The 42,052-nt window shown below is 48.9% G+C and carries 29 protein-coding genes, 18 tRNA genes and 1 pseudogene (1 of these 48 cut by a window edge); 6 read left to right on the top strand and 42 right to left on the bottom strand.

Annotated features, from left to right (window positions below; all coding sequences use genetic code 11):
- From TCA2_RS15380 to TCA2_RS15435, 13 genes and pseudogenes are all read right to left on the bottom strand, one after another.
- Window positions 1–266: the start of a DUF2087 domain-containing protein gene (locus tag TCA2_RS15380; RefSeq protein ID WP_047912487.1), read on the bottom strand. The gene continues 871 nt to the left of window position 1, outside the view; only the first 266 of its 1,137 coding nucleotides appear in the window; the start codon lies at window positions 264–266; the stop codon falls past the left edge of the window.
- A 222-nt stretch (window positions 267–488) separates the two neighbouring features.
- Window positions 489–1,673 (bottom strand): annotated as a pseudogene (locus TCA2_RS15385) (anhydro-N-acetylmuramic acid kinase).
- Window positions 1,670–3,346 carry a beta-N-acetylhexosaminidase gene (nagZ, locus tag TCA2_RS15390; protein ID WP_047912539.1) on the bottom strand — a complete coding sequence of 559 codons (1,677 nt, stop codon included), beginning with the start codon at window positions 3,344–3,346 and terminating at the stop codon, window positions 1,670–1,672. The pseudogene TCA2_RS15385 and the gene nagZ overlap by 4 nt, the downstream one beginning before the upstream one ends.
- A 4-nt stretch (window positions 3,347–3,350) precedes the next feature.
- The gene (locus tag TCA2_RS15395; protein ID WP_047912488.1) at window positions 3,351–4,523 is read right to left on the bottom strand and encodes an exo-beta-N-acetylmuramidase NamZ domain-containing protein; all 1,173 of its coding nucleotides are present in this window, start codon (window positions 4,521–4,523) and stop codon (window positions 3,351–3,353) included.
- Between the two features lie 57 nt (window positions 4,524–4,580).
- Window positions 4,581–10,469, bottom strand: a complete 5,889-nt coding sequence (locus TCA2_RS15400; RefSeq protein WP_052512050.1) for an S-layer homology domain-containing protein — start codon at window positions 10,467–10,469, stop codon at window positions 4,581–4,583.
- A gap of 134 nt (window positions 10,470–10,603) precedes the next feature.
- A complete protein-coding gene (locus tag TCA2_RS15405) occupies window positions 10,604–11,302 on the bottom strand; it encodes a hypothetical protein (protein WP_047912489.1) in 699 nt (232 codons plus the stop codon).
- Between the two features lie 25 nt (window positions 11,303–11,327).
- On the bottom strand, window positions 11,328–12,440 hold the full coding sequence (locus TCA2_RS15410; RefSeq protein WP_047912490.1) for an ABC transporter ATP-binding protein: 1,113 nt from the start codon (window positions 12,438–12,440) through the stop codon (window positions 11,328–11,330).
- 21 nt (window positions 12,441–12,461) lie between these two features.
- Window positions 12,462–13,295 carry a carbohydrate ABC transporter permease gene (locus TCA2_RS15415; protein WP_047912541.1) on the bottom strand — a complete coding sequence of 278 codons (834 nt, stop codon included), beginning with the start codon at window positions 13,293–13,295 and terminating at the stop codon, window positions 12,462–12,464.
- A gap of 32 nt (window positions 13,296–13,327) precedes the next feature.
- The gene (locus TCA2_RS15420; protein WP_047912491.1) at window positions 13,328–14,248 is read right to left on the bottom strand and encodes a carbohydrate ABC transporter permease; all 921 of its coding nucleotides are present in this window, start codon (window positions 14,246–14,248) and stop codon (window positions 13,328–13,330) included.
- 106 nt (window positions 14,249–14,354) lie between these two features.
- Complete coding sequence (locus tag TCA2_RS27625; protein ID WP_238546411.1) at window positions 14,355–14,672, bottom strand: hypothetical protein; 318 nt, start codon at window positions 14,670–14,672, stop codon at window positions 14,355–14,357.
- Complete coding sequence (locus TCA2_RS15425) at window positions 14,669–15,709, bottom strand: ABC transporter substrate-binding protein (RefSeq protein ID WP_238546412.1); 1,041 nt, start codon at window positions 15,707–15,709, stop codon at window positions 14,669–14,671. Before TCA2_RS15425 ends, TCA2_RS27625 begins: the two co-directional genes overlap by 4 nt.
- A gap of 36 nt (window positions 15,710–15,745) precedes the next feature.
- Window positions 15,746–17,092: an ABC transporter substrate-binding protein gene (locus tag TCA2_RS15430; RefSeq protein WP_047912492.1), complete on the bottom strand. Its 1,347-nt coding sequence runs from the start codon at window positions 17,090–17,092 to the stop codon at window positions 15,746–15,748.
- A 51-nt stretch (window positions 17,093–17,143) separates the two neighbouring features.
- Window positions 17,144–17,980, bottom strand: a complete 837-nt coding sequence (locus tag TCA2_RS15435; protein ID WP_047912493.1) for a MurR/RpiR family transcriptional regulator — start codon at window positions 17,978–17,980, stop codon at window positions 17,144–17,146.
- 214 nt (window positions 17,981–18,194) lie between these two features.
- On the opposite strand from TCA2_RS15435, the gene TCA2_RS15440 reads away from it, so the two are divergent.
- Both TCA2_RS15440 and murQ read left to right on the top strand, forming a co-directional pair.
- Entirely contained in the window at window positions 18,195–19,157 is a 963-nt protein-coding gene (locus tag TCA2_RS15440) for an N-acetylglucosamine kinase (RefSeq protein ID WP_047912494.1), read from the top strand.
- Window positions 19,158–19,318: 161 nt separating this feature from the next.
- Window positions 19,319–20,239 (top strand): N-acetylmuramic acid 6-phosphate etherase, encoded by a 921-nt coding sequence (gene murQ, locus TCA2_RS15445; protein ID WP_047912495.1) that lies wholly within the window; start codon window positions 19,319–19,321, stop codon window positions 20,237–20,239.
- Window positions 20,240–20,299: 60 nt separating this feature from the next.
- Here murQ and TCA2_RS15450 read toward each other — a convergent pair whose 3' ends face one another.
- From TCA2_RS15450 to TCA2_RS15490, 9 genes are all read right to left on the bottom strand, one after another.
- The gene (locus TCA2_RS15450; protein ID WP_047912496.1) at window positions 20,300–22,375 is read right to left on the bottom strand and encodes a methyl-accepting chemotaxis protein; all 2,076 of its coding nucleotides are present in this window, start codon (window positions 22,373–22,375) and stop codon (window positions 20,300–20,302) included.
- 154 nt (window positions 22,376–22,529) lie between these two features.
- Window positions 22,530–23,183, bottom strand: a complete 654-nt coding sequence (locus TCA2_RS15455; RefSeq protein WP_047912497.1) for an amino acid ABC transporter permease — start codon at window positions 23,181–23,183, stop codon at window positions 22,530–22,532.
- A 91-nt stretch (window positions 23,184–23,274) separates the two neighbouring features.
- Window positions 23,275–24,117, bottom strand: a complete 843-nt coding sequence (locus TCA2_RS15460; protein WP_047912498.1) for a transporter substrate-binding domain-containing protein — start codon at window positions 24,115–24,117, stop codon at window positions 23,275–23,277.
- A gap of 298 nt (window positions 24,118–24,415) precedes the next feature.
- Complete coding sequence (locus TCA2_RS15465) at window positions 24,416–25,441, bottom strand: aromatic ring-hydroxylating dioxygenase subunit alpha (protein WP_047912499.1); 1,026 nt, start codon at window positions 25,439–25,441, stop codon at window positions 24,416–24,418.
- Window positions 25,442–25,489: 48 nt separating this feature from the next.
- Entirely contained in the window at window positions 25,490–26,527 is a 1,038-nt protein-coding gene (locus TCA2_RS15470) for a BMP family protein (RefSeq protein WP_047912500.1), read from the bottom strand.
- A 24-nt stretch (window positions 26,528–26,551) separates the two neighbouring features.
- Entirely contained in the window at window positions 26,552–28,132 is a 1,581-nt protein-coding gene (locus TCA2_RS15475; RefSeq protein WP_081872544.1) for an ABC transporter ATP-binding protein, read from the bottom strand.
- Window positions 28,133–28,175: 43 nt separating this feature from the next.
- A complete protein-coding gene (locus tag TCA2_RS15480) occupies window positions 28,176–29,114 on the bottom strand; it encodes an ABC transporter permease (protein WP_047912501.1) in 939 nt (312 codons plus the stop codon).
- Complete coding sequence (locus tag TCA2_RS15485) at window positions 29,107–30,252, bottom strand: ABC transporter permease (protein ID WP_152557761.1); 1,146 nt, start codon at window positions 30,250–30,252, stop codon at window positions 29,107–29,109. The genes TCA2_RS15480 and TCA2_RS15485 overlap by 8 nt, the downstream gene beginning before the upstream one ends.
- A gap of 30 nt (window positions 30,253–30,282) precedes the next feature.
- Entirely contained in the window at window positions 30,283–31,677 is a 1,395-nt protein-coding gene (locus TCA2_RS15490; protein ID WP_238546413.1) for an amidohydrolase family protein, read from the bottom strand.
- A 298-nt stretch (window positions 31,678–31,975) separates the two neighbouring features.
- On the opposite strand from TCA2_RS15490, the gene TCA2_RS15495 reads away from it, so the two are divergent.
- The 3 genes from TCA2_RS15495 to TCA2_RS15505 all read left to right on the top strand — a co-directional run bounded on the left by TCA2_RS15495 (window position 31,976) and on the right by TCA2_RS15505 (window position 36,427).
- Window positions 31,976–33,661, top strand: a complete 1,686-nt coding sequence (locus TCA2_RS15495) for a PucR family transcriptional regulator (RefSeq protein WP_047912502.1) — start codon at window positions 31,976–31,978, stop codon at window positions 33,659–33,661.
- Window positions 33,662–33,769: 108 nt separating this feature from the next.
- Entirely contained in the window at window positions 33,770–35,209 is a 1,440-nt protein-coding gene (locus tag TCA2_RS15500; protein ID WP_047912503.1) for a serine hydrolase, read from the top strand.
- Window positions 35,210–35,251: 42 nt separating this feature from the next.
- Window positions 35,252–36,427, top strand: coding sequence for an acyl-CoA dehydrogenase family protein (locus TCA2_RS15505; protein WP_238546414.1), 1,176 nt, complete (start codon window positions 35,252–35,254; stop codon window positions 36,425–36,427).
- 76 nt (window positions 36,428–36,503) lie between these two features.
- On the opposite strand, the gene TCA2_RS15510 is transcribed toward TCA2_RS15505, so the two are convergent.
- Together TCA2_RS15510 and TCA2_RS15515 are read right to left on the bottom strand one after the other, a co-directional pair.
- Entirely contained in the window at window positions 36,504–38,066 is a 1,563-nt protein-coding gene (locus TCA2_RS15510; protein WP_238546415.1) for a uracil/xanthine transporter, read from the bottom strand.
- 82 nt (window positions 38,067–38,148) lie between these two features.
- On the bottom strand, window positions 38,149–38,979 hold the full coding sequence (locus tag TCA2_RS15515) for an ankyrin repeat domain-containing protein (protein ID WP_338000040.1): 831 nt from the start codon (window positions 38,977–38,979) through the stop codon (window positions 38,149–38,151).
- 120 nt (window positions 38,980–39,099) lie between these two features.
- Here TCA2_RS15515 and TCA2_RS15520 point away from each other — a divergent pair, with 120 nt between their 5' ends.
- Window positions 39,100–39,993: a LysR family transcriptional regulator gene (locus TCA2_RS15520; RefSeq protein WP_047912505.1), complete on the top strand. Its 894-nt coding sequence runs from the start codon at window positions 39,100–39,102 to the stop codon at window positions 39,991–39,993.
- A 281-nt stretch (window positions 39,994–40,274) separates the two neighbouring features.
- On the opposite strand, the gene TCA2_RS15525 is transcribed toward TCA2_RS15520, so the two are convergent.
- From TCA2_RS15525 to TCA2_RS15610, 18 genes are all read right to left on the bottom strand, one after another.
- Window positions 40,275–40,345: transfer RNA gene (locus tag TCA2_RS15525), tRNA-Gly, on the bottom strand.
- A 13-nt stretch (window positions 40,346–40,358) separates the two neighbouring features.
- Window positions 40,359–40,432 (bottom strand) — tRNA-Pro (locus TCA2_RS15530).
- A 46-nt stretch (window positions 40,433–40,478) separates the two neighbouring features.
- Window positions 40,479–40,555, bottom strand: a tRNA-Arg gene (locus TCA2_RS15535).
- Between the two features lie 6 nt (window positions 40,556–40,561).
- Window positions 40,562–40,636, bottom strand: a tRNA-Gly gene (locus tag TCA2_RS15540).
- Window positions 40,637–40,644: 8 nt separating this feature from the next.
- Window positions 40,645–40,731 (bottom strand) — tRNA-Leu (locus tag TCA2_RS15545).
- 18 nt (window positions 40,732–40,749) lie between these two features.
- Window positions 40,750–40,822 (bottom strand) — tRNA-Lys (locus TCA2_RS15550).
- A 9-nt stretch (window positions 40,823–40,831) separates the two neighbouring features.
- Window positions 40,832–40,906 (bottom strand) — tRNA-Gln (locus TCA2_RS15555).
- A 21-nt stretch (window positions 40,907–40,927) separates the two neighbouring features.
- Window positions 40,928–41,003: transfer RNA gene (locus TCA2_RS15560), tRNA-His, on the bottom strand.
- A gap of 17 nt (window positions 41,004–41,020) precedes the next feature.
- Window positions 41,021–41,106 (bottom strand) — tRNA-Tyr (locus TCA2_RS15565).
- Window positions 41,107–41,117: 11 nt separating this feature from the next.
- A tRNA-Thr gene (locus TCA2_RS15570) sits at window positions 41,118–41,193 on the bottom strand.
- A gap of 47 nt (window positions 41,194–41,240) precedes the next feature.
- Window positions 41,241–41,317, bottom strand: a tRNA-Asp gene (locus TCA2_RS15575).
- Between the two features lie 11 nt (window positions 41,318–41,328).
- Window positions 41,329–41,402 (bottom strand) — tRNA-Met (locus TCA2_RS15580).
- Between the two features lie 10 nt (window positions 41,403–41,412).
- Window positions 41,413–41,485: transfer RNA gene (locus TCA2_RS15585), tRNA-Val, on the bottom strand.
- Window positions 41,486–41,508: 23 nt separating this feature from the next.
- Window positions 41,509–41,580, bottom strand: a tRNA-Glu gene (locus TCA2_RS15590).
- 33 nt (window positions 41,581–41,613) lie between these two features.
- Window positions 41,614–41,705: transfer RNA gene (locus TCA2_RS15595), tRNA-Ser, on the bottom strand.
- A gap of 48 nt (window positions 41,706–41,753) precedes the next feature.
- Window positions 41,754–41,826 (bottom strand) — tRNA-Asn (locus TCA2_RS15600).
- 4 nt (window positions 41,827–41,830) lie between these two features.
- A tRNA-Ala gene (locus TCA2_RS15605) sits at window positions 41,831–41,906 on the bottom strand.
- A gap of 24 nt (window positions 41,907–41,930) precedes the next feature.
- Window positions 41,931–42,007: transfer RNA gene (locus TCA2_RS15610), tRNA-Ile, on the bottom strand.
- Window positions 42,008–42,052: the final 45 nt, after the last annotated feature.

Here is a 42,052-nt window from a genome sequence, read left to right on the forward strand (position 1 = left end):
GCTAACAGCTTGCGCTGTATATCAGAGAGTCCACTCACACTTTTATCCAGAGATATCAAATATTCAAATACAGACCCGTGCTCCTGCTCAATATGGATCTGAACATATCTGAAGGCTTCATACAAGACACCATCAACCGGATAAATTACTCCCTTCTCAATCCGTTCGCCACAGCACACACAGATGAACTCGAGATCGTGCTCCATATATCCACGCTTGATATCCACAAGCCCCGCATCATCCATATAAGCTTTATTCACTTCCATATCATTCGCACTCTCCATTATATTTTATATAGACATAATATTATTATGTTTGTTAATTGTCAAACATATATAATAATTATCTAATTATTAATTGAAAATGATATGAATCGATATTAGAGCATCAGCTTGCTCTTCTTTCTTACAGTTACAATGATGTGAACAATTAAAAAAAGCAGGACCATGAAGGTGAACTCCCTTCATAATCCCGCTTATCCTACGGTTTCAGCCAAGCGCCAGCTTGCCCATTACAACCCGGCGGCCCGCTCCTGTAGCGGAAGGCACATTGTTTGGTATGCCGTGGATATATTCGTTACCGAGCAGTGCAAAGATCAGCGCTTCTTTTGCATCGTCATCCATCCCAAACGAACTTGCCCTGGCAACGGTCCGGCCAGGAAGCAGCTCACTCAGCATAGATAGAAGCGTCTCGTTATGTGCACCCCCGCCAGATACGATAATTTCGTCAATTGTATACTTAGAGAATACCCAGCGTTCATAGCTATCCGCGATAGACTTTGCTGTGAACCATGTTGCCGTAGCTACGATATCCGCCGAGGACAATCCACGCTCCCTCCCACCGGCTAAAAAGGCTGCCGCAAATGCCGCCCCAAACAGTTCACGACCGGTGGATTTAGGCGGCACTAGCGAGAAGTAAGGATGCTGTATCATCTCACTTATCCAAGCTTGGTCCGGTGTTCCCTCTGCTGCCCATTTCCCGTTCTCATCATAGGCAAGCTGTCCTCCGGACAATTCGAGCACAACTTGGTCGATAATCATGTTACCCGGACCCGTATCATAAGCCGTTACTTGATCAGCTGTGCAGGCCGCAGGAAGAATCGTACAATTCCCGATTCCTCCGATGTTTTGTAAGATCCTCCCGCGCTGTGGATCACCGAACAGAATCAGATCTCCATAAGGAACCAGCGGAGCACCCTGCCCACCGGCCGCCATATCGGCTGGCCTGAAATCACCCACAACCGGTCTTCCGGTTCGGGCTGCGATGACCGACAAATCCCCAAGCTGTAAGGTGGAGCGGGCAAGCGACCGTCCTGCATCTTCCTTCGGAATATGCCATACCGTCTGTCCGTGTGAGCTGATGAAGTCCACTTCATCCATAGCGATGCCTGCTTGATGGCATACAGCGTGAGCAGCAGCGGCAAATCTATCCGCAAGCAGAAAATTCATCGAACAGATGTCTTCTACATTAGAATGTTCAATCGTACACAGCTATTTGATCCGCTCTCTAAATTCCTCTTCATATGGGAGCTGTGTATAGGCAATCAGACTGGATGCTGTACTCAGTCCACTCCCTTTGATTCGAACCAGCGCTGCGTCCACACCATCGAGCGACGTGCCTGACATAAGCCCGATGACTAGACTCTCTGCTTGAAAGCCTGTAATGCGGATCATTGCGAGGAGATGCCTGCCGTCAACTCATCACTAAGGGTGACGGGCAGCTTGCCCTTGAACGGAATCGAACCAAGCAACGCTCTTGCCACGCTTCTCATCGTTAGCGGCCTGCTCTCATAAGCCGCAATGTATACTTTAATATCGGGAAATGCCATAAGGTCATAGGGATTGCGTGTAGCGACCACCGCAAGCGGCTTGCCCGTAGCCTGCAGCTGTTTCACCAGCTCTGCCTGCTCAGAATAGAAGTGTGCATTATAGGTAGCGATCACAATCTGCTCAATATCCGGGCTTGCTGCTGCGGTGATGACTGATCCGATCTGCTCAGCCACTTCTGCTGCCGCTATACTAAGGTCTTCTACATGAATTCCCTGCTCGATCAGCGCAGCACCAAGACTCAGCTGATCCTTGATCTTCTCATCGGCAATGGTCATCGCTGAGGATGCTACTGTCACAGCAAGCACCTTCTTCCCAGACAACGGAAGCATGCCTGCATCATCACGAACGAGCGTCATGCTGCGTTCACTGATTCGGCGAGCGATGTCCCCATGCTCTGCAAGCCCGACGCCCGCTGGCAAGCCGTTCGCGTCGATAACGGGTGCAGCCTGCACCTCCTGAGGGAAGCTGCCATCCTCCATCATGATGCCGCGCCGGATCTTCAGCGACAGCAAACGGCGGACTGACTCATCGATTCGCTCTTCAGTAAGCCTGCCTGATAGCACAGCCTGTTCAATCGCTTGATATGCTCCAGTGAGCAGCTCATGGGTATGACTGATCAGCACGAGATCGGCTCCTGCTTCGAGCGCCATTACCGAAGCCTCCACAGTGCCGTAGGTATCGACAATGGCATGCATCTCCATACAGTCGGTCATGATCACTCCCTCATAGCCCAGCTGATCTCTTAGCAGCCCTGTCAGTACAGAGGAAGACAGCGTCGCCGGCTTCTTCTCCGCTTCGAGTGCCGGGAAGTAGATGTGAGCAGACATAATAAAGTCCACTCCCTCTTCAATCGCCTTCACAAATGGCGACAGCTCCAGCCCTTTCATTCGCTCCAAGTCATGGGGAACGATCGGCAGATCCAGATGCGAGTCAGCAGCTGTATCACCATGTCCAGGGAAATGCTTCGCACAAGCAGACACACCGGCATCCTGATAGCCACGAACCGCCTGAGCACCATACTCGGCCACCATCTGTGCCGACTCACCGAAGGAGCGAACCCCAATCACCGGATTAAGCGGATTGTTGTTCACATCCAGAACCGGTGCAAAATTCAAATTAATGCCGAGCGCACTTAATTCCTTGCCACTGGCCAGGGCCGCTTCATAAGCATCATCACTTGCGCCTGCAGCTGCAATCGCCATATTACCAGGGAATAAGGTAATTCCATCCGCTATACGAGCCACCATCCCGCCCTCCTGATCAATGGATATCAGCAGCGGCAGCTGGCTGGCCTCCCTTGCAGTAGATTGCAGCTGATAAGTAAGCTGAGCTACCTGTCCGGGACCCTCTACGTTCCGGGCAAAATAAATAATGCCCCCGACAGGATGCGCCTTGATAAATTCTACGAGCGGCACTGTCAATTCTGGACCCGGGAGTCCGCACAGCAGCAATTGACCGATTTTTTCACGCAGACTTAAACGAGCAAGCAGTGCTTCTACATTGGAATTTGAATTCATGTTCTCAGCTCCCATAGATCAGATAAGATGCTCTTCTCTCACGCCATTTCTCTTCATCCTGATGCCAATTCGCCATGATCTGCCGAAGTCCTTCTTCGTCCCGAACCCGTTCTCTAATTTCCTTTCCTCCTGTGAGGAGATCTATAAAATAACGGTTGCCTTCTGGAGGAGGCGAAGTCCATTCGAAGTGCTGAGGGTGCGAGCGTGCAATTTCATGCAGCAGCATCAGCCCTGTCTCTACTGCTTTGAATTGGTCTCTATCCGTAATGAACAGCCGAACGCCCCCGCACAGTACGCCTTGATGCTTGGAATACACAGGTGCAGCATATACGGGATGAATATGGACACCGGGAAGCTGATGAGCTTCCATTTGCCGTGCAATTCGCTCACCCTCCATCCAAGGTGCGCCTATCCACTCAAAGGGTCTGGTCGTACCTCGTCCTTCAGACACATTCGTCCCTTCAAACAAACAAGTCCCTGCATAGACCTCAGCCGTTTCTGGTGAGGGAATATTGGGTGACGGCATCATCCAGGGCTGCCCCGTCTCGGCATAGGTCATGGATCGCCTCCAGCCTTCAAGCCTGACGACATCCAGCTCGCATCCGCTCCCCTCTTCCTTGTTCCGCATCATGGCAATCTCTCCGATCGTCATCCCATAGCGTATTGGCATATGCCAGGCACCCACGAAGGATTCATAGCCTTGCTGCAGGATGCCTCCTTCTACCTTCATTCCCCCCATTGGATTGATTCGATCAAGAACAAGCAGTGACTTTCCGCTGGCACCACAAGCATCCATTATATAGAAGAGAGTAGACAGATATGTATAGAAGCGTACTCCTGCATCCTGCATATCAAAAATAACTGTATCCACCTGTTCCAGCATTTCCGGCGTCGGTGTCTTCTGCTTGCCGTACAGGCTGAATACGGGAATTCCAAGCACAGGATGCATCTCATCCTCGAACGGAACTCCTGCCTGACGTTCACCGTACAGACCGTGTTCTCCCGCAAACAAGGCGGTCAGCCGGCTGCTCTTAAGCTGCGCACATATCTCGATCGTCGTCCTGAAATCAGCCGTTATACCTGTAGGGTTCGTAACCAGCCCTATTCGTTTGCCATCAAGAAATGGATGCGATAATTCGGATAACTGATCAGCTCCGGTAAGTACATTTGCCGTCATGCCATCCCCTCCCTTGGTTATAGAGAAGGCGCAGGACATCACCCTGCGCCTTCTTTGTTATTTTTGAAGCAAATTATATATAAGCTGTGCAGTTTCTGCTCTAGTCAGTGTGTCATGCGGATCGAAGCTGCCGTCCGTTCTTCCGCTGATAAGCCCTTCGCGCGTAGCGGCAAGTATTGCTTCCTGCGCCCAATCGCTAGCTGTGCTCATATCGGTGAACGAATGAGCGTTGTTCGGCGTGCCTTCCGTTATTTCCATATGCTCGAACAGTCTCATCAACACGACTACCGCTTCTTCCCTCGTCATCTGATCCAGAGGACGGAAGTGCCCCCCGCTTCCCTGCATAATGCCTAGCTGCTCAGCCGCAGCAACCGCATTTGCATAGTAGGCTTGATCTGCCACATCTTCAAACGAGGATGCATCTTCTGAACGATCAATTCCCAAGCTGCGCATGGCCATTACCGCAAAATCCGCGCGGCTCACGGATGCGTTCGGTTTGAAATTAAGTTCTGAAGTTCCTTTCACGATATGCCTCGCTGCCATTTTTTCTGTTATTTCCTTAGCCCAATGGTTCTGCATATCATGAAACATGATGTGATATTCCATTACTGCAATCAGCCCTGTTCCATCGGTCTCAAAAGTAACAACCCCATCTTTCCATTTGCCATAGATATATTTAGCTCCCGTGGCATGAACCCTATATATCCCTGCATATTCAGGATCAATATCCGAGGTGTTGATCTGCCAATTTACTTGAACTGGAGCGGCAAGAGCAGTAAGACTGCGGTCTCCTGAATACCAATGAATATCTGCAACAAGATTTGAAGGCTGCAGAGCAGGTGTCGTTTTTGCTGCTTCTATCCACCCACGACTCTCGTCATCAAGTACAAACTTGATGTGTAAAGTGAGCCATTCCTCCTCCATTGCCTCACCTTGCATAGCTGCATAGGGAACCACAATATTTAGGGAGCCTGTGTGAATATGAAGATCCTTCTGCTCTTCATGCAACAGTCTCAAGCCTTCCGTCTCTATTTGTAGCTGCGGTTGTCCAGACTCTCCTGGAATACCTTCCTGCCTGATCGTAATATATTCTTCCGTCTGAGTGAGAGCTTCAGAGATATCCTTCTGAGCTATCACGGCTTTACCATCGGATGTAACTTGAACTGAAATGATTCCCTTTTCAATGACCGGATTACGCTTCTGCTCCTCAGAGCTTCCGCCGCCAGCTTGATTACCCGTGTTTCCTGTACCCGGATTATCTGTCCCTGGATTACCACCGAATTTACCTGTTGAGAAATGCCATATATCCGATTTTGTAGAGCCACTGTGTTCATCTTCAGCTACGGCATACCATTGATACACCGAATTATTCGCAAGCCCTGACCAATTTACACTGGCCTCACTTCCGCTATCGATACCTGCTGCCTTATCAATCAGCTCATTCGTATACACCTTAATGCCTGCATAGTCTGTAGCTACTCTCTTCAGCTTGCCTTGCAAGTCCAGATCAAGTGAAAATTCGTCCTTCCCCGGATACTCGGTTGGATCATAATAGTTGTAATCATCTAAGAGAGGCGAGTATGTCTTCATGTGCAGCTTGTTGTTCTGCATATCAAATTGCATGAGCCGGATATAACCAAGTCCACCCGCTTCTGCTCCTTGGTAATCTGCCAGCATCTGATAGACACTGCGATCCGGTGTACCGTCTCCGTCATCATCGATCTCATCTACCTTCAACTCCGCATCATGATAATGCCCCGACAATGCGGCAATTACATTCTCATTCGGAAGGATGACCTCTTCGTAGACTTTGTCAGCAATTGGTGCACGGTTACCGGATACGAGCAGGTATTCATGGAAGGCTAGAATCGCCTTCCGCTCCGGATATTTAGCGAGCACCTCGTTCATCCAGTCAATCTCCGGCTGACCCAAGCCCCAGCCCATGTACACAATAATAAAATCGTTACCGTTTGATGAAATAAGGTCATAATGCCCCATATTATTTTTGTAGGACTCTCCGTAATGCGGTTGATCCTCAAAACGCCAAGCCCCAAAGTATTTCCAGTACTCGTCATAGGTACCAAACTGATTAGATACATCGTGATTTCCTGCAAGTACTCCATAAGGAATATTGGCTTCCTCGAGTACCTTCATGTTCTTATCCGCCTCTATCCATTGATACTCCTTGTCGGATTCATCAACAATATCCCCGGTATGAATTACATATTTAATTTTTTGCTCTTCTTTCTGATTACCAATCCAGTTCGCAATCTTGCGGTAGGTTTCTGGATAGCTTTCTGAGTAGTACTGTGTATCGGACATCCATACGAATGAAAAATCATACGGATCTTCGCTCACAGGCAGCTCATCCTGCACCATCATCTGAATTTTACCGCCGCTCCGATAATTGCCCGCAGTAACCATCGCCTCAAGCTTAAAATCCTCATCTCCTGCAATTTGCTGGTCAAGCAGCTCCCACTTTTGCTGATCAGGACGGAACGCGTACAGGCTGACTTTACGTCCTTCAAGCGACTTCCCAACCCACTCCAGCAGTACTTGATCGGTATCTTTGACTGACGAATTCAGCTTAGCCTCAAATCGGTGATACGGAAATTGCTCCATGGAATCGTCTGTCAGATATTGACCATCAACATTTGCAATTTGAGTATAGTCTCCCTTAGTCATTGCCTTTTCTCCGGCAGGCACTTCTTCTTTAGGCGGCTCTACGTCTGCTGCATTACGGTATCCTTTGAAGGATTCCAACTGTTTAGCATCATGCAGATAACCTTTGTAAAAGGATACGTCCATCACATCGGAGGCAGGATCAGTAACCTTAATTTTGAGCTCTGCATTTAGCGCCACATCTTCTGCACCGTTCTTAGGAGATACCAGCTCAGGTTTCAGTGGATTTTCTTCCGGAACGATGAATCGGATTGCGACCTCGCTCATATTTCCTGCCTGATCCTCTGCTTGGATCTTCAGCTGGTGTTCGCCAGCCGATAGTTTGGAGGACGATGTCTCATAAGGCAGCGTTATCACTTCGCCGTCAAGCTCAGCATGGCTTTCCTTAACTCCTGCAAGCTCATCCGTGATATGAGCATCAATCGTAAATTCACCACGGTACTCTTTTCCCTCTTCAAGGTTCGGATTAATGTTAGGCGCCGTGTTATCAACAATGACGCTGGCACTGACCCTTTCCTCCCCCGCTTCTGCAGTGAGATCATGCTCGCCATCCTCTGCCTTTCTTGTGTCCCAGGCATATGCCGTTGATCTCAGCTCTTCAGCAGTCAGATTAAATGCAAAATCAATATACTCATAGCGACCTGAGCTGTCTCCCATTTTGATCTCTTCTTGGGGGTTAGAATAGCTCGGATCATATACTACGGTTCCATCTGCAAGGACGAGACGAATATTACGAATCTGAAAATCATCCTTATTCTCTTCTTCACGCTCATCAAAAGGCGACGACTTGGAGCCTGCGCGAATGGAAAGAACGTTATTCCCTTCACGGAATCGCTGCGCATCAATCGGCACTGTCAGCGTTTCATACTGATTAATCGGATCCTGAAAGGTGTGAAGGATTTCCTCTCCGCTGGTTACCGCATTTTTGAAATAATAATTAACGCCAATCACTTCAAATGCAAAATAAGCATCGTGCTCAAGGGCATCAAACGTTTCCTCAGCAGGAACGGCTTTGTCATCTATGAACAGCTCAATATCCTGCTCTCCTTCAACACCTTGTGTTCCTTTGATCATTGTATTACCGCTAATGATCTGATCTTCCTGTACATTCAAGCGCAGCTCATCTGACTGGACATTGCCAGTAATCTCCACGAATTTAGGTTCAGTCTGCCGCTCGTTCGTCCCATCGGACAGCTCCAGATAATACTCCAGCTGTTTGCTGCCTATAAGCTCAGGAGAATAGACCGTATAGTGATAATTAGAATCGTCATAGGATAAGTACAAGTATCTTTTTGTAAACTCGGAATCCTTATCCGTCTTATAAAATAAGACAACTGATTTGACAGAAGTATGGTCTGTTACCCCAAAGGCCATTTTTATGTTATTAAGCTGGTCCACAGTATCAGGTACATCAGCAAATTGCAGGACAGGTGCTTCAGGATCAGTCTCTAACTGCACAGGAACAGACGGAATCTGTACAGGATCAACCACACCTGGGGTTGCGTCCAGCAGACCTGCACTGTATTTCAGCATTTCTGTTCTTCCGCCAGTCGGATAACGATAGAAAATACCTTTGTCTGCTTGTGTCTCATCATCGTTATCATACGCTGCAGAGGCTATGTCTATATGAGTATTTGTGCCGATAACAGCAGCCCGCTTACCTCCGTTGGCCATACCGTCAGAGTAGACTCTATACAGATTGTCATTCTCAACTAAATTACTGCCATAGTTGGCATTGAAATCGGCCGCTGTTTTATCTCCATTCGCTGAATTAATGACCCAGAAGACGATCGTTTCCTGCGATGAGATCATCATTTCTTCATGATCTGTAGGCCATATAACGTCTGCTGACGGACCAGAGTCCGTATAGCGGTAGTACAGCTTATAATTCTTCAAATTAATGTCCTGATTAGTATTGTTATACACCTCAATAAACTCATATCCATCGGCCCCACCGACATTTGTTGAATCTGGGACAAGTTCGGTTACAAGCAAGGCTGGGACCTCATTGTAATCGACATCTGCCTGTTCGACGTTGACCGTATATTGTTCAGTTCGTGAGACTGCTCCATGAGCTTCAGCTTCTATATAATAGATCAGCTGCGGATCCGTCAAAGAAGTCTTTGGAATGGAGGCCGTGTAGTTCATGCCTTCCGCTTTACTCATATTCAGAACATGGAATTCTGTCTCCGACATACTCCGGTAATAAACGGCAGCTGTGACGGTTGCCTGCTGCTGTGCTGCCTCGATCTGAGCAGCTTCTTCCAGCATGTTCTGATCAGTGATCTGCTGCTCTGCTGCTGCTTCCATCTCAGGAATTGCAACTGAAGCCTCCACATCTTCTGCCTGTTGATCTGCTGTTTCTTCTTCCACAACGCCATCTGGTGCACCCGCTGCTTCGGCTTGTTGCTCTGCTTCATTCTCTCCAGCACTCTCATAAGTATCTTCTATCACAGTTGGATTCTCGTTTAAGCTCGAAGAAGCGGATTCATCTTGTTCATTCTTGTCTACAGCTTCAGCTGCAGACAAATCAGCTCCCTGTCCAGCTATGCTAATGTCCGCTTGGATCAAGACATCTTCATCTATACTGACCGAAGTAACCGGGATATGTAATATCACCGGAGCCTGCACTTCCTCCTGCGGCCTCAACTGCTCTGAAGCTACTGAACCCGGGGTAGCAGCACCTCTGCGCTCATAGATTGTCTGCTCACCACCAGATGTTGGAGGGTAATAGTGCGCACTTGTTCCTTCACTGACATCATCAGATAAATAGTTTGCATTGGCCAACGGTTTACCGCTGCTATCCTGTACAATAACTCCCCTTTTTCCTCCATTAGCAAATCCGTCAAATCCTGTTACTTGGATAATCTGAGATGAAGTCAGTCCTGTTCCAAAATGAATATTAAAATCATCCAAACCTACTCCCGTTTTGTTGTACCACATCACCATAGCTTGTCCAGATGGAATAACTACGTTATCTGGAACAACAAACGCCTTGTTCGATCCGGGATTATCTGTGTAGTTATAAATCAAAGAATAATTGCTCAAATTCAGATCTGATCCTGATGCATTGTACAACTCAAAAAATTCATAAGCTTCTGCTCCCAGATTATCCGGATGTATTTCGGTAACGAATAAATCTGATTTGGCAGCTGCCAGTTCAACACCCTCCTCTGCCCGCATGACACCGGCCGGAGCCCAGAGTCCTGCGAGCATTGATCCAAGACACAATAAAGATAATCTTTTCTGCCATTTTCTTAACAAACTGCTTCACTCCTGTATTTTGTAGTAGATAAAGCCATGATAGAATATAACTTCCTTTATCAGGCTAAATCGACTGTGTAAACAGAACACGAGGAGTATGTAAAAACAAACCATTAAACTGTAAAACATTACATTTATTTTACGCTCGGCGTCATTCCTTTCTCAGACCACTCATCTGCGGCAGGCTCTTCTTCCTCCTCAATCAAATTAGCCGTCACCTTGTACATATAAATGCCCATCATACCGTTAAACAGCACGAGGAAGCCGACTGCCGTCAGCGCGAGCAGCACCGTAAGACATACTGTCTGGAAGAAGGCCCCGACAGTGTACCCCGGATGCCTCAGGAGCAGCTTGACACTCTCTCCCATCGCCTTGAAGATCCCCATCTCCTTCTGCAGAACGAGCTGGAACGTATGGAATTGAGAGATGAACGCCATGATGACAAAATATGTCTGAAATACCGCAATAATCGTATAAAACATGCCTTCTTTGCCGCCGTAATACCACCAGGTGGACCAGAGAATGAACACGAGCAGCGATACGAACAGCCCCATGATTACCGCGGGAAAATACCCTCTTCTCATTCCAGCAAGTAAATCCTTTAATCCATTCCTTCTGCTCTTCCGCTCCATCTTGTGATGGAATACATTCAGTACACCCAAGAACAGCGGCATATAAATGAAGGGAATGATGATCAAGGCAGCGGTTATGGGCAGCAGCAGCACAGCAGGAATCAGAATTAATGAACTGATCACACTGTATAGGGCAACGGGAATGATCTCCCGATAAATCTCCGCTCCCGTCTTGACCAGCACCTCACTCAGCTTACGCATCACATTTCACCCCTTGTTCTTATTCTCACGAATTTAATATAATTCTTTGCTCGGTCTCTGGATCAAAATAATGGGCCTTATGCAAGTTGAGCAGGAAAGTCTTGGACAGTCCCGTATATGCCGTCGTTTCCGGATTAACCTTCGCTGTAATCAACCGACTCCCGATGTGAAAATAGATCAGGTTCTCCGATCCGAGATGCTCAACAACATCTATGTTTGCTTCAATTCTGTGATCACCCTCCAAGCTCGGAGCAATGTCTTCCCCGTAAATATGCTCAGGACGAATCCCCATCACGACCTTCTTGCCATGATAACCCGCAAGTCCGGCCGCTACCGCATCTGTGAGAGTCAGCTCTGCTCCTTCAATACGAATCTTGTTACCCTCAACGACGGCATCGATGAAGTTCATCGCAGGTGATCCGATAAAGCCGGCGACAAACATGTTCTGCGGATTGGCGTACAGCTCCGTTGGAGAGTCTATCTGCTGAATAATGCCATTATTCATTACAACGATGCGCTCCCCGAGCGTCATCGCTTCTACCTGATCATGCGTAACGTATACAATGGTTGCTCCAAGCCGCTTGTGAAGCTCACTCAGTTCTACCCTCATCTGGATACGAAGCTTGGCATCAAGGTTTGAGAGCGGCTCATCAAACAGGAACACCTGCGGGTCCCGAACGATCGCCCGCCCGACAGCCACACGCTGGCGTTGACCGCCGGACAACTCCCGCGGCTTCCGCTCCAGCATATGCGTCAGTCCCAAAATACCGGCTGCATTTTCCACCTGCTGATTAATGTACTCTTTATCCTTCTTCAAATTACGGAGTCCAAAGGACAGGTTCTCCCGTATCGTCATATGAGGGTATAGCGCATAATCCTGAAACACCATGGCAATGTCCCGGTCCTTCGGATGCAGGTCGTTTACGACCCTTTCGCCGATGAGGATATCGCCGCTCGTCTGCTTCTCGAGACCTGCAATCATGCGAAGCGACGTTGTTTTTCCACAGCCGGAGGGACCAACGAACACGACAAATTCTTGATCCTCAATAACGAAGTCGGAGCCCGCTACCGCGGTAAAGGCCCCTTTTTTGTCATCACTAAACTGCTTGCGCACTTGTCGAAACTCCACGCGTGCCATAGGTATTCCTCCTTTCTCGAATCAGCCCTTAACGGCTCCAATGGTAATGCCTTGCAGGAAGTAGCGCTGCAGGGAGAAGAACAGAATAATCATCGGCAGAGCACCCACCGTCGCTCCGGCCATCATGGCGGCAAAATCGGAGGCATCGCCGAACACGAACGAAGCAAGCCCGACCTGGATCGTCCGCATATCGCTTGAATTTGTAATGAGGAAGGGCCAGAAGAACTCATTCCAGGAAGCTACGAAGCTGAAGATCGCGAGGACAGCAAGACCCGGCTTCGCCATCGGCAGAATCACCTTCCAGAAGATCCCGAACTCACTGCAGGCATCAATCCGTGCTGCATGAATCAGCGAGGTCGGAAGGGAGGACATATACTGCTTCATAAGAAAAATATTTCCCACACTGACAGCTGTCGGCAGGATAATCGCTGTATACGTGTCCCCGATGTTAAATACATTGACCATGAGAATATACAGCGGAATCAGCGTAACCTGTGCAGGAATCATCATAGTACTGAGCAGAACCCAGAAGATGGCCTTATTACCCGGAAACTTAAGCTTGGCGAAGGCATAACCTGCAAGCGAGGCGAAGAACACATTCGTAAGCGTGGTGATGGCTGCGATAATAAACGAGTTCCATAGCCAGCGCCAGGCATCCGTTTTGCCAAAGAACCGCTCATACGGTGTCATCGAGATCACTTCAGGAATCATCTGCGGCCGGAAGGTAGCGGATACCTTCGTATCCTGAACAGAGCCAACCAGCATCCAATACAGCGGAATGATCGTGACAATCGCCCAGAGTAGAATAATAACGGCTGCCAGTATGAGCAGAACCGATTTTTTTTGTAATTTCATCGTCATACATCACACCCCCTCTATTGCTGCCTCTAATATTCAACATCGCTGGAGAAGTATTTAAATTGGATTATGGAGATGATCACGATGATGAGAGCCAGCACAAACGACTGTGCTGAAGCCAGACCAAATTCATAGAATACGAAGGCTGTCTGATAGATCAAATACGCAATGGTTGTCGTCGCAAAATTCGGACCCCCTTGGGTCATCAAATAAACCGAAATAAATACCTGAAACGACCCGATTACGCCTGTAACAAGCAGATACAGCGTCGTCGGTTTAAGCAGCGGCCATGTAATCTTCGTAAACTTGGTCCATGCACTGGCATGATCAATATCGGCTGCCTCATAGAGCGACTTCGGAATGCCGCCCAGAGCGGCCATGTAGAGAATGATCCCTGCCCCATGAGAGCCAAGCCAGCTCATTAGGATGAGCGAGAAGAGAGCTGTACTGGATTGTCCCAGCCAGATTACAGGATCAAGCCCGAACCAGCTGAGGAATCTGTTGAGAAGTCCGACCTCGGTCGGATCGAATATAGCCAGCCAGACCACGGAGATCGTAACGCCGGAGGCGACAGCCGGCAGGTATAGCGTTGCTTTGAAGAAGGTCTGCCACTTGCTCTTCATTTGAAAGATCAGCACAGACAAGACGAAGGTAATGATAATGTTGACCGGCACGGTTCCCAGTGTAAAAATAACGGTGTTTCGCATCGACTTCCAGAATGTAGCGTCCTGGAATAACCGACTGTAGTTATCCATCCCTACCCAGGTGGAATTCATAATGCCATACTCCTGAAAGCTCATAAAAAAAGCATGACCCACCGGATACAGTGTAAATACGAGGAACAGCAGAACCGGCGCTAAGATGAAGAGATAAGCCCAGCCATATTCCTTAATCGCTCGCATTGGGCTTTGGCGGGAAGGTGTCCTTTTTGGCGCAAGTGATGTCTGCATCGTTCTCTCACCCCTTGTGTTTGTCGTAGAATTGAACCATTCCTTCTAGCAAAAAGGCTCCTGAGGACTTTGTCCTCAGGACAGCCTCCTCTGCAGATGACGCTATTTATTTGAGCATTTGCTCTGCCTTTGCCTTGAAGTCCTCTGCAATTTGCTCAGGTGTCTTCTCGCCGGAGAACAGGGCTTGAATGTTGGGCTTGACGACTTGTTCCTTGAACTGCTTCTGCTGCGCAGATTTGTCAATGTCGAGTGAGAGGGTTACCGGAATTTCGATATGCTCTGCCATCATATTCGCGGCTTCTATGGTGTCCGGTGTGCCCAGACCCTTGCCTTCGAAGTATTCGGTTTGTGAATTTCGAACGAAAGGAAGCACAAGCTCGTTAGCCGAGTTCCCTGCTTTGGCGCCGCTCAGCGCCTCCATCACAAGAAACGTATTCTTGGCATGCTGCTCGCCCTTGTCAGTTTTTTTTGCTTGAAGGCAACGTAACCCTCTCCACCCATGGTTGATTTAGGCTCCGCTCCGTCATTATGGGGTACAGGAAGCAATACGAATTCGATTTTCTCGCCTTGGACGGTGCCTGCATCAATATCTTTGTTACGGTTCTGAATCATGACATCATAGTAGGGAAGTGCTTTGGAGATGATCGCCGCTTGCCCGGCATAGAACATATCCGTTCGTTTGGCGGGAGCAATGGCTGCGGTTTCTTTAGGCATATAGCCTTGATCAATGAGGTTGTCTATGAAGGTAAGTGTGTCTAATATACGTTGGTCATTCCACTGAAATTCGCCGCTGGCGTTAAGCACATCGGGCATTCCATTATTGCGTGTCAGCATTTCAATAAAATCCAGTGAGGTTCCGTCTGTGACGAGCGCATACTGCGTGGTGCCGTCAGGAGCCGTACCTGTAAGCTTGGCCGCCGCCTCGTTAAATTCATTCCAGGTCCAGCCCTCCTGCTGGATCTGCTTCCAGTCAATTCCCGCTTCCTCCAGGATGCGCTTATTTCCGCCCCAAGCCCACTGGAATTGATAGAGCGGCAGTCCATACTGTTTGCCTTGAATTTGGCCAAGCTCTAGTGTGCCAGGCACGTAGTCATTCTTGATCTCATCGGTCAGGTAAGCGTCCAATTCAAGCGCAAGCCCTGTCTTCACATAAGCGCCATCAACACTGTGAAAATACAGATCTGGCGGATTACCTGCATTCAGAGCGACGTCGAACTTCTTAGGCCCCTCTGCCCATGTAAGCATTTCGTACTCAACCGTAATATGGGGATGCTCCTGATTAAAATCAGCGATCAGCTCCTTCAGCTCATCTTCATATGTGCCATGAACAGGGTAAGTCCACACGGTTACTGTATCCTTGGCATCCGCATCTCCGGTCTCCGCTTCACTGCCTGAAGTGCCGCCGCAGGCTGTCACGATGAGCATCATCATAGCGATCATAAGCGTAAGCGGTTTTTTCATATACTCTTCCCCCTTTTTCGCATCGCATCTAAGGATCTACTTGAACATCTCTTCTCCCTTAGCCTTAAACTCGGCCGCTATCTCTTCGGCTGTCTTCTCGCCTGTAAATAACGCCTGAATGTTCGGCTTCATCACCTGCTCCTTGAACTGCTTCTGCTTCGCTGCCAGCGCTGAGTCAAGCGAGAGAACGACCGGCTGCTCCATATGCTCTGCCATGATAAGGGCTGCCTCCAGCGTTTCCGGCGTACCCAGACCCTTGCCTTCAAAATATTCAGCCTGTGACTTTCTAACAAACGGCAGCACGAGCTCATTGGCCGAATTCCCGGCTTTGGCGCCGCTCAGTGCTTCCATAACTAGGAACGTGTTCTTGGCATGCTGCTCGCCCTTATCATTCTTTTGCCTAAAAGCTACATAGCCCTCGCCGCCCATCGTTGATTTCTGCGGAGCATCCTTATGATGAGGGACCGGCAGCAATACAAAATCAACCTTGGCACCCTGCACCGTTCCTGCATCAATATCCGCATTCCGCTGCTTGATGAGCACATCGTAATACGGGATTGCCTTGGAGATAATGGCCGCCTGCTCGGCATAGAACATTTCTACACGTTTCGCAGGAGCAATGGCTGCCGTTTCTTTTGGCATATAACCTTCTGCACGAAGGGTCTCCAGGAATTTCAGCGTCTCTAGAATACGATCATCATTCCACTGGAATTCACCTTCCGCATTCAGCACATCCGGCATATTGTAATTGCGGGACAGCAGCTCCATAATCTCCATCGTCTGCCCTTCGGTCACAAAGGCATATTGTGGAGATCCGTCAGGAGCAGTCCCCATCAGCTTAGGCGCGATCTCAAGGAATTCACCCCAAGTCCACCCCTCCTGCTGGATCTTCTGCCAATCGACTCCAGCTTCCTCAAGAATACGTTGGTTGCCGCCCCAGCCCCATTGGTACTGGTAGATTGGAAGACCGTATTGCTTGCCTTGAATCTGCCCGAGCTCAAGCGTTCCCGGATAATAATCCTCCCTGATCTCAGGTGTCAGATAATCATCCAGCTGAATAGCCAATCCAGAGTCGACATAACTTCCATCTACACTGTGAAAATACAAATCCGGCGGATTGCCCGCATTCAGGGCGACATCAAATTTCTTTGGGCCTTCAGCCCAGGTGAGCATCTCTGTCTTGACGGTAATATTCGGGTGTTCCTTATTAAAATCAGCGAGGAGCTCCTTCAGGTCCTCTTCATACTTGTTATGAACAGGATACGTCCAGACCGTCACTGTATCCTTGGCATCCGCGCTTTGCTCGCTGCTACCTCCCCCGCCGCTGCAGGCTGTCACCGCAAACATTAGAATAGAGGTCAGCACAATCCATGTTTTACGCATTAGCACTTATCTCCCCTCATTCGTTCCTCGATAGGAACACCGTAGATTAGACTACCTTCTCAGCGCCCTCCTGCTCTCCTCCAGATACTTGACCGACTGCTCGTAATTCTTGCTGGCTACACAGAGATACAAAATATCAATCAGATTAAGCTGAGTCATCCGGGAACCCATAGCAGCGCTTCGAATTTCACTCTCTGTGGATGATGTGTATAGAGGTACGGTCGCCAGCTTGCTCAGCTTGGAATGACCGTACTTGGTCATGCTGATCACTTCTGCCCCCCGCTCCCGAACCAGCTCAGCAACACGAAGCACTTCTTCCGTTTCACCCGAATAGGAAATGCAGACAGCTACATCATCTTCTGTCATTGTGACCGCGGAAGTGAGCTGCTGATGCGGATCAGCGAAGGAGAAGCTCATCTTGTTAATTCTTAAAAATTTCTGCTGTGCATCCATGGCTATAAGGTTAGAAGCTCCCACGCCAAAAAAATAAATACGCCTTGCCTGATCCATTAAAGAAACGGCCCGCTCCACCATCGCCTCGTCCATAATCTTCAGCGTATCCCGGATGGACTGAATATTGTTGTTCGATACGCTTCGAATCATCGCAGATACACTGTCATTCGGTCTGATCTCCTGATAGCCTGCCTGCTCATCCGACTTCTGCAAGTCACCAGCCACTTTAATTTTCAGATCCTGATAGCCTTTGAAGCCGATCGTTTTGCATAGGCGGATGATCGCTGCCTGACTTGCACCGCTCTTCGCTGCCAGCTCGGCAACGGAGAGCTCGATGATCTCGCCAGGCTGCTGCAGAATATAGGCCGCGATCTTACGCTCCGAAGGATTCAGTGTTTCATAGGCTTCCTTGAGACGAACCAAACCACCATTCATGAGAGCAGTCCCACCTCCATTTTCAATATGATATGTACATATGTGTTAGATAAACTAACACAATTCGTTCCCTATCCTCCCAAATATGTTTGGATTGATAATATTATATGAGTTGTAAAATATAATTTCAATAATAATTTATTTACTTAAAATTTTATTTTACAATCTGGAAATTATGACCTATACTAAATAAAAAATGAGAAGGGGTGAAGCGGTGAATGTCTTTATTGGCGTAGATGGTGGCGGTTCCAAAACCGAAATAATAACCATGTTAGAAGATACATCTATTCTCGCTCAATTCCATGGCGGGCCAACGAACCCCTATACAACTTCACCTCTTGAAGCAGCCAACGAGCTGAACAGATTGCTAGAAACAACCCTCACTTTTATTAATGATCACTCACTTTTATGTAATGGTATTTGTCTTGGGATGTCAGGTATACACTTGGATGAAGAGAAGAATGCACTTATCAATCAGGTTACTCAATGCTTGGAGCGCAAATCCTCCTCCGCTCCAATTACGGTTTGTACAGAGGGGGAAATATCTCTCATGGCGGCATCAGGGGAGCATACAGGCGTGCTCGTGATCGCCGGAACAGGCTCTATTGTTTATGGATTCACAAGAGAGGGAAGCATTCACCGTACAGGAGGATGGGGACACCTCCTTGGAGATGAGGGCAGTGGTTATCAGATCGGCCTACAGACCCTTCAAGGGATTATGAGAAGTTATGATCGAGTCACCCCGCCTACGTTACTCACCTCCCTCGTTCAAGAAGACTGTCGATTAAACGAGATTACAGAGCTCCGCACCTTCATCTATCAACAACCCTTTAGTAAGAAGACCATCGCTTCTTATGCTGAGCTGTGCATCCGCGCCGCTGAGGAAGGAGATCCGCTTGCAGACAGCATACTTAGATCTCAGGCCGCAAGTCTGGCCGACACAACCACCGCTCTTCTACATTCTCATCCTGATCTCCAGCAAGAAGTGATCGCTATGACAGGCTCTATCTTCCTCCATTCCTCTATATATAGAGCACACTATGAGGCATCCTTATGTACGATCTTCCCCCACCTTCGTATGATCACAGGCTCGGCAGATAGACCGCCAGCCTATGGCGCAGCACTGATTGCACAACAGCGGTTCTACCCGGATCAAGGAGTCTATGGACTCGTATAGTATGGTGAAATACCGCGTGAGTCTGCCTTGCCGTTACTTACAAACGAAGGTTCATTAATATAGAAAAGCTTGCAATCAAGATGCCCCTTATATAAACGAATAACACCAATCATTTTCTAATCTAGAATTGGGGCCAGGAGCGAAGGAGGCCGTACCTTATTATGAATCATCTAAGCCATAAACTTAGTCAGTTGATTACTGAACAGCCCAATCCGAGAACAGACCATATTGATCAGCTGGATTCCATTGAAATCATGAAGCTCATTAACGATGAGGATCAGCTAATCGCTAGGGTAATCAGACCGCTTATACCGCATATCGCAAAGGTTGCCGATTGTATAGTAGAGACCTTTGAACATGGTGGACGTTTATTTTATGTCGGTGCCGGTACCAGCGGCAGAATCGGCATCCTTGATGCATCCGAGTGCCCTCCCACCTACGGTACCGATCCGTCACTCATTCAAGGGCTTATCGCAGGAGGCTTCGAGGCCGTACGAACACCTGTGGAAGGCGCTGAGGACAGCGAGCAAGGGGGCAGAGAAGATATGCAATCCCATCAGGTCGGCCCGCACGATGTTGTGATTGGCATTGCGGCAAGCGGCAGAACACCTTATGTGCTGGGTGCCATGAAGGAAGCCCGCACTCTGGGTGCTCTTGTAGTCGGACTCTGCAACAACCCCAATTCAGCCATGAAGCCGCTGGCAGATTATATGATTGAAGCTGTAACCGGACCCGAGGTCATTATGGGCTCCACCCGAATGAAGTCCGGGTCCGCACAGAAGCTTATACTCAATATGCTGACGACGACAGCCATGATCCGCTCCGGTAAAGTATACCGGAATTTGATGATTGATCTTAACCCTTCCAATGAGAAGCTGGTCGATCGTGCCAAACGCATCATCAAGCTGGCAACCGGAGCCTCCGAGGAGCAGATCAAGGATGCCTATATCGAATCAGATGGCCATGTCAAGACCGCCATTGTTATGATTATGACCGGTTCAGACGCATCCTCAGCGAGGAAGCTGCTCGCTTCATCCAAAGGCTATGTTCGTAAGGCGATTGACAGCACTCCCACTTCATAAGAAAAGAGCGCCCCTCTATCCTTAGCACTAAGGAATAGATAGGTGCTCTGTCATTTCAATCTATAATTTGAAACGCTGAATAATCTCCTGAAGCTCATCCGCTATATTCGATAAAGTTGCTGCAGAAGAAGCGACCTCCTGCATGGCTGCCAACTGCTCTTCCGAAGCAGCAGACCCTTCCTGTGCGCCAGCGGATATCTGATCCGAGATCGCTACAGCGACCTCAAATGATTCACCGACATGGACCATAGAGGCATCCATCTGCCTCGAGGCTGAGGATACTTCCTCCATCTGAGCGGCAACCTCTTTAATAGAGTGCAGAATCACTCTGAACCGCTCGCCTGCCTCCTGGACTGTAGCGATCCCTTTCGTAATTTCTTTAGATGCCGTGCCCATCGATGCTGTCGCAGCTCCTGTTCCCTGCTCCATTTCATGGGTCAATTTAGCAATTTGTGCTGCAGAAGCGGCCGATTGCGCTGCCAGCTCCTTCACTTCGTTCGCTACAACAGCGAATCCCCGCCCATGCTCACCTGCTCTTGACGCTTCAATTGAAGCATTCAGCGATAAAATATTCGTCTGTTTAGCGATATTCGTAATGACTTCAACAATCTTCCGTATCTCTAATGATTTATCTCCGAGCCCTTGAATCACCTCATTAAGGTCACCCGCTGAAGCACCGATCTGATCCATTTGATGCTTCGCTTGATCGATACTCGTCATACCGGCCTGGGACTCTTCAGATACCTGTTTGGCTGCCAGAGTCACTTCTCCAGCTTGGTTTGTAATAGCTCTTACACCGCGGGACATCTCTTCAACGAGCTGCTTGGCTTCGCCAAGGCTTTGATTGGAATGAATCGTTCCCGTTGCCGTCTCCTGCATAATAGTGGCCAGCTGTTCTGTTGCCCTTGTTGTCTGCTCGGAGCTTGCCGCAAGCTGCTGAGAGGACGCTGCAAGCTGATGCGACGTTTCACTTACTTCTCCGAGCACAGCACGAAGAGAACCGGTCATCCGATTAAAACCTTCCGCCAGAATGCCGTATTCGTCTCTGCGCTTCACGGATAGATCTATCGTCAAATCTCCATTTCCAATATCACGGGATGCTCTGACCATTGCCTGTATCGGGCGATGCAGGCTGCGGATCATTAGAATCATAAGCCCCAGACCCATAATGGCAGAAATGCCAAGCACGATAATCAGCGCGTTAAGAATCGGACGAGAAGCTTCATCCACTTCGGCATAATCCATTTCTGCGATGAGCTTCCATCCTGTACTCGCATGTGTATTAAAGAAGGCATATTTCTCTGCATTTCCTAAGGCATAACTCAGATCCCCATTATCCTGTGCGAGCGCAGAATCTGATAGTGTCTCCAGCGCACTTGTTCCTGCATTAAAACGGGAGTGCACCAGATAATTGCCGTCACCATCTACCAAATACACGATACCCGTTTCTCCAATATGTACATCATTCACTGTAGAAGTCAGTGCTGCCAGGCTGATCTGCATGCTTGCTACCCCTTGACCATCTGATAATGCTCTGGCCAACGTTACAACTACATTACCTGTCGAGCTCGATTTATAAGGCTTCGTTACGATAACCTCTTCACTGCTTTGAGCATCCTGATACCAGGGCTGATCTGTCACAGATTCATTCATTCCATACATCGGGGCTTTCATCTGCTGGTCTCCGCGAGACGATACGATGACGAGAGATTCAACCTGAGGGTTGGCATCCTTCAAATCATCCAACAGCCGCTGGGCCTGAGGACTTTGATTGGCAATTTGCGCCGCATTCGTCTGTCTTGCTAACAAATTGATATTTGCCTTCTGACTGTCAATCAAGGAGTCAATCTGCTTGCTGACAAGGGCGAGGGATTGCTCCATTGTCTCCTGATCCGACTTCCGAATCTCTGAATCAGCCGTATTATAAGAAACCCAGAAGATCGCTATACTAGGCAGGAACAGGAAGAGTAGGAATGCTGCAATCAACCTTACTCTAAAAGACAACAAGCTCTTCTTTTCTCTGCTACCCTTTTCCATTCTGTGCTTCTCATTACGGTTATCTTCCTTGTTCTTCTTTTCTTCACTTTTGTTCCCCAGCTTCACTTTTGCTAAGCTTTTTTTCAATAATTCCTTCAAAGAAAAAGCCCCCCTTTCTACGATATGTGTGGTTTATGCAGCTCGTTCATGCATCAATGAGGATGACGTCAACTGCATACTGTCTATAAAAAAAGACAGAACATTTTATCTATCGGCAATTGGAGGCTGAGATGTTATACATTTTCTGAAATTTTCATTTTAGTTTACATTCAATGTAAGATAACAGCTTGCTAAGCAGATATGTCAGTATAAAATAAATCAACGCAGCCGTTAAGTACGGCTCCCAGATCGCATAATATTGGCCTCTCATCGCGTTGCTCCAGAACATAATTTCCTGAACGGAAATGATCGCAAGCAGCGAGGAATCCTTGACCAGTACGATGAATTCATTCCCGAACGCCGGAATCATGCGCTTTATAGCCTGAGGCATGATGATATAACGCATCGTCTGGTAGCGGTTCATTCCGGAGGAGTAGGCTGCCTCAAACTGTCCTTGATCGACGGATTGAATTCCTGCTCGATAAATCTCTGCCATATACGCGGCAGAATTCAGCGTCATGGACAAGATTCCCGCTGTGATCGCATCCGTGCTCCCATAGAACATCGGCACAACACCAAAGTGAACAATCAGAATTTGAACATAAAAAGGCGTTCCACGAAAAAAGTTGATATAGAGACTCGCAGGCCAGTTCAAATACTTCGGCTTCGCCATTTTTCCGAAAGAAATAAACAATCCCAGGACAGCACCAAGCAGAATGGAAACGATAGAGAGTCCGATCGTCAGAAGCATACCTTTCAGGATTAATGGCAGATATTCCACGATAATATCAAATCTAAAATTATCCATGAGCTGCACTCCCTTATTTAATATGGGCAACAAGAAAAGCATGAGTCCGCACATACCGCTGACCCATGCTTCCTGGTTCCTGCCTGTGCGCTTACTCTGCTGCCTTATCCAATTCTTCCATCAATCGGGTTAAATCCGGTTCATCTCCAAACCACTTTTTATATACCTCGGCATATTTCCCATTATCAATGACCGCCTTGATCGCAGGATCCAGCTTTGCCTTCAGCTCCGAGCCTTTAGGATACAGAATGCCGTAGTATTCGGAATCAAAGTTCTCCGGATCGAGGATGCTCTCGAACGCTTTATCCGGATTGTTCTTCATGTACTCCTGCACGATCGCTACGTCCGCCACCGCAGCATCTACACCGCCGCTCTCAAGCTCCATGAAGGCAAGGACATTACTCTCAAATTTCTTAAGGCTGCTGTTGCCCTGGCCCATGATCTCCGTCATCAGTGTATCGGCCGTTGTAGCGCCCTGGACCGCAACCTTCATATCCTTCAGATCCATTGCACTCGTTATACCGGCTCCTTCTTTGAACAGAATCATGTTCGTCGATTCGAAGTAGGGCAGGGAATAATCATACGTTGCTTTACGCTCTTCCGTGATGGATACACTGGATATCCCAGCGGCAAATTCAGTCCCCTGCTGGACACTGGTCAGCATCGCATCCCAGCCTGTATTGCTAAGCTCATAATCAATGCCTGCTTCGGCCATCACTTCCTTAAGAAAATCAATATCAAATCCGGTAATCTCGCCCTTATCCATAAATTCCATTGGAGCATATGCCGCATCCGTCGCAATTTTGATAATCTCAGATGATTCCTCTGCCGCTCCAGCTCCTCCAGCTCCTGTCGTAGCGCTCTCTTCATTGCCACAGGCCGTCAAAACTATCACAAATAAAGCAATTAACATAACACCGATTCTCTTAATCATATGAACCCTCCCTATAGGAATCCAGTAATATAAACAGATTCTATCAACAGATCCATAGATTAACAACACATTTTATTGCATGCGTCAATAAACATAACATATAAGTATTGTTTTAATCGTGATTTAGCTCACAAAAAGCCTCGCTGAGGAGCCAGGAGGCTTTTGTTTCTCTCTATATTTTGAAGCTGGCATAGTGAACCTGTATCCTTCTGAATGGTGTTTCTGTTTATTCATCCGTATTAGTCTACTGAATCAATTTCATAGCACCATGAAATTGATTTACTGTTGTACTCATATCTCAAGTCGTTCCAATCCGCACACCCATCTGATTAATCCAGCGGCGGTAAGCCACCGATAACAGATCGGCTTTATGATTCAGCTCTGCCTGCAGATCCAGCGGCAATAACTCGGGCTTCTGGGTTTCAATAATCCACTTGTCCTGCTCGAATACAGTATCCTGAAAATCAATGAACTGCTGATCATCCACCTCATGCGCATAATTGCGAGATACCGGCATATACACGATGCACTCCTGCTCTGACACCGGCAGCACAGTCAGCATAATCCATAGCGTCTGCCCCGTCGCCTGATCTTTCTTGGATAAACGGGCTGCAAGCGGTCTAAACACCTCCTTTACATAGACATAAGTGGTTCCTTCACGATGCTCTGATCCGGAATGGGCAACCGGCTGGAAGATCGGCACATCTCCGGTATACACCCGGTCCGGTTCCTTAAACACCTCAAAGTCCGGCAGCTCCGAATAATCCGGGTGACCAAGCAGGCCGCCATGCACATACATCAGGTGGGCAAAGTCCGTAAAGTTCTCGATAACTCTCGTCCCTGCGGCCTTGACATGATACGGACCACATACGAGCGGCCGATATTCCGGATTCTCAAATTCCTCGAAGCTGGGCAAATCAGTCCTTGGCTCGCCGATACACACCCACACGATACCGAATTTCTCCTGGCAATGATACTTGGTCGCCTTTGCTCTCGGCGGAATACGGTCACTCTTTCCTTGAGCAGGGATACATACGCATTTGCCGTCCGAATTGTACTGCCATCCATGATAAGGACAGACCAGATTCTCATTCTTGTCTACCCAGCCTTTGGACAGCATCGCTCCGCGGTGAACACAGAGATCACGCAGTGCATGCACACCTTTGCTTGACCGGTAAACCGCGACGCGCTCCTCCAGCACGATAGCGGATACCGGCTTGTCAGCCAGCTCGTGTGATGCACATACCGGATGCCATTCGTTCTCAAGCACCGTATCTGACAGGGCGGATGAACCTAACGGTTTAAGCAGTTTTTGATCAATCATCGTTATCCTCTCCCGTTTCCATATTCTTTTCTGCCTGTTCCATCACCACTACTCGTTTTGGACCAAAATCTCACCGCTCTTCAAGGCGTCGATCGTAGCCTGAACCTGATCCTTGATTTCCGGCGTCATTTTCTCCTCAAACCCATGGTAGGGACTCATGTATACCGCGCCTTCTTTCACACCCAGTGACATCGGCTCTGCCTTCATCGTTCTCTCCATAATGGATTTGACCGCAGCCGTCATCGCTGTTGGATAATCTTGAATCACACTTGTAATGACGGTGTCCGGAGCAACGGGGTTTAAATCTTCATTGGACCCGATCGCGAGTACACCCTCCTGCTTGGCAGCATCAATACCGCCCATTCCCGCCTGATTTGCATTGGTCATGACGACGTCTGCTCCCTTTTCGATGAGGGAGATTGCGGTCTCCTTGGCTTTTGCAACATCATCACTGGACCCCGTCATGGTCGTCAGGACGTTAATATCAGGAACAGCTGCCTTCGCACCCTCTTCGAACCCTTTGACAGAGTTGGTAATGGGCGGAATCTCCTGCCCACCAATCGCCGCTACTGTCCCCGATTCAGACATCAAAGCCGCTACCGTTCCCATCAGATAACCCTGCTCCCGATTGTTGATACTGATGGAAGCGACATTCGGGCTTTGACTCACCGTAGCGCTGGTAACCAAAAACCAGGTATCTGGATACTCCCCGGCAACAGACATCATGGGTTCCGCGAATTCAAATCCATGACCGATGACGACGTCATATCCATCTGTCCCATACCCACGAATAAACTCCGCCATATCAGACTGGGCAACCTTCTCGGAATACTGCACTTCCGCACCAAGCTCGCTCTCCATCTGCTTGAGCCCTTTATACGCCGTGGCATTCCATCCGTTATCATTTACTGGACCCGGCGTGAGCAGAGCGACCTTAAGCGGCTGATTCGCTTCTGTAGCAGCGGTACTGGAGCCTGCCGCTGCCTCCTCGCTCTGCCCGCTTTCTGCAGCACCGCCGCACCCTGCGAGCAGAACAGCAACAGCTAGGATCAACGTACACAACAAGTGGAATCGTCTATTCAACATTTTTGTGAATCCCCCTTTAATTGATTAATCCATCATCCCGGCCATGCTACGGCCGATTCGTTCTCGCGTTGCCTCTTCCCTGCTCACCATGTCCACAATCCGGCCTTTGAACAGAACAGCGATCCGGTCTGAGAGTGACATCACCTCTTCAAGCTCTGTGGAGATGAGCAGAATGCCAACTCCCCGATCTCTCTCCGCCAGAAGCCGCTTATGTACATATTCCGCTGCTCCTACATCCATTCCGCGGGTCGGCTGCATCGCAATGAGCAGCTTCGGATTCAGCATCAGCTCTCTGGCCAGAATGACTTTTTGCTGATTGCCTCCTGACAGCTGACCGGCCGCACGCTCGCTTGAGGGGGTTCTGATATCAAACTCCTGCACGGCTTGCTCAGCGGTCTTCCTTATCGCTCCCTTGCGCAGCATGCCGAATTTGCTGAAGATGGATGACCTGTACTGCTTCGCAATTAGATTCTCCCCAATGCTCATGGGCAGCATGAGCCCTTCCTTGTGCCGATCCTCGGGAATGTAACCTACACCTTGCTCGGTCATGTATCGGGGATGCAGACGCTTTACAGGCCTGCCGTCAAGCTTGATCTCTCCACTTGACAGTTCCGTTAGACCCATGAGTGCCTCACTCAGCTCACGCTGGCCGTTGCCGTCTACACCAGCTATGCCGACAATCTCCCCTTCCCGTACAGTGAGTTTGATGTCAGATAACACGGGTACCTGGCTCCGCACCACCGAAAGATCCTGCACCTCAAGCAAGCAGCGCTGGCTACGGGTATAAGGACTATGCTTCAGTACTGTGACCTCTCTTCCAACCATGAGCTTTGCCAGCTCCGCAGGGGTCGTTTCCTTCATGGCCATAGAGCCTTCCATTTGTCCGGCACGCAGCACTGTCACCTGATCACAGACCGCCTCCACCTCCTGCAGCTTATGGCTTATAAAGACGATCGTTTTCCCTTGCTCCTTCAGTGACCTCAGAACAACGAACAAATCCTTGACCTCTGGTGGAGTAAGTACGGCAGTGGGTTCGTCCATAATGATGAATTCTGCGCCGCGGTATAACGTCTTCACAATTTCAACACGCTGCTGCTGACCGACAGATAATTCACTGACCCGCTTCGCGGGGTCTACATCAAGACCGTAGGCATCTGAGATCTTCTGAATCTCTGCACAAGCTCTGCGAAAATGAAACCAGGGACTCCGGCCTTCCTTAAGCCCAAGCACCACATTCTCTGCCACGGTCAATGCCGGTATCAGCATAAAATGCTGGTGGACCATACCGATTCCGATCTCCATCGCCTGCCTTGGTGAATCAAAATGGACTCGCTTACCTTTAAACAGAAGCTCTCCCTCATCGGGATGAAGAAGGCCTGACAGCATATTCATCAGCGTGCTCTTCCCTGCACCGTTCTCACCCAGAATGGCATGGATTTCGCCATACTTGATGCGGAGATCAAGACGATCATTGGCTGTGAACGATCCGAACCGCTTGGTGAGTCCTCTGGTTTCCAAAATATAATCATCACGCCCTCTGATGAGGGCTGAATATTTCGGTCCAGCCGAAGACGGTTCTATAGACTCAGAAGTGTATGACTGCATTAGTTCAGCTCCTCCTTCCGTGTATCAATCATCCGGGCACTGCTTATGCATGACGATTGGCTGCACTTTTATAAGGCTTGCCTGTCGCTGCCGGCTGTCTTGCCTTACCTGAGAACCAGGCCAGTGCAAGCATGGTCAGAAGATAAGGAAACATCAGCATGAACTGGTAAGGAATCTCAATGCCAAAGGACTGGACGCGAAGCTGAAGCGCATCAGCTCCTCCAAATAATAAGGAAGCTCCCATTGTCCCCGCGGGTGTCCAGCGGCCGAAGATGACAGCCGATAGTGCGATAAAGCCTCTGCCCGCTACCATATTCTCCGTGAATTGATTCAGAATGCCGAGTGACAGCGCACAGCCTGCAAGACCTGCGAGCATACCGCCAATGAGACAGCAGGTATAGCGAACCCGATGCACCCTGACCCCGAGCGTATCTGTCGCAAGCGGGTTCTCGCCTACAGCGCGGACCGTCAGTCCCCAGCGGGTTCGGTATAAGACAACACTTGTGATCGGAACCAGTAAAAATGCGAGGTAAGCCAGCAGATTTTGCTCAAATACAGCGGGGCCGATCCAGGGTATATTCTGCAGAAGTGGGATATGAGGCACGGGAACCGCTTCAACCTGAATTGTTTCTGTACCCATCCCCAGAAGACTCCTGCCAAAGACTGTTGTCAGACCAAGACCGAGAAGATTCAGCGCCGTGCCGATGATGACCTGGTCCGCTCCGGTCGTTACAGTCAAGAAAGCGAAGATGATACCAACCAAGCCGCAGACCAGAACTCCAGCAGCAAGCCCGGCCCATACATTACCGCCATAGTACGCACCCACCACTCCAGCCAGCGCCCCGATCAGCACCATGCCCTCCATACCGATGTTCAGAATTCCACTCTTGGACATGAACAGCACTCCGATTGCAGCCAGAAGCAGAGGTATCGAGAGCCGGATTGCGGCAGCTGCATAACTGATCCACAGCTCTTCACCCATTTTTTCCGCCTCCTGCCTTGGACAGAGACACCTTGCCCGGATGAGCTCCAGCATGCGCACCTTCGAGTTTGTGCAGTATCCATTTAGTAATTTGACGTTTGTATTTGCCGAACCAATATCTGTTGCACACCACGATGATGATCATCAGTGCCTGAATGACGAGCACGAGCGAGGTTGAAGCACCGGTCACTCGCTGCATTGCATTCGCTCCGCTCTTCATCCCTCCGAACAATAGTGCCGATACCATATTGCCGAGCGGGTGCGTATTTCCAAGCAGTGCGACCGCAATTCCTTCATAGCCATAGCCTGGGGAAAAATTTTGCAATAGCCTGTGCTGAACACCGGCAATTTCGATGTATCCGCCGAGCCCGGCGAGGCCACCGCTGACGAGCATCACCATGACCATGTTCCTTCTCACCGGCATCCCCATGACTTTGGCCGCCTGTCCATTAAGTCCTGTGGAGCGAATCTCATAGCCCCAAGTCGTCCTGTGGAGCAGGAAGTACATAAGAATGGCAACGACAATGGCAATGATAAAACCATAATGCAGCCTGGACCCGAGCAATGTCGGCAGAACCGAGCTGTCTGGAAGGGGTGCCGATTGAGGCATGCTCCCATTCGGGTCCTTCAACGGGCCTGTGACCATATAGCTGATCAAATAGATCGCAATATAATTCAGCATAATGGTATTAATGATCTCGCTTGCTCCCCGGCCTACCTTGAGCAGTCCGGCAATGCTGCCCCAGATTGCTCCGCCAAGACAGCCGCACAAGAGAGAGAGCGGCAAATGCAAGAGAAACGGAGTACCAGCCGGCATAAGCAGGGCAGCCATCGCCCCTGTAAGGGCTCCGACGTAGATCTGACCCTCTGCTCCAATATTGAACAGCCCGCTTCGATAAGCAAAGCTGTAGCTTAGGCCCGCAAATAAGAGCGGGGTTGCTTTTACCAGGGTCTCTTTGATACTGTTCACACTGCCCGCTGCTCCCTGCCAGATCAGCCCGTATGCTTCGAGCGGTGATACGCTCGCCGCAGCCATCACGAGCCCGCCTGCAACCAGAGCCAGCAGAATGGCAAATGCATAGAAGATAACCTCCATCCCCCACTCTACGATTCTGGTCACCCACCTTCGCTGTGTCATCTCATCCCCTCCTTCTATAAGAAGACGTATTTAGCTGCGAACACTATAAGCAGGATAACGGTTCATCAGCTTCTCCCTTAGCCGATCCACCCTTGCTTGTGCCCGCCTGATGATCTCCTCCTCATCAACGAGCGTACAGCGTCCGGCTTCCACAACAATCTGTCCATTCACAAACACCGTATGTACATCGTTCCCATTGGCGTTGTAAACAAGTGCAGAGGAATAACGGTGAATCGGTGCAATATGGGCTTTTTGCATATCAATAATGACGATATCCGCCTTCTTCCCAGGCTCTAGCGAGCCCAAATCCTTCTCTCTGCCCATCGCCTTGGCTCCGCCGCGTGTACCCATTTCGAGCACCTCCATTGGAGGGAGCATTGTGGAATCCAGATGATGCACTTTATGCAGACATGCCGTGAACTTCAGCACTTCAAGATTATCCTGACAGTTGTTACTGCCCGGTCCATCCGTACCCAGCGCAACATTAATGCCTGCCTTTCGCATTTCAGGCACCCTTGCAACGCCGGAGGCAAGATACATATTTGATACTGGACAATGAATAATGGATGCCTGGTGCTTAGCAAGGAGTTCAAGCTCGCCATCATCGAGCCATATTCCGTGCACCACCTGAGTCCTTGGACCGAGCATGCCGACCGCTTCGACCAGCTCCAGATTCCGAAGTCCAAACCGGGACAGCGTATTGTCAATCTGATCGCTCGTTTCGGCGACATGAATATGCGTGATCAAGTTCCGGTCCAAGCTGAATCTGGCCGCCCGTTCAAGGAATGGTCTGGAGCATCCGTACAGATTTAATGGACCCATAGCAATCTCGATACGTCCTGTTCCTTCCCCCTGCCAGCGGTCGAGCAGCGCTGCTGTACGCTCGAAGATGACGTCCTCTTCTTCTCTCAGCCTCGGCTCGTAGCTCAGATCCACTCCCCCGCGAGCCAGATGCCCGCGGATCCCTGATTCCACCATGGCCCGGAGTACATTCTCCGTGTTCTCCTCGTAGGTATGGATGTAATGGTGATCCATGATGTATGTAGCGCCTGACTTTAAATTTTCAATACATCCAATCAGTGCAGCCAAATAAAAATCCTCGGCTTCCATGGCAAGCGATCCCGGCCATATCACCTGCCGCAGCCACTCGGACAAGGGATGGTCATCTGACACGCCGCGAAGAAAGGTCTGAAATAGATGCGTGTGTCCGTTAATCAGACCAGGAATGACCGCTTTGCCCCCGGCATCTATTTTCCGATCTGCCTCCAGCAGATGACGGATGCTCCCTTCCTCCATAGGCCATGCTCCTGTCTCTACAATCTGGTCATGCTGGATGTATACATAGCCCGGAGAATACACTTCATTGTCCACATTCATCGTAAGAATCGTGCCGTTATATATAAGCGTTGTACTAATGCTGATCACTTCCCGCCTTATGTTAGTATTTATTACATTTCTGTGAATTGATCTCATCATAAAGGATTGAATATTTCATTGTCATTGGCTATAGTAGACTAAAACATTTTAAATCATTGGTTAAGATAACTATTTTCTAGAAAAAACCTAACGCATACCTGACACATATACCCAAAAAAAGTATTCTCTTCGCCTCCCAAGCTTTCTTGAAGTAACCATCTTCACTCAAGGCCCTTTCCTTTTCACCGGATTGAACTCTGATTGAGCTGTACAATTTTATATATTTGATACCTTTGGAGGTAACCTCATGAAAATATCCGATCTGCTCGACATTCCCATGCTCGCCAGCTCCCGGGTAACCGCCGGCCGCGAGGGACTTTACCGTGCTGTATACTCGGTCAATATGATGGACTCTCCCGACATCTTCGAATACTTAAAGCCTAATGAGCTCCTCCTTACTACCGGATATGCCATCAAAGACAAGCCTGAGATATTGACGCAGCTGGTCACGAGGATGGCTGAGCTGGGCTGTGCCGGACTTGGCATTAAGACAAAGCGGTATCTTGATCACATTCCTGAAGAAGCCAAGGAGGCCGCCGACCGTCTTCAATTTCCACTGCTGGAGCTGTCGCTCGACTGCGCTCTCTCCGAAGCGCTGCATCAGCTGCTGGCCCGCATTATGGAATCCCGAACAGAGGAGATGCGATATGCGCTTGAGAGCCATCGTTACTTTTCCGACATTCTTCTGGAAGGCAAAAGCCTCCAAACAATTCTGGAGGAGCTCGCAAGGCTCCTCTCCTATCCTGTACTGCTTGTAAACCGCAGCTTGGAGCCTTTCGCTACATCATCCGGATTTGGAACTGCCTATTCCTCGCTCCTGCAAAATATCTCGAACTGGCTGCCGTCGATACTGCATGAAGCCCGCTCTCCCAGCATTCCGCTGCCACCCAGCAGTGCTGTTCCTTTTTCCTATTTGCTCCAATATCCGATCCAGACGGATCAGTCCCAAGGATACCTGCTGTCCTTTACGAACCAGTATCCTGTCAGTACGCTCTCCTTGCTGACCCTCGAACAGGCAGCGAACGTGATCAGCTTCGATCTACTGAAGCGCCAGGCTGTCAAGGAACGCTCCCGCCGCTACAAGAACGACTTCTTCGGCGACCTTGTGGATGGACTGATCTCAGATAAGCAGGACCTGATTCACCGCGGGCGCAGATATGGACTCAGCGAGCAGCGCTCCTATTACTGTGTTGTGCTGAAGAAGGATGCACCTCTCCGCAGCCGCAATAGCTTCAGCTCCTATTCACCAATGCTGCCGAATGACTCCATCGGGGGGCGCACAGCTTCAATGAAGGAGGATCTGTATGAGCTCGTTAAAGGGGAATCCAAGGCAAGCGACTTCTCATTCATTCTTTTTTCCAAAAATGACGCCGTCGTCATGCTGCTTCCAGTGCATACCCTTGAGGAAGCTGCCCTTGACGAGCACCAGCTGCCTGAACGTCTTCTCGCGTCACGCCTGCAGCAGATGATTCATTCGCTCTGGTCCCAGCATGAAGTATCGCTGTCCGTCGGCGTCAGCAATACCGCAGATGAGCTGTCCCAACTGCCGCGAGCTTACCAGGAAGCACTTGATGCATTGCAGACGGGCCAGCACAGCCAGCAGCAGCGCTACGTGCAGTTCTATCATGTCAAGGAGTTATCTGACCTGTTGCGGATGCTTCCGCAGGAGGATCTGCAGGAGTTTATCAAAGAAACGTTCGCACACCTGCTCTTTCTGGAGGACAAGGAACGCGGAGAGCTATTGAAGACGCTGCGGAGTTTTTTAGATAATCACTGCCATATTGCCGATACGGCCAAGCAATTGTACCTTCACCGGAATACGGTGATTTACCGACTGGACAAATGTGAGCAGCTGACAGGCCGCTCCCTGCGCCTGCCTGCCAACAGCCTGCGCTTTCGAGCAGCGTTTTTAATGGAGGAGTTATTAAATTAATGCCCCATTATATGGGTTGTTTACCAACTTTCAATCCTATAAAATGAAACCAGTGTGGTTATATCCATTACATAAGGTCATAATCAGAATTGGAGGCTTACTTACAACATGTCTATATTCAGCACATATGTTCATAAGAAATCGATGTTTAATCGAATTTTATCAGCCATACTTGTTACCTCTGCATTACTATCACCGTCAGTAGGCATATCGCCGGTTCAGGCTGCTTCCGCAGCTGCCGCCACGACCAAGCCGGCTTCCATTACAGTCGACAGCGAGTCTGTCACGTGGGAATACGCCCCTTTTGTTGAGAAGGGAACGACCTATGCTCCCCTTAGACAGGCGGCCGCTGCTCTCGGCGGGCAAGTGAAATGGAACCAAGCCAAACAAACGGTGGAAATTTATAATCATGGCGATACCATTACACACCGTGCGGGAACCAACGTCATTCAAATCAATGACGATCGGCTCATGCTCCCTGCTCCATCGAAGAATATGAGCGGCACACTTATGATTCCGCTGCGTACCCTCTCGGATGCGATGAAAGCAGGGCTGCAGTTAACGAATACCTCTTCCCAGATGATCATCACCCTGCAATCAGATTCGTCGACGATCATGAGTAGTGATTCAGCTGCAATCGATCAGTATCTTAAGGAGACCAAATACTCAGGCATAGCGCTTGTGGCGAGTAATGGAGACATTCAATTGAGAAAAGGCTACGGATTATCGGATATCAATTCCCTTGTTCGCCCGGATCAAAAATCACGCATTGCCTCCATCACCAAAGGCTTTACAGCCGCAGCCATCATGCAGCAGGTTCAGCAGGGAAATATTTCGCTTGAAGACCCTGTTTCCAAATACGTATCCGGCATTGACCGCGGTAATGAGATTACCATTCATATGCTGCTCTCACATACTTCCGGGCTTCCTTCCAATTTTACGCGTGAGGAAGGGATTACTATGGAGGATACACTTGCGGAGATTCGTACGAAGAAGCTGATGGCAGAACCGGGTGCTGAATACCGTTACAGCAATAACGGATACATTTTACTTGCTGCTATATTGGAGCGTGTGTCGGGCAAAGAGTACGGCGCATATCTTCAAGAGCAATTCTTTAAGCCGATTGGCATGAAGAATACAGGTACGGCAACCCCTTCTACCAAAACAATGAAAGGCTATACGGATCAGAAGGGTACATGGGCCGAGGCCAGCTATTATGTTTCCCAATCCGGAACCGGTACACTGTATTCTACAGTTGATGATCTGCTGAAATGGGATCAGGCTCTACGGGGAAACAAAGTGCTGTCCGAGGAAATTCAAGAGACCATGTACACGCAATACTCTGATCGAAACTATGGATACGGCTGGATGGTCAGTGAAACAGATGAAGGCACGGTCGTATTCCATAACGGCAGTGGTACAGGCTACTCTACAGGTATTTCGCGTAATCTGGATAACGGCATAACGATCATCCTGCTCGGCAACCATGCCGGAATGGATATGACAGGCATGCTCAATCATATACAGAAGATGGCACTCAAGCTATAGACATTAATTTTAGGTCAGACCAACCGAATAGAGGTGTCACTCGTGTTTAATAAACCACAGAAGGATCATATTGAGATCATCGGAAGCATAGCTGAACAGCATATGGATAGTGCAGCAAGAGCAGATGAGCAGAATGAGCTGAACTACGCACTGATTGGAGACCTGCTGGCAGCAGGCTACCACACCTATTCTGTTCCCAAGGAGTATGGAGGGCTGGGCGTATCTCTCTCCGATTTTCTGCAGTGTCAGGAGCGTATCGCCATGGTGGATGCCGCAACAGCTCTCGCCATTGGATGGCATCATATTACGGTATTCAACGTAGGACAGAACCAGCTATGGGATGAAGCGTCCTTCCATGCTTTATGCAGAGCCGTTATATCGGAAGGCGCCTTGGTTAATGCAGCAGATTCGGAAAAGGCGACGGGAAGTCCTTCACGTGGAGGGAAGCCGCAGACCTCTGCAGAGAAGACTTCGGATGGCAATGGCTATGTGCTGACAGGGCGGAAGACATTTACGTCGCTATCAACGGCACTTCATTATTATGTCGTATCGGCCACAGATTCGGTTACTGGTGAAGTTGGTGAATATCTGGTTCATAAAGATATGCCAGGTGTAAGTATTGAGCCCACCTGGAACATGACAGGCATGCGCGGGACGGTCAGCCATGATCTTGTGCTAAACCAAGTGCAACTGCCTGAAAATGCGCTGGTTCGAAGACGCCCTGCAGGGAAGAAATCCATTCGTCCCAACGCCTACTTGCTTAACATTCCAGCCGTATATCTTGGGATCGCCCAGGGGGCAAGGAGAGAAGCGCTTCGTTTCGCTGCGGCATATCAGCCGAATAGCCTGACCCATCCCATTATCGAGCTGCCTCACATTCAGCATAAGATTGGGCAGCTCGAGATGGAGCTGACGACAGCCCGTCATTTTTTGTACAGTGTAGCGGCTAGATGGGAGCAGCTGGAGCGGCCTTTGACAGACAGCGACTTGGCCGGAATCGCTCCCGATCTTGGCGCAGCCAAGACCTTTGCCGTTCAGAATGCACTCTCTATTGTAGATACAGCCATGCGGATTGTCGGAGTTCACAGTCTGGCCAGCTCCCACCCGCTCTCACGCATGTATCGTGATGTAAGATTCGGACTCCATAATCCGCCGATGGACGACGCCGTTTATCAGATGCTGGCGAAACGCGCCATCAGTGAAGTCCACTCGAGCTAAATTTATGAATTAAAAAAGAAGCTACGACACACTGCCATCCTCTCTAAAGCCGGCATGTAATTCGTAGCTTCTTATCTTATCCCATATTATTTTTTAACTTGGCCGTTTCATATTTATCCCATCCGACCATATTCTCTAAAATAATGACAAGCACCACACCCATTACAAGTCCATTGGACAACAACGGGGTGAGCAGCGGAGGAAAGTCTCTAAAAGCAGAAATCGGTATGTTCATGATGCTTATTCCAACAAGTACAGGCAGCGCCACCCGATAGATGGTCTTCGGATTAAATACCGCGCCTTGGAACGTTCGAATGGCCGTACCGAACATTTGGAGATACGCGGCAAACAGTACTGCATTTCCAACCGTTAAGGGCAGCTGAGCCAGCCATCCGCTTAACGAAGGAAACACCCCGACGATAATAAACATCAGGGATCCAGCTAGTAGAGCCGCACGCCGGAGAACCTTTGTATTTTCCAGAAATCCGATCGAGGACGCAAACGTGCCAAAAGGAATCAATCCCAGGCATCCTCCGAGCACCGAGAATACATTGGTGAATATAAACGCTCTTTTGTATTGCCCCGGTGTTGCTGTTCGATTGAATAATTTCCCTGCAGCGGTTAGGCTCGTTAACGTATTCGTCATGTTCACAAGCCCGGCAAGCAGCCCAACCATTATAATCCCTGGCTCTAACCCAAAATTACCCCAGGGCATCCACTGCCATAGTAAAGCACTACCAGCTGAGCCCCCTGTAGAAGCAGCAGATGCAGCCGATCCTGAATTTTGACCAAACAACACCGCATAGGCTATCCAGCCAAACACAATTCCTCCAAGGAGCGAGAACTGTCCCCATTTCCCTCTGCCTTTGAGATGAATAACAGCGACCACCAGAATAATGACTAGCGATAGTCCGGCCAGGGGCAGATTCCATGTACCGCTCTGATCATAGCCGATCATGCCTTTGAAGAACGTATTAGCCAACTGAAACGTAAGCAGCAACAGATACACGCCCATGACGATCGGAGTAAACACTCGCTGCAGGATGCGGATAAAGCCGCACATCGCCAAAATAATGACCATCACACTGGACAAAATAAATCCGCTCATCAAACTCGACCCTACTGTTGCAAGATCCATTCCCATTGCAGGAGCAGACGCACAAATACTAAGCACCACTCCCCACCACACGCCGGCAGGTCCATCCATGAGCGCATATCGGTGTCCCCATATCACCTGGACGATACATAGCAGCCCCGTCAAAATAAAAGAACGCTGCATCGAAGCAGCTATTTCTTCAGGCGGTAGCCCTAACGCATGACCAATTGATAGCGGCACCATCACGGTATTCGTAAACAAAAAGAAAAGCCACTGCACACCGGCAAGCAGCACATTCAATGAGAATCTCGATTTGAGCTCCTGGAGTAAATAGCTCGGTCTGAGCTCAACACCAGATCCTTTCTGGCGTAGTTCAGAAATTGTAATCATTGACCTTAACTCCGCACTCGTTGTCTGATTCTTCTCAAGTTCGACTTCGTTTTTTTCTGCGATCTTATCCAGCTTCGTATTCAAACCTTTGTTTAGATGCTTCTCTTTATCTTTCATTTCACATTTCGTTATGGGTTTCTTATCGGTACTCATTATTAAAACCAGCTTTCAAATTTTCAATATATCCAGTTCCTTGATAATCTGTTTCTCCTGTACTTTGCAATCATTGGTCCTATTACTTAGCACCAGCCTTCTCCAGGATTGTAATCATGTCTTTAAAATCTCGGCTCTTCGCATGCGCCAGGGGCGTTACACCTTGTCCATCAGCCAGGTTTACATCCGCCCCATGTTCAACGAGCAGCTTCACAATTTGAGTGTGCCGTTCTCCGCCATCTCCTAAAATAACCGCCTCTAACAGCGCGGTCCATCCGAGATTGTTGATATGATCAATATCTACATCCGAATGCTTAAGCAGATACTCGACAATCTGGACATGACCTCGATCTGCCGCAGGTATTAATGCCGTGCCTCCGAACCGGTTCGTTAGTGTTGTGTCTGCACCTGCTTCAACCATCAGTTTCACAATCTCTGGTCTGCCTTCAGCTCCGGCATAGAGAAGAGCGTTGTCACTACGCTGATCTCGCAGGTTCAAGTCTGCCCCTTTCTGGATAAGAGCCTCTACCGTATCAGGCTTATTTCCATATGTCGCTGCAAGGATCGCCGTTCTTCCTCGATCATCCGTAACATTAATATCAATACCTTGCTCCAGCATGGTAAGAACCTTGTCGGTATCTCCAAGCTCTGCTGCATTTACAAAATCCATAGAGTTCACTTGATCATCCTCCTGACGATGATTCTTATTGTTATTTTGCTGTGCTCCTGCGTTGAAAGAAACCTCAGATTCAATGGCGCGATCAGATGTGCCCGAATTCATAGATTGATCTGCTTGTGTATCAGAAACAGGTTGTGCCTCTTGCTGAGATTTTTCTGAATTGCCATCCATTGCACAGCCTGAGATCAACATCATCATAACTAATATTGATAAGGAAGCCTGTAATAACCTCACATCATCCCTCCACCACTGTGCTATGTTTTTATGGTATCATGGGACATACTATATTAAAAATATTTAAAACCTTGCTAAAGTATAGGATTATCATATAGATAAGGATGAGGAGTTTAGTGGATGGATATTAAGCAGCTACGTTATTTTATTGCCTTGGCCGAAGAATTGCAGGTTACCTCAGCAGCGCATAGACTTCATATGTCACAGCCTCCACTGAGCCAGCAGCTGAAGCTGATGGAAACAGAACTCGGTGTCCCTTTGTTCTATCGAAACGGGAGACAATTAGAGCTTACTGCCTCAGGCAAGACGCTATATGAGCATGCGTTAACCATCACCCGCTTGATGGAAGAAGCCACAGCAGAGGTACAGGAATCGGGTCTTGGGGTCAGAGGAAAATTATCTATTGGCATCAATACACTGTCTGATGAGAAGCTGCCGAAGGTACTGAGTACTTTTCGCACCCTCTATCCGAAAGTTACCTTTAAAATTCAACAGAACGAAACCAATACACTTGCTAAGCTAATCAAAGAAAGGGTACTTGATCTAGCCATTATACGCCTTCCCATCGCACTAGAGGATTTTGACTATGAAGTACTTGGCACGGAGCCTCTATATTTTGTTACGGGAGCTCATCAAGCAAACGCAGATCCGTTAAACCATGAATCCGTGGTTTCCATCCCTTATGAGAGGGTGTCACAGTATCCATTAATCCTGCCAAGTACAGAAGGACTGGGCTTATATCACTTGATCCTGGATCAGTTTCACAGTCGAGGCCTGTCGCCTGTAATCATAGGAGAATGCTCTGATATTGGAATGCTCGTTGAACTCGTCGCTTCAGGGTTCGGCTCTTCGATCCTTCCTAGAAGCTCCTTACATCGATATAAAGGCGAACAGATCCTCACTTATCAAATTGCGGGACCTCAGGAAACGTCTAGTTCGGCTGTCATTTGGCTCAAACAGCACTACCTTAGCAAAGCTGCTCAGAAGCTCATTGGTCTGTACAAAACTTTGTGAGTCTCCTGGTGAATAGTAATTATGAGCAGTAATAAACCATCGCAGTATCATAGTGAAACAGACCTGAATTGTTTAAGACTCACAAATCTCTGGCCTCACTACCTTATCCCCGCTTCGTACACTATCCAATGCCTTGTGTGTGTTCCACATCGGGGATAAGGTTTATGGTTATCTATGCGATAGCTTGCTCCTAGCTCCGACTAGTTAATTTATTTTCTAATATATTCTAATGCTATGCACAAAAAAGCCTTCCGCATAAAGCGAAAGGCTCCTTTTAAGTAAGCGGGTGATGGGAATCGAACCCACGCTACCAGCTTGGAAGGCTGGAGTTCTACCATTGAACTACACCCGCAAAATATATGAAATCGGGATGACACGATTTGAACATGCGACCCCCTGGTCCCAAACCAGGTGCTCTACCAAGCTGAGCTACATCCCGTTACACAGATTAAGAATGATAATGGCCTGTTATCATTTCATAAAAGTGGCGCGCCCTGAGAGATTCGAACTCCCGACCTTTTGATTCGTAGTCAAACGCTCTATCCAGCTGAGCTAAGGGCGCGTATTATGGAGCGGAAGACGGGAATCGAACCCGCGACCCTCGCCTTGGCAAGGCGATGCTCTACCGCTGAGCCACTTCCGCAAAACATATGGTGCGGTCGAGAGGACTCGAACCTCCACGGCTGTTACACCACTAGAACCTGAATCTAGCGCGTCTGCCAATTCCGCCACGACCGCATATGTTATTTAAAAAAGTGAGCCATGAAGGACTCGAACCTTCGACACCCTGATTAAAAGTCAGGTGCTCTACCAACTGAGCTAATGGCTCTCATTAAAATGGCTGGGGATATAGGATTCGAACCTATGCATGACGGAGTCAAAGTCCGTTGCCTTACCGCTTGGCTAATCCCCAACAGTGATAAGGAGTAAATAATGGGGCGATCGATGGGACTTGAACCCACGAGTGCCGGAGCCACAATCCGGTGCGTTAACCCCTTCGCCACGACCGCCATATTTTTTAAAAAACTGGTGGAGGATGATGGATTCGAACCACCGAACCCTTACGGGAGCAGATTTACAGTCTGATGCGTTTGGCCACTTCGCTAATCCTCCATATGAAACTATGGTGCCGGCGAGAGGACTTGAACCCCCAACCTACTGATTACAAGTCAGTTGCTCTACCAGTTGAGCTACACCGGCGAATTGATTACCAAAACTGTATTCCAAATCAGAAGTAAACAATTAAATGGCGGAACTGACGGGATTCGAACCCGCGATCTCCTGCGTGACAGGCAGGCATGTTAGGCCTCTACACCACAGTTCCATATAATTCAATTGCGGGGGCAGGATTTGAACCTGCGACCTTCGGGTTATGAGCCCGACGAGCTACCGAGCTGCTCCACCCCGCGATATTAAGAATGGAGACTGAGGGGATCGAACCCCCGACCCTCTGCTTGTAAGGCAGATGCTCTCCCAGCTGAGCTAAGTCTCCATTATATAAAGAATAAATTAAAGTGACCCGTAGGGGATTCGAACCCCTGTTACCTCCGTGAAAGGGAGGTGTCTTAACCCCTTGACCAACGGGCCTTGATAAAAGTAATGCTTGTCCAATATGTTTAGTGGCGGAGAAAGAGGGATTCGAACCCTCGAGACGCTTGTGACGCCTACACGATTTCCAATCGTGCTCCTTCGGCCAGCTCGGACACTTCTCCGTGAGAGCTAAGTCCCCGAGAGCAAATGAATGCTCTCAGGATATTGGACTCCCCGAACAGGACTCGAACCTGTGACAACTCGATTAACAGTCGAGTGCTCTACCAACTGAGCTATCAGGGAACAATGGTGGAGCCAAGCGGGATCGAACCGCTGACCTCCTGCTTGCAAGGCAGGCGCTCTCCCAGCTGAGCTATGGCCCCAGAATACAGAAATGTTAAGTTAAATGGTGGGCCCTAGTGGACTCGAACCACCGACCTCACCCTTATCAGGGGTGCGCTCTAACCAGCTGAGCTAAGGGCCCTAATATTTAAAAAATACTGTAAAGGGCAAAAAATAACCCTAAGGG

Origin of the sequence: Paenibacillus sp. TCA20 (assembly GCF_000732325.1) — a bacterium.
Classification (GTDB): Bacteria; Bacillota; Bacilli; order Paenibacillales; family Paenibacillaceae; genus Paenibacillus; species Paenibacillus urinalis.

What these genes read in the sequence shown, in the direction of transcription:
- nagZ (WP_047912539.1), bottom strand. Translation starts at nt 3,346, where the DNA reads ATGAATTCAAATTCCAATGTAGAAGCACTGCTTGCTCGTTTAAGTCTG.
- TCA2_RS15395 (WP_047912488.1), bottom strand. Translation starts at nt 4,523, where the DNA reads ATGACGGCAAATGTACTTACCGGAGCTGATCAGTTATCCGAATTATCG.
- TCA2_RS15405 (WP_047912489.1), bottom strand. Translation starts at nt 11,302, where the DNA reads ATGCGTAAGCTGAGTGAGGTGCTGGTCAAGACGGGAGCGGAGATTTAT.
- TCA2_RS15410 (WP_047912490.1), bottom strand. Translation starts at nt 12,440, where the DNA reads ATGGCACGCGTGGAGTTTCGACAAGTGCGCAAGCAGTTTAGTGATGAC.
- TCA2_RS15415 (WP_047912541.1), bottom strand. Translation starts at nt 13,295, where the DNA reads ATGAAATTACAAAAAAAATCGGTTCTGCTCATACTGGCAGCCGTTATT.
- TCA2_RS15420 (WP_047912491.1), bottom strand. Translation starts at nt 14,248, where the DNA reads ATGCAGACATCACTTGCGCCAAAAAGGACACCTTCCCGCCAAAGCCCA.
- TCA2_RS15425 (WP_238546412.1), bottom strand. Translation starts at nt 15,709, where the DNA reads ATGAAAAAACCGCTTACGCTTATGATCGCTATGATGATGCTCATCGTG.
- TCA2_RS15430 (WP_047912492.1), bottom strand. Translation starts at nt 17,092, where the DNA reads ATGCGTAAAACATGGATTGTGCTGACCTCTATTCTAATGTTTGCGGTG.
- TCA2_RS15435 (WP_047912493.1), bottom strand. Translation starts at nt 17,980, where the DNA reads ATGAATGGTGGTTTGGTTCGTCTCAAGGAAGCCTATGAAACACTGAAT.
- murQ (WP_047912495.1), top strand. Translation starts at nt 19,319, where the DNA reads ATGAATCATCTAAGCCATAAACTTAGTCAGTTGATTACTGAACAGCCC.
- TCA2_RS15455 (WP_047912497.1), bottom strand. Translation starts at nt 23,183, where the DNA reads ATGGATAATTTTAGATTTGATATTATCGTGGAATATCTGCCATTAATC.
- TCA2_RS15460 (WP_047912498.1), bottom strand. Translation starts at nt 24,117, where the DNA reads ATGATTAAGAGAATCGGTGTTATGTTAATTGCTTTATTTGTGATAGTT.
- TCA2_RS15465 (WP_047912499.1), bottom strand. Translation starts at nt 25,441, where the DNA reads ATGATTGATCAAAAACTGCTTAAACCGTTAGGTTCATCCGCCCTGTCA.
- TCA2_RS15470 (WP_047912500.1), bottom strand. Translation starts at nt 26,527, where the DNA reads ATGTTGAATAGACGATTCCACTTGTTGTGTACGTTGATCCTAGCTGTT.
- TCA2_RS15475 (WP_081872544.1), bottom strand. Translation starts at nt 28,132, where the DNA reads ATGCAGTCATACACTTCTGAGTCTATAGAACCGTCTTCGGCTGGACCG.
- TCA2_RS15480 (WP_047912501.1), bottom strand. Translation starts at nt 29,114, where the DNA reads ATGGGTGAAGAGCTGTGGATCAGTTATGCAGCTGCCGCAATCCGGCTC.
- TCA2_RS15485 (WP_152557761.1), bottom strand. Translation starts at nt 30,252, where the DNA reads ATGACACAGCGAAGGTGGGTGACCAGAATCGTAGAGTGGGGGATGGAG.
- TCA2_RS15495 (WP_047912502.1), top strand. Translation starts at nt 31,976, where the DNA reads ATGAAAATATCCGATCTGCTCGACATTCCCATGCTCGCCAGCTCCCGG.
- TCA2_RS15500 (WP_047912503.1), top strand. Translation starts at nt 33,770, where the DNA reads ATGTCTATATTCAGCACATATGTTCATAAGAAATCGATGTTTAATCGA.
- TCA2_RS15510 (WP_238546415.1), bottom strand. Translation starts at nt 38,066, where the DNA reads ATGAGTACCGATAAGAAACCCATAACGAAATGTGAAATGAAAGATAAA.
- TCA2_RS15520 (WP_047912505.1), top strand. Translation starts at nt 39,100, where the DNA reads ATGGATATTAAGCAGCTACGTTATTTTATTGCCTTGGCCGAAGAATTG.